Annotated in this window: 49 protein-coding genes (1 of these 49 only partly in view); 36 read left to right on the top strand and 13 right to left on the bottom strand. The window is 45.6% G+C overall.

Going from position 1 to position 57,671, the window contains the following annotated elements; all coding sequences use genetic code 11:
* The first annotated feature begins 49 nt into the window (after positions 1 to 49).
* Positions 50 to 730: a MaoC family dehydratase gene (locus tag V1U08_RS02785; RefSeq protein ID WP_014234500.1), complete on the top strand. Its 681-nt coding sequence runs from the start codon at positions 50 to 52 to the stop codon at positions 728 to 730.
* A 59-nt stretch (positions 731 to 789) separates the two neighbouring features.
* On the opposite strand, the gene V1U08_RS02780 is transcribed toward V1U08_RS02785, so the two are convergent.
* A complete protein-coding gene (locus tag V1U08_RS02780; protein WP_330469857.1) occupies positions 790 to 1,617 on the bottom strand; it encodes a phosphate ABC transporter substrate-binding protein in 828 nt (275 codons plus the stop codon).
* Between the two features lie 226 nt (positions 1,618 to 1,843).
* Between V1U08_RS02780 and V1U08_RS02775 the strand changes: the two genes are divergently transcribed.
* Positions 1,844 to 2,197 (top strand): DUF3024 domain-containing protein, encoded by a 354-nt coding sequence (locus V1U08_RS02775; RefSeq protein ID WP_330469856.1) that lies wholly within the window; start codon positions 1,844 to 1,846, stop codon positions 2,195 to 2,197.
* 76 nt (positions 2,198 to 2,273) lie between these two features.
* Here the strand turns inward: V1U08_RS02775 and rnb are convergent, their stop codons facing one another.
* Positions 2,274 to 4,274: an exoribonuclease II gene (rnb, locus tag V1U08_RS02770; RefSeq protein ID WP_330469855.1), complete on the bottom strand. Its 2,001-nt coding sequence runs from the start codon at positions 4,272 to 4,274 to the stop codon at positions 2,274 to 2,276.
* Positions 4,275 to 4,651: 377 nt separating this feature from the next.
* On the opposite strand from rnb, the gene V1U08_RS02765 reads away from it, so the two are divergent.
* The 13 genes from V1U08_RS02765 (at position 4,652) to V1U08_RS02700 (ending at position 20,755) form a co-directional block, all read left to right on the top strand.
* Entirely contained in the window at positions 4,652 to 5,587 is a 936-nt protein-coding gene (locus V1U08_RS02765) for a universal stress protein (RefSeq protein WP_065298404.1), read from the top strand.
* A gap of 560 nt (positions 5,588 to 6,147) precedes the next feature.
* The gene (gene mbhE, locus V1U08_RS02755) at positions 6,148 to 8,754 is read left to right on the top strand and encodes a hydrogen gas-evolving membrane-bound hydrogenase subunit E (RefSeq protein WP_330470228.1); all 2,607 of its coding nucleotides are present in this window, start codon (positions 6,148 to 6,150) and stop codon (positions 8,752 to 8,754) included.
* Positions 8,754 to 9,110: a Na+/H+ antiporter subunit C gene (locus V1U08_RS02750; protein WP_330469854.1), complete on the top strand. Its 357-nt coding sequence runs from the start codon at positions 8,754 to 8,756 to the stop codon at positions 9,108 to 9,110. Before mbhE ends, V1U08_RS02750 begins: the two co-directional genes overlap by 1 nt.
* Positions 9,107 to 10,603, top strand: a complete 1,497-nt coding sequence (locus V1U08_RS02745) for a proton-conducting transporter transmembrane domain-containing protein (RefSeq protein ID WP_330469853.1) — start codon at positions 9,107 to 9,109, stop codon at positions 10,601 to 10,603. Before V1U08_RS02750 ends, V1U08_RS02745 begins: the two co-directional genes overlap by 4 nt.
* Positions 10,600 to 11,076, top strand: coding sequence for a Na+/H+ antiporter subunit E (locus V1U08_RS02740; RefSeq protein ID WP_330469852.1), 477 nt, complete (start codon positions 10,600 to 10,602; stop codon positions 11,074 to 11,076). The genes V1U08_RS02745 and V1U08_RS02740 overlap by 4 nt, the downstream gene beginning before the upstream one ends.
* Positions 11,069 to 11,347, top strand: coding sequence for a cation:proton antiporter (locus V1U08_RS02735; RefSeq protein WP_014234491.1), 279 nt, complete (start codon positions 11,069 to 11,071; stop codon positions 11,345 to 11,347). Before V1U08_RS02740 ends, V1U08_RS02735 begins: the two co-directional genes overlap by 8 nt.
* The gene (mnhG, locus tag V1U08_RS02730; RefSeq protein WP_014234490.1) at positions 11,347 to 11,643 is read left to right on the top strand and encodes a monovalent cation/H(+) antiporter subunit G; all 297 of its coding nucleotides are present in this window, start codon (positions 11,347 to 11,349) and stop codon (positions 11,641 to 11,643) included. The genes V1U08_RS02735 and mnhG overlap by 1 nt, the downstream gene beginning before the upstream one ends.
* 420 nt (positions 11,644 to 12,063) lie before the next feature.
* A complete protein-coding gene (locus tag V1U08_RS02725; RefSeq protein WP_014234489.1) occupies positions 12,064 to 12,780 on the top strand; it encodes a DeoR/GlpR family DNA-binding transcription regulator in 717 nt (238 codons plus the stop codon).
* Between the two features lie 272 nt (positions 12,781 to 13,052).
* Complete coding sequence (fucI, locus tag V1U08_RS02720; protein ID WP_330469851.1) at positions 13,053 to 14,801, top strand: L-fucose isomerase; 1,749 nt, start codon at positions 13,053 to 13,055, stop codon at positions 14,799 to 14,801.
* Between the two features lie 42 nt (positions 14,802 to 14,843).
* The gene (gene fucK, locus V1U08_RS02715; RefSeq protein ID WP_330469850.1) at positions 14,844 to 16,298 is read left to right on the top strand and encodes an L-fuculokinase; all 1,455 of its coding nucleotides are present in this window, start codon (positions 14,844 to 14,846) and stop codon (positions 16,296 to 16,298) included.
* 86 nt (positions 16,299 to 16,384) lie between these two features.
* A complete protein-coding gene (fucA, locus tag V1U08_RS02710; RefSeq protein WP_330469849.1) occupies positions 16,385 to 17,032 on the top strand; it encodes an L-fuculose-phosphate aldolase in 648 nt (215 codons plus the stop codon).
* A gap of 15 nt (positions 17,033 to 17,047) precedes the next feature.
* Positions 17,048 to 18,196 (top strand): lactaldehyde reductase, encoded by a 1,149-nt coding sequence (fucO, locus tag V1U08_RS02705; protein WP_330469848.1) that lies wholly within the window; start codon positions 17,048 to 17,050, stop codon positions 18,194 to 18,196.
* 651 nt (positions 18,197 to 18,847) lie between these two features.
* Positions 18,848 to 20,755, top strand: a complete 1,908-nt coding sequence (locus V1U08_RS02700; RefSeq protein ID WP_330469847.1) for a DEAD/DEAH box helicase — start codon at positions 18,848 to 18,850, stop codon at positions 20,753 to 20,755.
* Positions 20,756 to 20,834: 79 nt separating this feature from the next.
* On the opposite strand, the gene V1U08_RS02695 is transcribed toward V1U08_RS02700, so the two are convergent.
* Positions 20,835 to 22,373 (bottom strand): putative bifunctional diguanylate cyclase/phosphodiesterase, encoded by a 1,539-nt coding sequence (locus V1U08_RS02695; protein WP_014234483.1) that lies wholly within the window; start codon positions 22,371 to 22,373, stop codon positions 20,835 to 20,837.
* Between the two features lie 361 nt (positions 22,374 to 22,734).
* Here V1U08_RS02695 and V1U08_RS02690 point away from each other — a divergent pair, with 361 nt between their 5' ends.
* From V1U08_RS02690 to V1U08_RS02675, 4 genes are all read left to right on the top strand, one after another.
* Complete coding sequence (locus tag V1U08_RS02690) at positions 22,735 to 23,928, top strand: acetate/propionate family kinase (RefSeq protein WP_020336024.1); 1,194 nt, start codon at positions 22,735 to 22,737, stop codon at positions 23,926 to 23,928.
* A 273-nt stretch (positions 23,929 to 24,201) separates the two neighbouring features.
* Complete coding sequence (locus V1U08_RS02685; protein WP_330469846.1) at positions 24,202 to 25,515, top strand: methyl-accepting chemotaxis protein; 1,314 nt, start codon at positions 24,202 to 24,204, stop codon at positions 25,513 to 25,515.
* A gap of 247 nt (positions 25,516 to 25,762) precedes the next feature.
* The gene (locus tag V1U08_RS02680) at positions 25,763 to 26,641 is read left to right on the top strand and encodes a DMT family transporter (RefSeq protein ID WP_065298482.1); all 879 of its coding nucleotides are present in this window, start codon (positions 25,763 to 25,765) and stop codon (positions 26,639 to 26,641) included.
* Positions 26,642 to 26,678: 37 nt separating this feature from the next.
* Positions 26,679 to 27,224, top strand: a complete 546-nt coding sequence (locus tag V1U08_RS02675; RefSeq protein WP_330469845.1) for a DUF2301 domain-containing membrane protein — start codon at positions 26,679 to 26,681, stop codon at positions 27,222 to 27,224.
* Between the two features lie 29 nt (positions 27,225 to 27,253).
* Here V1U08_RS02675 and V1U08_RS02670 read toward each other — a convergent pair whose 3' ends face one another.
* From V1U08_RS02670 to V1U08_RS02650, 5 genes are read right to left on the bottom strand one after another with little or no spacing between them, the layout of a single operon-like run.
* The gene (locus V1U08_RS02670) at positions 27,254 to 28,156 is read right to left on the bottom strand and encodes a hydroxymethylglutaryl-CoA lyase (protein ID WP_330469844.1); all 903 of its coding nucleotides are present in this window, start codon (positions 28,154 to 28,156) and stop codon (positions 27,254 to 27,256) included.
* Positions 28,153 to 28,998, bottom strand: coding sequence for an enoyl-CoA hydratase-related protein (locus V1U08_RS02665; RefSeq protein ID WP_330469843.1), 846 nt, complete (start codon positions 28,996 to 28,998; stop codon positions 28,153 to 28,155). Before V1U08_RS02665 ends, V1U08_RS02670 begins: the two co-directional genes overlap by 4 nt.
* Positions 28,999 to 29,055: 57 nt before the next feature.
* A complete protein-coding gene (locus V1U08_RS02660; RefSeq protein ID WP_065303707.1) occupies positions 29,056 to 30,660 on the bottom strand; it encodes a carboxyl transferase domain-containing protein in 1,605 nt (534 codons plus the stop codon).
* A 25-nt stretch (positions 30,661 to 30,685) separates the two neighbouring features.
* Positions 30,686 to 31,855: an isovaleryl-CoA dehydrogenase gene (locus V1U08_RS02655; protein ID WP_330469842.1), complete on the bottom strand. Its 1,170-nt coding sequence runs from the start codon at positions 31,853 to 31,855 to the stop codon at positions 30,686 to 30,688.
* Between the two features lie 27 nt (positions 31,856 to 31,882).
* Positions 31,883 to 32,272 (bottom strand): MerR family transcriptional regulator, encoded by a 390-nt coding sequence (locus tag V1U08_RS02650; protein WP_014234385.1) that lies wholly within the window; start codon positions 32,270 to 32,272, stop codon positions 31,883 to 31,885.
* Between the two features lie 270 nt (positions 32,273 to 32,542).
* Here V1U08_RS02650 and V1U08_RS02645 point away from each other — a divergent pair, with 270 nt between their 5' ends.
* From V1U08_RS02645 to cyoE, 12 genes are all read left to right on the top strand, one after another.
* Complete coding sequence (locus V1U08_RS02645; protein ID WP_330469841.1) at positions 32,543 to 33,754, top strand: thiolase family protein; 1,212 nt, start codon at positions 32,543 to 32,545, stop codon at positions 33,752 to 33,754.
* Positions 33,755 to 33,786: 32 nt separating this feature from the next.
* Positions 33,787 to 35,280, top strand: a complete 1,494-nt coding sequence (locus V1U08_RS02640; RefSeq protein ID WP_330470227.1) for a CoA-acylating methylmalonate-semialdehyde dehydrogenase — start codon at positions 33,787 to 33,789, stop codon at positions 35,278 to 35,280.
* Between the two features lie 20 nt (positions 35,281 to 35,300).
* Positions 35,301 to 36,455, top strand: a complete 1,155-nt coding sequence (locus tag V1U08_RS02635; protein WP_330469840.1) for an acyl-CoA dehydrogenase family protein — start codon at positions 35,301 to 35,303, stop codon at positions 36,453 to 36,455.
* A 40-nt stretch (positions 36,456 to 36,495) separates the two neighbouring features.
* Complete coding sequence (locus tag V1U08_RS02630; RefSeq protein WP_330469839.1) at positions 36,496 to 37,281, top strand: enoyl-CoA hydratase; 786 nt, start codon at positions 36,496 to 36,498, stop codon at positions 37,279 to 37,281.
* An 8-nt stretch (positions 37,282 to 37,289) separates the two neighbouring features.
* Complete coding sequence (locus V1U08_RS02625; protein ID WP_330469838.1) at positions 37,290 to 38,435, top strand: enoyl-CoA hydratase/isomerase family protein; 1,146 nt, start codon at positions 37,290 to 37,292, stop codon at positions 38,433 to 38,435.
* Positions 38,436 to 38,464: 29 nt separating this feature from the next.
* Entirely contained in the window at positions 38,465 to 39,367 is a 903-nt protein-coding gene (mmsB, locus tag V1U08_RS02620) for a 3-hydroxyisobutyrate dehydrogenase (protein WP_014234379.1), read from the top strand.
* A 201-nt stretch (positions 39,368 to 39,568) separates the two neighbouring features.
* The gene (locus V1U08_RS02615) at positions 39,569 to 40,327 is read left to right on the top strand and encodes an SDR family oxidoreductase (RefSeq protein ID WP_330469837.1); all 759 of its coding nucleotides are present in this window, start codon (positions 39,569 to 39,571) and stop codon (positions 40,325 to 40,327) included.
* Between the two features lie 584 nt (positions 40,328 to 40,911).
* Positions 40,912 to 41,793 (top strand): ubiquinol oxidase subunit II, encoded by an 882-nt coding sequence (gene cyoA, locus V1U08_RS02610; protein ID WP_330469836.1) that lies wholly within the window; start codon positions 40,912 to 40,914, stop codon positions 41,791 to 41,793.
* Between the two features lie 5 nt (positions 41,794 to 41,798).
* Positions 41,799 to 43,835, top strand: coding sequence for a cytochrome o ubiquinol oxidase subunit I (gene cyoB, locus V1U08_RS02605; protein ID WP_014234376.1), 2,037 nt, complete (start codon positions 41,799 to 41,801; stop codon positions 43,833 to 43,835).
* Positions 43,825 to 44,427: a cytochrome o ubiquinol oxidase subunit III gene (gene cyoC, locus V1U08_RS02600; protein WP_014234375.1), complete on the top strand. Its 603-nt coding sequence runs from the start codon at positions 43,825 to 43,827 to the stop codon at positions 44,425 to 44,427. The genes cyoB and cyoC overlap by 11 nt, the downstream gene beginning before the upstream one ends.
* Positions 44,427 to 44,738: a cytochrome o ubiquinol oxidase subunit IV gene (gene cyoD / locus V1U08_RS02595; RefSeq protein ID WP_014234374.1), complete on the top strand. Its 312-nt coding sequence runs from the start codon at positions 44,427 to 44,429 to the stop codon at positions 44,736 to 44,738. Before cyoC ends, cyoD begins: the two co-directional genes overlap by 1 nt.
* A complete protein-coding gene (gene cyoE / locus V1U08_RS02590; RefSeq protein WP_196769743.1) occupies positions 44,699 to 45,613 on the top strand; it encodes a heme o synthase in 915 nt (304 codons plus the stop codon). Before cyoD ends, cyoE begins: the two co-directional genes overlap by 40 nt.
* Positions 45,614 to 45,724: 111 nt before the next feature.
* Here the strand turns inward: cyoE and V1U08_RS02585 are convergent, their stop codons facing one another.
* Complete coding sequence (locus tag V1U08_RS02585) at positions 45,725 to 46,768, bottom strand: alkene reductase (protein WP_243978329.1); 1,044 nt, start codon at positions 46,766 to 46,768, stop codon at positions 45,725 to 45,727.
* A gap of 165 nt (positions 46,769 to 46,933) precedes the next feature.
* Between V1U08_RS02585 and V1U08_RS02580 the strand changes: the two genes are divergently transcribed.
* Positions 46,934 to 47,539: a TetR/AcrR family transcriptional regulator gene (locus tag V1U08_RS02580; protein WP_065298493.1), complete on the top strand. Its 606-nt coding sequence runs from the start codon at positions 46,934 to 46,936 to the stop codon at positions 47,537 to 47,539.
* A gap of 85 nt (positions 47,540 to 47,624) precedes the next feature.
* Here the strand turns inward: V1U08_RS02580 and V1U08_RS02575 are convergent, their stop codons facing one another.
* Complete coding sequence (locus V1U08_RS02575; RefSeq protein ID WP_330469835.1) at positions 47,625 to 48,956, bottom strand: basic amino acid/polyamine antiporter; 1,332 nt, start codon at positions 48,954 to 48,956, stop codon at positions 47,625 to 47,627.
* A gap of 7 nt (positions 48,957 to 48,963) precedes the next feature.
* Positions 48,964 to 49,872 carry a homocysteine S-methyltransferase family protein gene (locus tag V1U08_RS02570; protein ID WP_329353505.1) on the bottom strand — a complete coding sequence of 303 codons (909 nt, stop codon included), beginning with the start codon at positions 49,870 to 49,872 and terminating at the stop codon, positions 48,964 to 48,966.
* A 322-nt stretch (positions 49,873 to 50,194) separates the two neighbouring features.
* On the opposite strand from V1U08_RS02570, the gene V1U08_RS02565 reads away from it, so the two are divergent.
* The 4 genes from V1U08_RS02565 (at position 50,195) to V1U08_RS02550 (ending at position 53,968) form a co-directional block, all read left to right on the top strand.
* A complete protein-coding gene (locus V1U08_RS02565; protein ID WP_330469834.1) occupies positions 50,195 to 51,019 on the top strand; it encodes a hypothetical protein in 825 nt (274 codons plus the stop codon).
* The gene (locus V1U08_RS02560; RefSeq protein ID WP_330469833.1) at positions 51,019 to 52,140 is read left to right on the top strand and encodes a hypothetical protein; all 1,122 of its coding nucleotides are present in this window, start codon (positions 51,019 to 51,021) and stop codon (positions 52,138 to 52,140) included. The genes V1U08_RS02565 and V1U08_RS02560 overlap by 1 nt, the downstream gene beginning before the upstream one ends.
* Positions 52,141 to 52,304: 164 nt before the next feature.
* Positions 52,305 to 53,306, top strand: coding sequence for a 5'/3'-nucleotidase SurE (locus tag V1U08_RS02555; protein WP_330469832.1), 1,002 nt, complete (start codon positions 52,305 to 52,307; stop codon positions 53,304 to 53,306).
* 11 nt (positions 53,307 to 53,317) lie between these two features.
* Positions 53,318 to 53,968: a hypothetical protein gene (locus V1U08_RS02550; RefSeq protein ID WP_330469831.1), complete on the top strand. Its 651-nt coding sequence runs from the start codon at positions 53,318 to 53,320 to the stop codon at positions 53,966 to 53,968.
* 91 nt (positions 53,969 to 54,059) lie between these two features.
* On the opposite strand, the gene katG is transcribed toward V1U08_RS02550, so the two are convergent.
* Together katG and V1U08_RS02540 are read right to left on the bottom strand one after the other, a co-directional pair.
* A complete protein-coding gene (katG, locus tag V1U08_RS02545) occupies positions 54,060 to 56,234 on the bottom strand; it encodes a catalase/peroxidase HPI (RefSeq protein WP_239951842.1) in 2,175 nt (724 codons plus the stop codon).
* Positions 56,235 to 56,718: 484 nt separating this feature from the next.
* Positions 56,719 to 57,671: the 3' portion of a vanadium-dependent haloperoxidase gene (locus tag V1U08_RS02540; protein ID WP_330469830.1), read on the bottom strand. The gene runs 562 nt beyond the window's last position; only the last 953 of its 1,515 coding nucleotides appear in the window; its start codon lies beyond the right edge, outside the window; it ends in the stop codon at positions 56,719 to 56,721.

Here is a 57,671-nt window from a genome sequence, read left to right as displayed (position 1 = left end):
TCAAAATTAACTGGTATAGCCAGTTGAGCTTAAATTTCTAAGGGTGTTTATGAAGGTCACAAATCTATTTAAAGACAAAGTTGATGCGATTTCTGCACATCAATCCGAGTTTATGAATTGGATGTCTCCAACGCTACGCGATTATTGGAGTGACTTTTTGGATAGAGCCCAGCACAGTTTCTTATTCTCGAAAGTGCGCGATCACCAGCAGCCGGCGATTAACGAAGAAGTTGCGCCTCAACCTGAACCAATCGTCATGGCACCGGAAGCTCAAAAGTTATACCAAGAGCTCAGTGAGAAAGTCGGTGAAGTCATTCACGTTGGTGATTGGGTACATGTGTCTCAAGAGCGCATTAATCAGTTCGGTGCAGTCACTGAAGATATGCAGTGGATTCATACTGATCCTGAGCGTGCATCTGCAGAGTCACCGTTTAAGACGACTATTGCCCATGGGTTCCTGACTTTGGCGTTGCTACCAAAGCTGACAGACTCGGTTGATCCAGACAAGCCATTGTTCCCAACAGCGAAGTTAGTTGTCAATCTTGGTCTGAACCAGGTTCGTTTCCCTTATCCGGTAAAAGCGGGTAACAACGTTCGTGCTGTAAGTACACTGACCAAAGTAACGCCAATTAAGAAAGGCCTTGAGATTGAGCGTGAAATCAAAGTGGAAATTGAAGGTATCCGTCGTCCGGGAGCGGTTGTCGTTTCTGTTATTCAACTGCATTTCTAAACAACAGAAAGAACAAAAAAAGAGAGCATATTAATGCTCTCTTTTTATTTATTGATTATCTATTGATCAAACTTTTTCACAGGCGTGTAGCCGTATTCAGCCACGGCTTGTTGGCCTTCTTCTGATTTCAAAAATGCCACGAAATCTTTACCTGCTTGGTCCAGTGCGTCGACTTTGTATAGAACTAAGAAAGGTCGCGCCAACGTGTATTTGTGGTTCGCGATGTTTTCAGAGGTTGGCTCAATACCTTCAAACTGGATAGCTTTCACTGAGCGGTCGACTGAGCCTACCGAAATAAACCCAACTGCACGCGTGTTATGGTTTACGATCGTTTTCACCATGCTGTTGCTGTTTACTACCAGATTATTAGGGCTGATATCAGACACTAAACGGTCGTTTACGATTTTGGTAAGACCCATTAGGCTTTCGAAACTGTAACGTGAGCCTGAAGATGCTTCACGAGTCACAACTGCGATTGGTTGATCGTCACCACCGACTTCTTTCCAGTTTTTAATTTTGCCTTTGTAAATATCAAATACCTGCTGTTGAGACAGGTTTGCTATAGAGTTTGCACGGTTTACCACGATTGCCAAACCATCATAAGCGATTGGAATAACGTTTAAGTCTTCTCCTTTTTCGCTTTCTGTCAGGTATCGGGAGCTCATCCCAATTTTAACCACACCTTTGTTCACCATGGTGATGCCCGCACTCGAGCCAATGCCTTGGACAGCGATGTAGTCATCAGGGTGCGTTTTATTATATTTCTCGGCAAGAACATCCATAACGCGAGCAACAGAAGTCGAGCCAGAGATATTCACCTCTTTCGCCATAGCGGAAGGAAGAGCGATGGCCATGGCTAGCAGAGTCGCCACAGTAAAACGTAACATATTAAACTCCAAAAAATGGTATCAAGCAGCGCACATGATATTTCGTTGAGGTTACACTTTTGTGAATTTACCGGTCCAGAAGTAGGGAAATGCCTTCTTTTCAATGCGCTTTATTTTTGCGAACATCAGATGTTACTCACTCGCGCGTGAAGAAACAAAAGGGCTAGAGTGCCTCTTTTCGTTGGGGTAAGGTGTATACTAAGAACTACCTATCAGGAGATCTTTCATGTCAGTGTCTCAAATGGCAACCAGCCGTTTATACAAGTTAGTTCATTCACTCTGTTCTGCCCGTAATGCGAATTTACCCGTAGAGCAGGGCAAGTGTTTGTATGAGCCTGTAGAAAATGGTGTGGAGCTTTATCGCGCACATTTCCTGCTAGATTCACAGCACAGTGAATATACGTCTCCAGTAGCAAAGATTTTGTTTGATGTGCAAACGCAACTTTGGCGTTTTTATGTGCCGAGTTACCAAACCGGTGACTTGAAATGGGTACCTTATGAAACTCTGCCATACAGCCAGTCCCTTGAAGTGTTACTGGGTGAACTAGAAAGCGACCCTCAGGCGTGTTTCTGGGAGTAGTGTTTTAAATATTTTTTCCGCTGAACATTAAAAAAGGCGCTTTGATAGCGCCTTTTTCGTTTCGGTTTATTCAGTGTTATTCAACCGTTTGTTCCGTCTGTGCTTTTGGCGGCTCAGCGAACACTTGCGTCGGTTTAGCAACTAAACTGCGGTTTTCCTGGTTCACATCTGCCAAGACTACTTCTAACGTATCGCCCAGCTTGTACACCACTTCTTTATCGATGGAGATAGTACCGTTGTCACCGTTGCACTCAATGCGTTCTTTATTGTCAACAATGAGTGAGCCAGGAATAAACGCTGCGGCGCCGTTTTCAAGCAGGCGAACACGCGCACCAGCACGATTGATATCGAAAATTTCACCGATGTAGCGAGTTTGTTTGCTTGGCTCCTCAGCAAGAGTACGAGCGTAAAGCCAGTCAGACACATTACGCTCCGCAATTTTGTGATGCTTACGGTGTAATGCCAGTTCTTCTCCGACTTGATCATCAGGCTTTTGAACCGGTTCTTTGTCAAGAATCACCGCTTTTAGCATACGGTGGTTGATCATATCGCCGTATTTACGAATTGGAGATGTCCAAGTCGCGTAAATATCTAGGCCCATCGCGTAGTGAGGAAGTGGCTGATTGCCGACTTCACTGTACGCCTGGAACTTGCGGATGCGGTTATCCAAGTATGAAGTTTCCTGAGTAGACAACCAACGACGTAATGCTGCAAAGCCTTTCAGTGTCGCGATAGTGTCCGCGGTGAAGCCATGTGTACCTTCTGGGTCAACTAATTGCACAACTTCTTCAATCTTCTCTGCTTTGAGACCAGAGTGAGTGTTGAACACGCCAGTTTCAAACTTATCGCGAAGCGTGCGGCCAGCACAGATATTCGCTGTGATCATCGACTCTTCTACAAGACGGTTTGCACTGCGACGCATGTCTGCATGAATGGCGATAACGTCATTGTCTTCGCTCAGTTCGAAACGGTAGTCCGGACGGTCCGGGAATACAACCGCGTTCTTTTCACGCCAGTCGGCACGAGCAACGGAGAAGTCATACAGGTCGCGTACGATAGTTGCGATATCTTCCGATGGCTGCCATTTATCAGAGCTGCCATTTTCGATCCAGTCTGATACGTGGTCATAAGCAAGACGAGCGTGAGACTTAATGTTCGCAGCAAAGAAGTTGATGTTATCACCAATCACACCATCTTTACTTACGCTTACGGTACAGCAAAGGGCAGGGCGAGTTTCACCTTCAATAAGAGAACATAGGTCATCAGCAAGATCGCGAGGCAGCATTGGGATGTTGCGCCCTGGCAAGTAGATCGTGTAGCCACGCTCACGAGCGACTTTGTCCATTTCATCTTCTGGCGTTATGTATGCGGTAGGATCGGCAATCGCGATGGTCAGTTCAAAATCACCAGACTCTGTTTTCTTTGCATGCAGCGCATCGTCCATATCTTTGGTGGACTCGCCATCGATAGTTACGAATGGAACGTGAGTTAAATCAACGCGGTCTAATTCTGCGTCGTCTTTTAACTCCCAGTTCTCAATACCAGCAGGCTCAGAGTTTGGAAGATCGTTTTGTGCCAAGGTTACCCACCATGGTGCGATCTTATCGTCAGCATCGGTGATTTTTTCAGAGATTTCTACGAAGAAAGAGTTGTCACCTTTAAGAGGGTGGCGAATAAGATGGCCGACAACCCAATCACCTTCATTGAAGTTATCTGGCTTTTGGCCTTTCTTTAGTTTTGCTTTCAACGACAACTTTTTCAGTTGAGGGTGGTCAGGAACAACATTCAGCTTACCTTTGAACATTTTTACACGGCCAATAAAGCGAGTAAGTGACTGTTCTAGCAGCTCTTGTGGCTCTGCAACTTCACGTTCATTCTCTGTACGAATAATGGCGACTACTTTATCGCCATGAATGCACTTTTTCATGTACGCAGGTGGAATGAAGAAACTGGTTTTGCTGTCCACTTCAAGGAAACCAAAGCCTTTATCTGTTGCTTTGATTGACCCTTCTTTTTTAGGAAGGTTTTCTTGGATTTGCTGCTTAAGTTGGGCTAATAGCGGGTTATCTTGAAACATCTTGATTTTCTATCTGATTGTTTTTAATAAATTTATTTTATTTCCCCAAGCTTCTTTACCATTCTTTCCTAACAAGAGAGCGAATGTAAGAAGGCATTTGGCGGTCGCAATAAATTTACCGAAAGAGTTACTGCGACACATGTTACTTGGCATAGGAATGATTGTATAGTGATCATTGTGTTCATAAAGGTATTGAGCCGCGCTTTTGTGGTTAAGATATCCAAGTATGTTCTTTCTTCTAAAAAACGTAACACATGGAATACAAGCCTGTACTAGGCTCAACGGTGGAATGGATGTTTATATTTACTCGTCGTTACAATCGTTAACTAGAAAAAAAGCACCCATTGGTTAAGATTTAATCAACCAAGGAGGCGTATATGAAAAGGTTTGAGAACATTCTTTTTGCGACCCAAGGACTTCCTGGGCATAGTGACGCGCTAGGGCAAGCCATTAGAATCGCATCCAATGATCACGTTCAAGTGTCTGGTCTTATTGCTTGTCCTGACTTTCCGAGCCACTTGGTTCAATATCAGCAAAGGTATGAGCAGTCTCTGTATGATTCTTTACTGGCAAGGGTAGAAGCCTTACGCATCGAATATGGTGCCTCTAAAGAGCAAGTGCCGTTTCCTCTTTCTGTTAAAAGCAGCGTGCAACCCGCTGTTTGTATTATTCAAGAAGCCATTGCTCATGAGCATGATTTGATCATCAAAGAGGCTGAACCTATTGATGAAGGGTCAGAAGGTTTTAAAGCTCTTGATATGACGCTACTGCGAAAATGTCCGTGTGCGGTTTGGTTACATCGACCAATCAATAAGCCGAGAAACAAACGACGTATTGCGGTGGCGATTGATCCAATGAGGACCAGTGACGAGCAACACGCTATGTCAATACGATTATTAGCGCTGTCCCGTTCGATCGCTGACACGTGTGACAGTCGGCTCCATATTATTTCTTGCTGGGAATACTACTTGGAGAACTATTTAGACGATAATGCTTGGATTCAAGTCGATGAGACCGAACTGGAGAATGAAGTTTCCCACGCCAAAGTGAAGCATAAGCAAGCATTGCAAAGCCTTATTGAAGAGTCTGGTATTTCTGGTGAAATGGTGCTTCACCTTCTTCACGGAAAACCGGATGACCAGATTCCTGATTGTGTTGATGAGCTAGAAATTGATGTGCTTGTTATGGGCACGCTTGCTCGTACCGGCATATCTGGGTTCGTCATTGGTAATACCGCAGAAAATATCCTGCAATCCATCAGTTGCTCGTTAGTTGCGATGAAACCGGAAGGATTTGTTTCACCGATTAAGTAACTCAATATTCATTAAAACATCAAGGAGAATTGCTAACGTCTACGTTGTTACCACGAAGCTTTAAGTGCTTAAAGGAGGATGATATGAAAGCTTTTTGTCCCATCTGCCAAACCGAGATGGTTGAACGTGCACACATTTTTGTATGTCCGAGAAATGATATCGGAGATTGTTGTTATGATCCGCTCAACATACCGCAGGACGACTATACCGCAACGTTAAACCAAACAAATCCATTCAGCGATACGCGTAGTTACGTTGTTCCCGACACTAAGTAGTTCGAATTAATAGCAATCTAAGTCTATTTTTGAAGTAGACAATCGTAGCTTGATGTTCATGAGTTTTGTTCATCGCTTAGTTCCATCCAGTCCGTTCACCTGAATTGCTCGGACTGCATTCTATCCTCAACCGGTTTGAATTTTTAGAGGTCGATATAGCTTTGATGTCGTGAGTAGTCAAGCAACTTGATTGTGTCGAACACATTTAAAGTATGGATGGCGACATTGAATAACGTTAACGGTAGAAATCAGGTTCACCCATCAAAAAAGCATAACCCGCTTTTGATGCTATTTCCTTTGATGCCGATCTTCATCTTGCTCGTTGTTATGAGTTGGTATCGCCCCGAAGGCGTGAGTTGGCAGGGCAGCTGGGTACCGGGTCTTGATGTCAATTTAAGTTTTCGTCTTGATGGTTTGTCATTCCTATTTGTGTGTTTGATCTGTGGGATTGGTGCACTGATACAAGTCTATTCGCTTGCATACATGCGCAGCCATACAGCGCGTGTTTCTTTTCATGTCTATCTGACGTTGTTCATGCTTTCCATGTTAGGCATTGTCACGAGCGACAATGTTCTGTTGCTGTTTGTTTTTTGGGAATTGACGACCATCACCTCGTATTTACTGATCGGCTTTAATCATGAGAAAGAGGTGTCACGTGAAAAGGCGTTACAGTCTCTTTTGGTTACTGGGGCTGGAGGATTGGCTCTGTTGGCTGGGCTGATTTTATTAGGACAAATCGCCGGAAGTTATGAGATTAGTACTATTGTTCAACAATCGACACAAATTGCGTCTCACAAATGGTTTTTGCCTTCTCTTATATTGATTCTCCTTGGTGCCTTCACGAAGTCCGCACAGTTTCCATTTCACTTTTGGTTGCCAAATGCGATGGCAGCACCCACCCCAGTGAGCGCTTATCTGCACTCTGCCACTATGGTAAAAGCGGGCGTGTATCTACTGGCGCGGCTGTCTCCCGCATACTCACACAGTGATATTTGGTTTTACACGTTAAGTATTGCTGGTGGGTTTACGGCCATCTGGTGTGGATTATTGGCTTTAAAACAGACGGATTTGAAGTTAATGCTCGCGTACAGTACCAATGTGGCTTTGGGTAAGCTCGTTATGCTAATTGGCATGGGAACGGAGCTCGCACTGGCCGCCGCACTCTTGTTTATCCTGGCGCATTCTTTTTACAAAGCGGCCCTGTTCATGGTGGTCGGAAATATTGATAAAGCAACTGGCACAAGAGATGTAACCAAGCTGAATGGACTGAAAGCCGTGCTTTCTTTAAGTTTGGCGGCTGCGACGTTGGCGGCGCTGTCTAAAGCGGGAGTACCACCGCTCCTTGGGTTTTTGAGCAAAGAATACATGTACAAATCGGGCCTTGAGGTTAGCAGTGTGATTATCGGTTTATTAGTCGCTGTCAATGTAATCATGGTGGCGGTGACGATTGCATTAATCTACAAACCATTCTTTGCTCATTCTCAACGTGAGCCCACTCCTGCGAAAAAGATCGAGTCACTCAAAGGACTATGGATACCACCGATGCTGCTTTCCGTTGGCGGATTGATCACGCCAGTGTTGGGGCTAAGTTGGATAAATCATAATGTCATTATTCCCGGTGTTTTGACCAGCCTTCCTGCCTCAGAACCAGTGGCCACTATGTTATGGCACGGAGTCAACTTCCCGTTGTTATTAAGCCTTATTACATTGGGGTTGGGGTGGGTGGTTTACGCGCTTTACTCGCAGAGGGTTGCCAAGTGGTATAAAAGCGCGTTTATCGTTCCTACTGCGGAGACGGTGTTTAATAAAATTGTCAGCGGTGTCATACGGTTTGCTAAGTGGCAGACACAATGGATTCAGCAAAAGAGGCTGAGCAATTATGTACTTATGTTTAGCCTCGTTCTAGCCATCGTGTTGCTCAGTCGGCCATTAGATATTTCAACCGCGCGTTTTACCGAGCTGTTTGCTATCAACTTCTACGAAATAGTGATTGCTCTGTTACTTGTGGCAGCGGTGTCCGTATGTACGTTCTCTAAGTCTCGTTTGTTATCGGTGTCAGCCCTTAGCGTGGTGGGCTTTATGACAACACTCGTGTTTATGTTGTACAGCGCGCCCGATGTTGCACAGACTTTGTTGTTAGTAGAAACACTGATGGTGGTATTTTTAGTTTTGTTAATGCGCCACATGCCTAAATTGACCACTGTGCGTAATCACTCTAAACGGCGTCGTCTGTTACACGCGATTATTGCTGTAATAGTCGGGTTTTCTGTTAGCGTTGCTCTCATCAATATCACTTCTCAACCGTTAGATCCCCAGTTAGCTGAATTCTTTCTCCAGAAAAGTCTACCTGAAGGGTACGGGCGCAATGTTGTCAATGTCATCCTGGTCGATTTTCGTGCCATCGATACGTTAGGTGAGGTGATTGTGGTCGTGATGGCGGGCATTGCGGCGACCAGTCTACTTACCACCACAAATAACAAGCATCCTCCTGTCCATTCAATGATCTTTTCCACCACGGCTCACATTGTCTTTACATTGATGTTGCTGTTTTCTCTGTATTTACTGCTGCGCGGGCACAACGAACCGGGAGGTGGGTTTATTGGTGCACTCATTGCGGTGATAGGGTTTGCGCTAATGATGTATGCAGAGTCGCCCAAGTACGTAAGGGACCGTTTGTACTATTCACCATTAAGTATTGCGATGTTCGGTATTTCGCTCAGCTTTATGGCAGGGCTATTAGGAGTGGTACTGGAGTTACCTTTCCTGACCGGGTTATGGTGGAAGGATATTCTCCCGCTAGGGACTCCGCTGCTTTTCGATGTGGGCATTTATTTCGCCATTATTGGCGGCGTGATGGGCTTGCTGTTACATGTGAATGAGGTGCTCGACTGATGGAAGTACTATGGAGTCTGATGGTCGGTGTATTTGTTGCAGCGGGTATTTATCTGTTACTCGAACGGCATATATTGAGAATACTGTTTGGTCTGATTTTACTAAGCAGTGCTGTGAATCTGGCCATATTGACGGCTGGCCGCTTAACCATTGGCGTCCCCGCTCTTATCGAGTCAGGCGCACAACTGCCACCAGATGGTGCTGCTAATCCGTTGCCTCAGGCGTTAATACTGACTGCAATTGTGATTGGTTTTGGATTGCTCGTTTTTGCACTTTTGTTGTTCTATCGCGCTTATTCAGAAACAGGGTCGGCAGATGTGGATGATATGCGACGGTCAGAAGAGGAGGACGAATGACGACGATTTGGCTAACGTTACCTATCGTGATTTCACTCCTGACGGGTGTCGCGGTGTTTATCACTAAACGTAACATCTGTCTTGCTGAACGCATCAGTGGCGCGAGTACGCTTTTAACGGTGTGTGTCGCTGCTTTTCTTACCAGTGATGTGATACAGCATGGGCCTGTCGCGGTAGCATTTGGCCAATGGTTCGCTCCTTTCGGCGTTGTGTTTGTAGCAGATCTGTTCACTGTGGCCATGGTTATGGTTACGGCGGTGATTGGTCTCATCTGTGTGCTTTATGCGGTTGGAGATATTCGCAACAAACCATCATACGGGATGTATCATGCGTTGATGCATGTTTTGCTTGCGGGCGTTTACGGAGCATTTCTGACTGGCGACATCTTCAATCTTTATGTTTGGTTTGAAGTGATGCTGATAGCCTCCTTCGGTCTGATGGTCCTGGATGCCAACAAGAATCAGATTGATGGTGCTGTGAAATACGTGATTTTGAACCTGATCTCGACGCTGTTTTTTCTGCTCGCAATAGGTTTGTTATATGGCGTTACCGGAACGCTAAATCTCGCGGATCTTCACGCTAAAGCGGCTTTGATACCATCCGACACGAAAACCTTGCTCGCAGGTTTTTTCTTATTTGCTTTTTCTATCAAAGCGGCGTTGTTTCCCTTGTTTGCCTGGCTTCCTGCGTCTTACCACACGCTACCGAGCGGCGTGGTTGCACTGTTTGCTGCTTTACTGACTAAAGTCGGTGTTTACTCATTATTACGTGTATTTACACTGGTATTTCCATTGGCAGAAAGTGGCTGGCAATCGACCTTGATGTGGATGGCTTGTTTGACAATGTTGACGGGGGTATTAGGGGCAGCAAGTCATTACGATATAAAGAAAATCCTTTCATTTCATATTATCAGCCAGATTGGTTACATGATCATGGGGCTCGCCGTCTATACGCCGTTGGCAGTCGCTGGGGCTATTTTCTATATCGTTCATCATATTTTAGTGAAGGCGAACCTGTTCTTAATTGGAGGCTTCGTCGAACGGAAATACGGAACCAGTCAACTGAAGCAATTAGGTGGTGTGTATAAAGCGATGCCTTGGTTGGCCTTGTTGTTTTTCATTACTGCATTTTCTTTGGCTGGCTTTCCACCACTTTCCGGTTTTTGGGGCAAGTTCTTAGTGATTAAAGCGAGTTTGCAAATAGAGGGCTATTGGCTTGCAGCAACCGCCTTGCTGGTGGGATTGTTGACGGTTTTTTCCATGAGCAAAATTTGGAATGCGGTGTTCTGGAAAAAGCAGCCAAGTGATGCTGACGCACAAATAATGACTAAGTCGACTACGTACTTGTACTGTATTCCTATTGTTACCTTAACGGCGATGAGTTTGATCATCGGTCTGGTTGCCGAGCCATTTTATCAATTTGCCATGCAGGCTGCGCTGCAACTGCTGGAGCCGAAAGAATATCTTCAGGCAGTATTGGGAAGTGGACAATGATTTACTTTTTTCTCAACCTCTTTCTCGCACTGGCTTGGATGCTTCTAAACGGCACCTATACCAGCCTCAACTTTATATTTGGCTTTATCGCTGGGTTTCTCGTTTTGAGGCTCAGTCAGCCGTTCAGAACGAAAAGTCGTTACTTTCAGGTTTTCATTTCACTTTTGCGGCTAGTGAGCTATTTCTGTTTCGAGTTACTCATGTCTGCCGCTCGGGTGATGTGGGATGTGCTAACGCCAACACATCTAAGCCAACCCGACATCATTTATGTCCCACTTGATGCGAAATCAGATATAGAAATCACGCTGCTTGCGAATATGGTTTCGTTAACGCCAGGTACGTTAAGTTTGGATGTAACACCTGACAAAAAACATCTGATCGTGCATGCCATGTTTGCTCCAGAACATGACAAAGTGATTCAAAGCATCAAAGGTGGCTTAGAGAGACGAATATTGGAGGTGACGCGTGGATAGTTGGCTGCAGTTCAGTATTTTCTTTGCTTACGGTGGGTTGTTGCTAAGCGTAGTTATGGCGTTGGTACGTTTGGTTCTGGGACCTACGTTGGCAGACAGAGTCGTCTCATTGGATCTTATCTCGTTTGTCACGATTGGATTCATTGCCGTTTATACCCTGGATAGTGGTCAAGAGACGTTGTTAGATATCGCTATCACACTTGGTTTAGTGGCGTTTCTCGGCACCATCGCATTTGCTCGAATGATAGCAAAGCGAAAAGGGGGAGAGTAATGGAAGTGATCATTGGTCTTTTGCTGTGCATTGGTACCTTATTCTTTCTGATCGCCAGCTTGGGAGTGGTCCGAATGCCGGATCTATACACTCGTATGCACGCCGCAACAAAAGCGGGTACGGTTGGTGTGGCATCATTGCTTTTGGCGGTAGCCATCGCTATTCCTGATGCCACGGTGATCTCCCGCGCTGTGGGTACCATGTTGTTTATTTTCCTTACCGCACCTGTTGCTGCACATTTATTAGGCAAAGCCATGAGGAAAAGTGGTTATCGAATGTGGCGAAACCCAAAATAATCACGGTAAACCATGTCATTACTACTGCTCTGATTATCAGAGGCTATTTGTTTTTCTTTTTTGATTAGAATTAGTTTTAAACAAGTGGCTAGATACATATCGAATAAGTTTTAAATATAAATCCAATAAAAAATAAGCCATTTACGAGTCATATCACATATATCTATCATTTAATCTATTCTAAATCGTTATTGCCTGCCAGTGCCCGTTTTTGACTGATATATACCAATTGTGATTATTACTTTAAATTATTGTTTCTTATGCCCGTTTATCTGGGGAATTGCCCGTTTTTTTGTGGTGTCGTTCTATATTTCGGTCAACTTATTTAAAATTTCCAAAAATCACATGAGCATTGCCTAACATTTGAATGAGCTAAAAGTTATTATCTGCGGCATGTAAAGGAAATGCAGAAGATAACCAATGAAGTCGATATCTAGAACCAATTACATTTTGAATGTTGTTAACAAGTCCGGAAAGGCATTTGTGACGGATTTGGCTAATGACCTTGATGTTTCGGTTGAGACGATACGCAGAGACCTTAAAGTTCTGGATGAGAAAGGGGAGCTGATACGAGTTCATGGTGGAGCAATAGGCAAAAACTATAAAGATGAAGGAACGTCTTTCAACAACAGAGCGAATCGCAATGTTAACGACAAAATGGATTTAGTCGATCAAGTCATTTCCAATATTTACGAAGGTTCAGTTATTGGTTTAGACGCAAGCTCTTCTAGCTGGCTTGTCGCTCAGGCACTACCTAATATGAGATGTACAGTCGTCACCAACTCCATTAACAATATAAATGTGTTAAGTGGTAAAAATAATATCTCAATAATTAGTTTAGGTGGTTCTTTCTCTGAAAAGTACAAAGCGTTTTATGGGCTTATTGCGAGAAAAACCTTAGCTGAAATGTCACTTGATGTCAGTGTTATATCATGTGTTGGTTTCGATGAGTTATCCGGTGTGTGGGACTCTAATGAATACAACTATGAAATAAAGAAAATGTTCATCAACGTTTCAGAAAAAGTAATCCTCTTAGCGGATAAGAGCAAGTATAAGAAAAAAAGTCTATTAAAGGTCTGCAACTTCGATGAAATAGATATTGTAATATCGAATGCTGATGTTAATACACAGTTCTAATTAATTTTACATAATGTAAAAGCTGTTCCTGTTTCTCGGGAGGGATAGTGACACTTGAAGAAAGTTAAAATGACGGACGTTTTATCATCCACCAATCCAATAAAGTCTAAAAAATATACAAACCAAGTAATAACTAAATCTATATAAATCGAAGGATATTAAGACTGCGTTCATTATCCCGTTAATTGGCTTTGTCTACTTAGTCTTATTTGGCCTTAAAGGCTACCAAATTCAAAAATAATCTCTCGTTAGTGTGAAATAGAGAATCGAAAATGAAAAACTTAGTAAAAATCGGTATTCGTCCAACAATCGATGGTCGTCGTCTTGGGGTTCGTGAGTCTCTTGAAGATCAAACAATGAACATGGCTAACAACTTAGCCAAGTTTATTACTGAAAATGTACGTCACGTTAGCGGTGAAGCGGTTGAATGTGTTATTGCCGATACGACCATTGGCGGTGTAGCCGAAGCATCAGCTTGTGCAGAAAAATTCAAGCGTGAGAACGTTGGCGTATCTATTACCGTTACCCCTTGCTGGTGTTACGGCACTCAAACGCTGGATATGGATCCACATCTGCCAAAAGCGATTTGGGGCTTCAACGGTACCGAACGTCCTGGGGCTGTATATCTAGCCGCAGCAATGGCAGGTCACTCTCAACTTGGTTTACCCGCGTTTTCTATTTATGGCGAAGAAGTTCAGGATAAAGATGACACGTCTATTCCTAGCGATGTTCAGGAAAAGATCCTTCGTTTCTGCCGCGCAGGTTTAACGGTCGCTGCTATTCGCGGTAAATCCTACCTATCTATGGGCTCGGTCTCAATGGGGATTGCGGGTTCTATCGTAGACCAACCGTTCTTCCAACATTACTTAGGCATGCGCAACGAGTATGTTGATATGACTGAAATTAAACGTCGTCTCGACCGCGAAATCTTCGATAAAGAAGAGTTTGAACTGGCGTTGTCGTGGACAAAAGAGCACTGCAAAGAAGGTAAAGATTACAACCGAGTTCCAATGACCGAAGAGCGTAAAACCGAAGATTGGGAAACCGTGGTTAAGATGACGATGATCATGCGCGATCTGATGATTGGTAACCCGAAACTCGCAGAAATGGGTTATGCGGAAGAGGCGATGGGACACAACGCTGTTGCAGGCGGCTTCCAGGGTCAACGTCATTGGACAGATCACTTACCAAATGGTGACTTTAGTGAAGCGGTCCTCAACTCGTCATTTGACTGGAACGGCATCCGTGAACCGTTTGCTATTGCGACAGAAAACGACTGCTTGAACGGCGTAAATATGCTGTTCGGAAAAATGCTGACAGGCCAAGCGCAAGTATTTTGTGACGTGCGCACTTACTGGTCACAGGATTCAGTAGAGCGCGTTAGTGGTTACCGCCCTGAGTCTGGATTGATTCACCTTATTAACTCAGGTTCAGCGGCTCTGGATGGCTGCGGGGAAGCTCGTGATGAGCAAGGTCAACCTGTATTTAAATCGCATTGGAATATGAATGCACAAGATGCAGAAGCGTGTCTGGCTGCGACCCAGTGGCCACCTGCCGATGTTGAATATTTCCGTGGCGGTGGTTTCTCATCGAACTTCCTGACTCATGGTGGTATGCCATTTACAATGCATCGTATCAACATCATTAAGGGCATTGGCCCAGTACTGCAAATCGCAGAAGGTCATTCGGTGACGTTACCTGCCGAGGTGCATGAAACGCTTAATGAGCGCACAAACCCAACATGGCCAACCACTTGGTTTGCTCCACGCCTGACCGGTGAAGGCGCGTTTAAAGATGTGTATTCAGTCATGGCGAACTGGGGTGCGAACCACTGTGTTATCTCTTACGGTCACGTTGGGGCTGACTTGATCACGCTTGCTTCTATGTTGCGTATTCCAGTGTCAATGCACAACGTTGACGAGCAAGACATTTTCCGCCCTCACACATGGACGGCATTTGGTCAGGACAAAGAAGGTCAAGACTACCGTGCTTGCGCAAACTTTGGTCCTTTATACAAGTAATCTTCTCGGGCGGGGTGATTCCCGCCCCCTTCAGGAGCCCCCATGTCTGTAGTGATTGTTTTAGATTGCGGTGCGACCAACTTGCGTGCCATTGCAATTGACCAAAAAGGCGTCATCGTCGCGTCTCATTTCATAAAAAACTCGACCAAATGTGATGCGCTAAACCCAAGTTATCACCTGTGGGATTTCGAAGACATCTGGCAAAAGCTCCTTGAGTGTGGTCGGCATGTCGTGGCTCAAGTCGGAGCGAAAAATGTTCTGGCTGTGACCGTAACAACATTTGGTGTTGATGGTGCTCCGTTTGATAGTGATGGAAATCAGATTTACCCAATTATCTCTTGGAAGTGCCCGAGAACCATACCCGTAATGAAAGCGGTAGAAGATGAGGTTGATCGTCTGGAACTCTACCGAAGCAACGGCATTGGAGACTACAGTTTTAATACGCTTTACAAATTGCGTTGGCTTAAAGAAAACGAGCCTGAAGTGTACGCAAAGATGGATAAATTTGTCTTCATTTCATCGATGATCACTCACAGGTTAACTGGCGAAATGACCACCGATTACACAATGGCTGGCACATCCATGCTGACCAGTGTGGAAACCTGTAGCTGGAATGCTAAAGCGCTAAATTACCTAGGATTGACATCGGATCATTTCCCAAGGCTTGTGATGGCCGGTGAAAAGGTGGGATATGTTTCAGAAAACATCGCCAAACAATTGGGGCTTGTTAGTGGGACACCCGTGATTTCCGCAGGTCACGACACTCAGTTTGCTTTAGTGGGCTCGGGAGCGAAAGAAAACCAAGCGTTTTTGAGCTCAGGCACCTGGGAAATCTTAATGGCGCGCAGCCTGCGTCCCGCACTCAATCAACAAGCGTTGGATAATGGAGTGACCGTAGAGCTCGATGCATTAAAAGGCTTATATAACCCAGCGATACAGTGGCTCTCTAGTGCGGTCGTTGAATGGGTTGTGACGCAATTTTACAGTGCAGAAAAACATTCAAACGATTTGTACACCACCATGGTTAATGAAGCTGAAGCCGCCGGGCCAGGTGCTGGTGGTGTGGTGTTTAAACCAACTTTATCGGTTGATGAAAGTGGTATTGGTCAAGGATCAATAGAAGGCCTTTCTATTCATACTTCGCGTGGCCAAATTGCCCGAGCGGTATTTGAAGGATTAAGCCAACAGCTGAAACAACGTTTTCTTTACCTGAATCAATTATGCCAATTGAGCGACGAGCCAATCGTTGTCGTGGGTGGTGGCACCAAAAATCCGCTTTGGAATCAGCTTCGTGCAAATGCGTTACAGCGACCACTTCATATCGTAGAGCAGGCCGAAGCGACGGTAATTGGAGCAGCGATGTTCGCATTTTATGGCGTGGGCTTTTACCGCTCTGTCGATGAATCTCAACACAACATGCGTCCTAAATTGCGTGTGATCTATCCAGAAGCAACGGCAGTCTTAAATCAAATAAAACGGGAGCACAGCCATGCTTAGAGGTAGTCATCCTGCACTTTCGCCAACGCAACCGGCGACACTCTCATAAAAGGCTTATCCAGCATTTAAATTTAAGGATTAACAAAATGAACAGAATAGAGCTTTCCCAACACATTATCGATACTTGTATCGAAATGACCCGTTTAGGTCTAAACCAAGGTACCGCAGGTAACGTCAGTGTCCGCTTTGATAACGGCATGTTAATCACCCCAACGGGCATTCCTTACGAACAACTGACGCCTGAGCAAATTGTCTATGTTGGGGAAGATGGCACCTTTGAAGAGGGTAAACTTCCTTCTTCTGAATGGTTGTTCCACCTAACTTGCTATCAACATCGCCCAGATATAAATGCCGTGGTCCATAACCACGCGATCAATTCTGCAACGGTCTCTATCTTGAATAAACCAATCCCTGCTATTCACTATATGATTGCAGCATCGGGAACGACTGAAATTCCTTGTGTACCTTACGCGACATTTGGCAGTCCTCAGTTAGCGAAGTACGTGCAAGAAGGCATCTCAAAAAGCAAAGCAATCTTGCTTCAACACCATGGCTTGATCGCAGGGGAAGTGAACTTAGACAAAGCGCTTTGGTTAGCGCATGAAGTCGAAGTATTGGCAGAGCTTTACCTTAAAGCTCTCGCGGTTAACCCAGAAGTACCAACGTTGGATGATGAGTCTATGCAGGTGGTGCTGGAAAAATTCAAGTCATATGGCTTACGAGTTGAGAAGTAATAAGGAGTAAATAAAATGGCCTTTGCATTAAACCTACCAAAACTGAGTTACTCGGGGGTTGGCGCTGTTGATGACGCGATTTCTACACTGAGCCAGCAGCCAATTCAGCGAGCATTGATCGTGACCGATGCAAATCTTGTGGAACTGGGAATCTTAGATCATCTGATTGCTCTGTTAGATAAAGCTGCAATCGACTATGTGTTGTTTGACCGCGTGACACCCAACCCGACGGCATCACTTGTGCGCGAAGGTTTGGAAATGTATGTCGATACTGAGTGTGATTGCTTTATCGCGGTTGGTGGTGGCAGCCCGGTAGACTGTGCGAAAGCCATTCGCATTGTGGCATCTAACGTTGGCGATATCGTCGATTTTGACGGCATCGGCAAAGTACGGAATGAAGGTGATTTCTTTATTGCCATCAATACCACGGCGGGCACTGCTGCGGAAATGACATCAAACTCAGTCATTACCGATGAAGAAAGACAAGTGAAGATGGTCATTATCGACTCTAAGCAAATTCCCGATATCGCGGTGAATGACCCTACTTTGATGATTAATTTACCTAGTCATGTCACGGCAGCTACCGGTATGGACGCACTAACTCATGCGGTAGAAGCGTACGTGACACCAGGTGCTCACACCCTGACTAAACCAACGGCGTTAGAGGCGATTCGCCTCATTACCCAGTGGCTACCCGTAGCGGTTGAAGATGGTCAAAACATCAAAGCGCGTGAAGAATTGGCTAACGCACAGTTTTTAGCGGGAATGGCGTTCAATAGTGCCGGTTTAGGCTTAGTACATGCAATGGCTCATCAGCCGGGTGCGACACATAACCTACCTCACGGTGTGTGCAACGCGATTTTGCTACCAGAAGTATGTGGGTTTAACGCAGAAGAGCATCCTGAGAGATTCCGTGATATTGCACAGGTAATGGGTGGGAAGACAGAAGGTTTAAACGATAAAGAAGCAGCAGAATTAGCCGTTGATTTAATTCGCCAATTATCTAAGCGCGTTGGCATCCCAGAAGGATTTAAAACCTTAGGTATTAGCCATGATGATTGCAAAAACTGGATAGACAAAGTATTGGCTGATCCATGCTTAGGCGGTAACCCTCGTCAACCAACGCCAAAAGAAATTGAGGCGTTATATATCGCATGTATCTAATCGCTCTTTGAGTTGAACCGACTTATTAGTAAGCTTTATGTATGGCAGGCAATGTTGAAGCCTTCTTCAAACACTGTCTGTCTTTTGCTTCACTTATATGATTTGGTTAGTTCCTCTTCGGTCCATTTTTTTATGCGGCCTTGTATACGCTCGCTCAACCCTACTAACGACGCTAACGCTCATATCAGTAATGTTTGTGTCTGCTTTTTGAGCAAGACGTTAAGCAGTTGGCCTTCACGCTTCGATTTAACTTAACGCTAGAGCTAGTGCGCTCTAATAAATGCGGGCTATTATTATCGTTAGAGCGCATTTCGCTGGTGTAAAATATGGGCTGATAAACAGCGATAGAGTGATTTGGGATTGGTGAAGAACTCATCAATTTTCATGGCGCGCTTTTGCGGGAAATGGTGGGCTGGTGGTATTTTATGCGGAAAATGCCATTATTGAGAATAAATTGTGATGTAATTCAATTTTTTCTGGCTTTTTTTATGCATTTAAGGAATAATCCGCCTCCCTTAGTCGTCCCTAATGGCTTATCGCGGTTGTGTACTGTGCTAATTCCTATCTGAATGGATTTAGTATCTGGATAATTCAGTATCGAATTGGAAGAGCATATGGGACTGTTTTTTTGTTTAATTAAGTAGGATCCCAATGCAAGATTCTGTTATTCAATTCAGTGATTTATCTCTGAATGATTCTATCCTTTCTGCTCTAGACGGAATGGGTTTCGTGTCACCAACCCCAATTCAGGCTGCGGCAATCCCACACCTGTTGGAAGGTGTTGACGCGCTGGGCAAGGCACAAACGGGTACAGGTAAAACGGCAGCATTCTCTCTGCCTCTTCTCAACAAACTAGATCTAAACCAACGTAAACCACAAGCAATCGTACTTGCTCCGACTCGTGAGCTAGCGATTCAGGTTGCAGCGGAAATGAAAAACCTTGGTAAAAACATCAAGGGCTTGAAAGTTCTAGAAATCTACGGTGGTGCTTCTATCGTTGATCAAATGCGTGCACTTAAGAATGGTGCGCACGTTGTTGTTGGTACTCCTGGCCGTGTTCAAGACCTTATCAACCGTGAACGTCTACATCTAGACGAAGTTAATACTTTCGTACTTGATGAAGCGGACGAAATGCTAAACATGGGTTTCGTAGACGACGTAACTGCAATCATGGAGCACGCTCCTGAATCAGCACAACGCGTTCTGTTCTCTGCGACTATGCCTCCAATGCTGAAAAAGATTGTTGAGCGCTTCCTTCGTGACCCTGTAACGGTAGACGTTGCTGGTAAGAACCACACTGTAGACAAAGTTCAACAGCAGTTCTGGGTAGTGAAGGGTGTAGAGAAAGATGAAGCGATGTCTCGTCTTCTTGAAACTGAAGAAACGGATGCGTCAATCGTATTCGTACGTACTCGTCAAGATACTGAGCGTCTAGCTGACTGGCTTTCAGCTCGTGGCTTTAAAGCTGCAGCACTACACGGTGATATCCCTCAGTCTCTACGTGAGCGTACTGTTGATCACATCAAACAGGGTGTTATCGATATCCTTGTAGCGACTGACGTTGTTGCACGTGGTCTTGACGTTCCACGTATTACTCACGTATTTAACTACGACATCCCATTCGATGTAGAGTCATACATTCACCGTATCGGTCGTACAGGCCGTGCTGGACGTAAAGGTAAAGCGATCCTTCTTGTTCGCACTAACCAAATCCGCATGCTTCGTACTATCGAGCGTGTAACTAAGTCATCAATGGAAGAAATTCAACTTCCTCTACGTGACCAAGTTGCTGAAGCTCGTCTAGCTCAGCTAGGTGCAGAACTAGAAGCTGAGAAAGAGCACAAATCACTAGATAAGTTTGCTGAGTTGGTTGAGAAACTACAAACTTCTCTAGAAATCGACCCAGCAATGCTTGCTGCGATGCTTCTTAAGCGTCAACAAGGCAAACGCCCACTGTTCTACATCGGTGAAGACCCAATGGTAGAAGCAATTGAGCGTGATAAGCAGCGTCGTAAAGAGCGCCGTGAAGGTGGTCGTGAAGGTGGCCGCAGCTTCAACAACCAAGATTGGGATACTTACCAGCTACAAGTTGGCCGTGAGCAAGGTGTTCAAGTTAAAGACATCGTTGGTGCTCTGGCAAATGAACTTGGTCTAGGTAAAGGTTCTATCGGTGCTATCAAGCTAGCGCAAGGTCATACTTTCGTTCAGCTACCAAAAGCAATGACTTCTGAAGCCGCGAACAAGTTGAGCAAACTACGTATCCGTCAACAAGATGTTGGTGCGGTAGTATGTGACTTCGATGATTTCCGCGAGTCTCGTGGTGGTCGTCGTGACGGCGGACGTCGTGATGGTGGTGGTTACCGTGGTAACCGTGATGGTGGTGCTCGTCGCGAAGGTGGCCGTCGTGAAGGTGGTTTCCGTGGCAACCGCGAAGGTAGCCGTGATGGTAACCGCGAAGGTGCTGAGCGTCGTTTCGACCGTAACCGTGGTGGTGATCACCGTGGTAACTACCGTGGTGAACGTGGTCACGGCCGTGGCCGTCGCACTCCGGAAGCATAATCGAGCCAGGTTAATTAAATAACCTGAGTTAGAAAAAGCTGATTTCAAAAACCGAGCATGGTTAACATGCTCGGTTTTTTTATGCTGGTAGGAAACTGTCGCGTTTCTCGTCGTGCTCCGCTACCCAATTGATCACTTCGTCTAATGGGAGAGCAGGGCAGAATAAGTAACCTTGGATGATGTCACAGCCACGATGTCGTAAAAAATGCAGGGTATCCATATCTTGTACGCCTTCGGCAACTACCGAGTAACCAAGCCCGTGGGCAAGTGCGATTGTATTTTCAACAATGGAGCGCGTGCTTTCCGTTCGGTTCGCTGTAGATAAGAATGAGCGGTCGATCTTAATCTGATCCACCGGAAGATCTCTTAACAGTGAGAGTGAAGAATAACCCGTACCAAAATCATCGAGACTGATCTTGATGCCAAGTCCTTTTATTTCGTGTATCAGTGGGTTAAGTTCCTTCACTTTGTCAATCGCCATCGTCTCTGTTATCTCTAAACTTAGAAGGTGGGCAAATTCAGGAGAGTGTTCTATTAATTTTTTTAGGCGGGTAAGTAATACGTTTGAAGATAGGTCTTTGGCGGATAAGTTGACATGAATTGGAAGCTTGATGCCTCTTCGGATAAACGTTTTGAGATCTTTTTCAACTTGCCCCAGCACCCACATGGTTATGTTGTTGACCTGATTACTTCGCTCGGCAATTGGTATGAAATCGTTTGGCGAAATGTTATTACCTTGTCCATCTCGCCAACGAATAACTGCTTCAAAACCCACCACGACGCTAGTACGAGCATCAATCAATGGCTGGTAATACAAGCGAAACTCATCCTGATCTAACGCAAATTGAATACGTGATGAAATTTCCAGCTGATATTTAGCCCCAATATTCATATTGTCGTTATAAAATGCGAAAAGATTTCCGTTACTTTTCGCGTGATACATTGCAACGTCGGCATGTTTTATCAGCAATTCATTGGACTCTGCGTCCTGAGGGTAAGTGCTTATGCCAAACACGACAGCGGCAGATACTTGGAATTCGTCGAGGTGAAAGCGAGTGGAAAGTGCTTTATTGAGCCTCACGATAAGTTTCTTGCCATCCTCCTCGGTGGCAGATGCCGTGATTATCACAAACTCATCACCGCCGACGCGAAATATTTTGTCATTATCTTCAAGCGCATCTTGCAACCTTTGACCAATTTGAATCAGTAATTGGTCACCACAGAAGTGCCCCATCGCATCGTTGACTTGTTTGAAATTGACAACATCAAAGAGAATGACTGAAAAAGGCAGGCCGGATTGAATACGATCGTCAATTACCTCAAAACAGTATTTTCTATTTGGGAGACCAGTTAGCGCATCATGAAAGGCATTTTGTTTTTCGCGCTTTGCAAGGCTATGTAATTCGACGATGGAGTCATTACTGAATTTGATGACGAAGACGACAAAAACGCTTCCAGCAAATAGGAGTATAGATATACCAGTTTCGATGAGTGAGCCTGAGGGGTTTTGCGCAATGGTGTATAAGTACGTTGCATACGCAATGATAAAATAGCTGATCAGTACTAAAAGCCAGGTCCACCCAGAAACATCCGTTTTCGAGCGAATATTTTTTGTCATTTGCCATCCGAAGCAGAGCAACATTAAGCCTAAACTGACAAGTAAAAGCGTTATTTTCGGCACGATATTCCCCGATGTATTGTTATGTTTATTGTTTTTATTCGTCTAATAAATAAGTTAGCTCATAATTTAGTCAATAAACAAGACGGATGAATCACAATTCTCTTTTATGAGAAGATATTTTTTTTGCATCGAATAAAATCAGAAAGTGTCCTAGATCAATAAAAAATGTGCAATCAGACCATTAATTTTAAAAGATAGTTGAAAGATTAAAAAATTATTGAATAATAGAAAGCATATAAGTCGTAAGCTGCGTGAAAGCGCAATGACAACCTCTGCTCCACAACAGGATAACTATTTCATGTCTAATTCGTTTGTACTAGTGATCAACTCAGGAAGCTCATCACTAAAGTTCGCGGTCATCGATTCAAATTCAGGTGACGCGGTACTGAGTGGTTTGGGCGAATGCTTTGGTCTTCCAGAATCTCGTATGAGCTGGAAATTCAACGGTGAAAAAAAGGAAGTTTCTATCGAAGGTGACGATAGCCATCATAAAATCGCTATCGGAAAACTAGTAGGGTTAACCGACGAATTAGGTTTAGCTAAAGACATCGTGGCTGTAGGACATCGTATCGTTCATGGCGGTGAAAAGTTCACTACAACGGTTCGCATTACCGATGAAGTGACACAAGAAATCGAACAGCTTGCCGATCTCGCTCCACTACATAACCCAGCAGGTGCTATCGGCATTCGTGCTGCGATTGAAGCGTTTCCGACTCTTCCTCAATTTGCGGTATTCGACACGGCCTTCCACCAAACGATGCCTCAAAAAGCGTTTACTGGCGCTATTTCCCACGAGCTGTACGAGCAGTACGGTATCCGTCGTTACGGCTTCCACGGTACAAGCCATTACTTTGTAAGTCGTGAAGCTGCAAAAATGCTAAACAAGCCAGTGGAGCAATCTAGCTTCATCACGGTACACCTTGGTAACGGCGCGTCAGTATGTGCGATCAAAGATGGTCAATCAGTTGATACTTCGATGGGCTTTACTCCACTAGCTGGTTTGATGATGGGTACACGTTCTGGCGACCTAGACCCAGGCATCATTGAGTTCCTATTAAAGAAAGGTTGGACTCAGGAACAGGTATTCGAAACACTAAACAAGAAATCAGGTTTCTTGGGAGTGTCTGGCGTTACTTCCGATGCACGAGGTATTCTGCAAGCGATGGAAGAAGGTCACGAAGGTGCGAAATTAGCGTTTGAAGTGTTTACCTACCGTGTTGCGAAATACATCGGTTCTTACCTGATCCCTCTTGATCGTCTAGATGCGGTTATCTTTACGGGTGGTATTGGCGAAAACTCTCTGGATATTCGTCGTGAAGTTCTGAAAAACCTTAGCTTGCTTGGTTTCGTGGAAGACGAGAAAGGCAACGAAGATGCCCGATTCGGTAATTCAGGTGAAATTGGTAAATCTGAACTGCTGGATGCGAAAGTATTGGTTATTCCAACCAACGAAGAGTGGGTTATCGCTCAACAGTCGGTTGAGCTATTGTAAAATAGCGCCATTTTAAATTTGCGTTTTCCCTTAAAGCCCTTTCCTATTTGGAAAGGGCTTTTTCATTTCTGCGGCCAACAAATAAGTGAATAGCACCCGATGGCACCTTTAAGGTATTTAACTCACATATTTATTGTGTGATTGCATTGTTTTGTGATGTATATGTGATGAATGTATAATTTCGTGGTTTGTTTGTAATCAACCTCAAACACTACTTAACGTCATTAAATTACTGAGCTTTTGACAATCAAAATCGGTCTTATAAGGGAAGTCATGTTTTTTAGTAAGTCGCTTCAAAAAGAAAATCAGCAATTAAAGCAAGAGCTCTACAGCCTTACCCAAGTGCAGCAAAGCCTTGATCAGGACATGTTACTGCTCTCCCTTAATACTGAAGGTAACGTTACGTCTGTTAACCAGAACTTTTTGCAACAGATGAATCTAACTGAGCAAGAGGTATTGGCAAAGCACATCACTGAACTCGTTCCAGTTAAAGCGAGAAATACAGAGCACTTTCAACGGATGAAGCAGTGCGTATTAACCCAAACCCTTTGGAATGGCGCTATGCAGGTTTCTAAAGGGGATAGTGAAGAAGCATGGTTGCGCTCAATGGTCCAACCTATTTTTGATTTCACGGGAAAAGTTACCCGCTTTGCTGTGTGCGCGTCAGAGTTGACTCGAACGATCAAAGCCTCTCGAGAGCAAGAAGATATGCTCAACGCATTGAATCGCTCTATGGCGGTCATTGAGTTTAGTTTGGATGGTGTCGTTCTCAAAGCGAATGATAATTTCCTCAAAACAATGGGTTATACGTCGGAACAAGTCACGGGTAAGCATCACCGAATGTTCTGTGATCAAGAAGAAGCGAACTCCCAGGCCTATCAGGAGTTTTGGCATAAACTGGCGAGTGGTCAGTTTGTCTCTGAGCGTTTTAAAAGGCTAAATCGCTATGGTGAATTCGTATGGTTGGAAGCGTCTTATAATCCAATCCATAACGATAGGGGAGAACTGTATAAGGTAGTGAAGTTTGCTACTGATATTACCGAACAAGTTCTTCAAGAGCAGTCGATGGCGCAAGCTGCTCATTTAGCGAGTGAAGTCTCCAAAGAGACCGGAACGCAGACAATTCAGGGCCAGCAAGTGATCGGTGCAACTGTTGAGAATATGCAGATGCTCTCAAAACAAATGGAACAAGCCAATGCCGCGATTGAGGAACTCAAAGGTCACTCAGCGAAAATTAGCGAGTTGGTAAGGAATATCAGCGGTATTGCCGATCAAACCAATCTGCTTGCGTTGAACGCTGCGATCGAGGCGGCTCGAGCAGGAGAGCATGGACGAGGTTTTGCGGTTGTTGCGGATGAAGTAAGGCAACTTTCACTTCGTACCAATACGACGACCGATGATATTGTCACGATGGTGAAAGAAAATCTTGAGCGCACCAATAACGCTGTCGAGTTGATTTCTCAATGCCAAAAAGATGCCCTGAATACCCTTGAATTGTCTGAGAAAGCAGGCAACGTCATGAATGATATTCAAGAGGGCGCAAGCCGTGTTGTTGAGGCGGTTGCTCAGTTCAATCGAACGCTCTAGTAACGCCTTACTATTCAAATATGAGTGATGTTTCCTCGCCAGACACGCAATGTGATCTGGCGCGGATTAACGCTTTTGAAATTGTTAGTTTCATGTATAGTAATTGTGTCTCGCAAACGTCAGCATGTTCCATTCTTTATTCATTCCTTGCCTGTATTTGTGACGCTTAAACAATAACTTTCATCGATTTTCTCGACGTCAAAAGCTCGTCTGTCGAACTCGTTACCGAGTATTTTTGTGGGTAATTATGCTTAACTCAGAACATAAAGCGACCATCATTCTTATTGCAACTACCATGATTGCGGCACTTGGCTGGATTTTCTCTAAAGAGACCATACAAGGCTTACCTCCTTTTGGCTTTATTGGTTCACGATTTACTATCGCAGCGCTTTGTTTACTGCCTCTGTGTTACCGACCTCTTTTATCCGCGAAGATGAGTGATGTGTTGTCAGCAAGTGGCGTCGGCTTACTGTTGGGTAGTGCGGTCATGACGTGGATCTACGCGATTTCAATCAGTGATACGTTAGGCGAGGGCGCATTCATCATGAGCCTGTCTATGTTGTTTGTTCCTATTGTCGCTTGGATTATGTTCCGTCAACGACCACAACGGATATTTTGGATTTCACTGCCAATTGCAGTAATAGGTTTGGCGTGTCTGTCTCTGGCCGACGGATGGAAGCAGTCTGCCAGTCAGCTTTGGTTTCTTGGCGCGGCGCTTTTGTTGGCATTACACTTTAATGTAAACAGTAAGTTCTCGCAGAAGTTACCTGTATTATTGCTGACTTGTTTGCAGTTATTCTCTGCGGGCTGTCTTGGCTTAGTGGTCTCCTATTTTATGGAGACACTTCCTGGCGAAGTTGATGCATCAATTTGGTGGTGGTTTGCACTCAGTACCTTGCTTGCGACCAGTTTACGCTACGTGATGCAAACAATGGGACAGAAGTTTGTGCAAGCGGGCAATGCTGCATTGATTATGATTTTGGAGCCGGTATGGACAGTAGTATTGAGTATTCTTTGGTATGGCGAAGTACTGACGACCAACAAACTCATTGGCTGTATGCTCATTCTGTTTTCTTTGGTTATCTATCGAACCGGCGGCAGGTTTCGCTTCCCAAAACGTCTTTAACTTTGGCTTAGCTCATTCGCGGCGAGGGTAATGGCTCATGGCTGATATCGACCATCAAGAAACGTTAGACTTTTTAGATAAGGCGAGGGTTTGTCTGTATCGAACGGGTATCAGCCTATTCGCTGTTTCACTTGTCGGCTTTTCTTTACTTGTTTGGTTCAGCGACCTAGCTAGCCACTACCACAATGTCTTGGTCTTTATTGGAATCGCAGCCGCGTTTTCAGCCGCTAATATTCATGTTTACAGTAAGAGGGTTCGGTTAGCCATCAGCTGGTCTAGCTGGATTGGTTTAGTACTCATGTTCAGTGATTATGACCTGAGCCGAGTATGGCTGTCGCTAGGGTTTGTTTTTGTTACGTTCTCAGGCATTGCGCTCAAAGAGTCGTTTTGCTTCAAAGTGCCCGGATTAAAACTCGTCCCTATACTCCTTTTCGTGGCTACCTTCTCACTCTGCTTTAACAATTTGGTTATTGCCTCTGGCGGAATATTTTTAGCGGGTATCATCATGGGCTACTTATCGATTGCTAAATGGCGAATGCCACTGCATTTTGATATCGGTAATAAAGCCAAATATGAAGTGTAGCGAGAAGAGCAACCAGCGATGACGAGTCATTATTGATAGCGATGACGCAACGCGAGTGACACTTTAGATGTCGGCTGACGATGTAACTCTTCACTAATCATCCAGCCTGCCTTTGCTAACAGCTCTAAATCTACACCTGTTTCAATTCCCAGCCCTCGGCAAAGGTATAGAACATCTTCGGTGGCCACATTCCCTGACGCACCGTGCGCGTAAGGACAGCCACCCAGACCCGCAACACTGCTATCAACGGTTTCAATGCCCATCATGAATGCCTGATAAATATTGGCAAGTGCTTGGCCCCAGGTATCGTGAAAGTGAACGGCTAATTTCTGGCTCGGTATATTCTTTAAAACAGATTGCAGCATTGCTTCCACACGATTTGGTGTGCCAGTGCCTATTGTGTCTCCGAGCGATACTTCATAGCAGCCCATATCAATCAGATTGGTAGCAACATTCCTCACTTGCTTGGCGGCTGTCGCTCCGTCATAAGGGCAGTCGATGACGCATGACAAATAACCACGCACCGGAATGTTATGTTTAGCAGCTTGTTCCATCACCGATTCGAATCGAGACAGACTTTCTGCGATAGAGCAGTTAATGTTGTGCTCGCAGAATCCTTCCGAGCACGAGGTGAAAATGGCAATTTGATTTGCTCCAGCTTCTAGCGCTTGCTCAAAACCTCTCACGTTAGGCACAAGTGCAGAGTAAGTAATGTCGCTGCGTCGAGAGATAGCCTGCATCACCGCTTTAGAGTCGGCCATCTGTGGCACCCATTTGGGTGAAACGAAAGAACCAGCTTCGATATGAGTTAAGCCTGTGTCCGACAACAAGTTGATCAGTCTGACTTTGGTGCTTGTCGAGACAGGTGACTCGTTTTGCAGCCCATCTCGTGCGCCCACTTCGACTATCTTTACCTTTGAAGGGAGTGTCATGTTTCCTCCGAATCCGCTTTATTTATCCAGCGCGGAAGACGTTTTTCGAGAAACGCTTGTAAGCCATCTTGCCCCTGCGGCGACACGCGGATATCGGCAATTAATCTGCTCGTGTACTGGATTAGATGAGAGTCAATCGGGTTTTGATGACATTGGTGGCACAGGGTTTTTGCCTGACGCATCGCATCAGGGCTATTTACCAGCAGCGTCTCAATCAATTCATTCAGAGTGTTGTCAATGTCGCTCTCTTCCCTGACTTCATGAACTATCCCAAATTGTTCTGCGTCATCTGAAGATATCACTTCACCACTTAATATGAAGCGGCGAGCCTGTCGATTTCCCATTGCCCGCATGACATAGGGAGCGATCGTCGCTGGAACGAGTCCCAGCTTTACTTCACTTAAACAAAAATTGGCGCTTTTGCTCGCGATAGCTATGTCGCTACAACAAATTAAACCCAAAGCGCCGCCAAATGCAGACCCTTGGACAACGGCGATGGTTGGTTGTGGGAATGTGTCCAGAGTTTCCATTAAACGGGCGAGGTTTTGCGCATCAATGATGTTCTCCTTACGTGTACTGTTGGCCATGGATTTCATCCAATTTAAATCAGCACCAGAAGAAAAATGCTCCCCGTTACTCCGTAGAACCAGACACCGAACGTCGTTTCTCAACGCCAGATAATCGAGCCTGTGTATTAGCAAATCGATCATACAGGCGTCGAACGCGTTGTGTTTCTTTGTCCTGTTAAGCGTGATGGTTGCGACGCCATATCGGTCAACTTGCCAAAGCACATCATCTTGCCTTTTCGCGTTTGGAATAATGCTCGGTTGAAGTTCGTGCATATATGTGTCCTTTCGATCTTTTCCAAATTTACGTTCTGTTTTTCTCATTCTGCTTTTTTACATACGAAAAACACCAAACTCACTGTCTTGAATCGGCGCGTTGAGTGCGGCATTGAGCGCTTGTGCCAAGACTTGGCGCGTGTTTTTTGGGTCAATAATCCCGTCATCCCACAACCTTGCGCTGGCGTAATACGGATGTCCCTGTGTCTCATATAAGTCTATGATCGATTCTCGAAATGTGTGCTCTTCTTGTTCTGACCAGTTTTCACCCCGGCGTTCTTTTATGTCTTTACGAACCTGAGTTAGCACGCCAGCGGCTTGTTCACCGCCCATTACAGAAATACGTGCATTTGGCCACATCCACATCATCGTCGGATCATAAGCTCTGCCGCACATGCCGTAATTCCCTGCGCCGTAAGAGCCCCCAATGATGATGGTAAACTTGGGCACTTCGGCACAAGCCACCGCCATCACCAGCTTAGCTCCGTGTTTGGCGATGCCTTCTTCCTCTACCTTTTTGCCGACCATAAAACCGGTGATGTTTTGTAAAAAGAGTAGGGGCGTTTTGCGTTTGGCGCACAGCTCAATAAAGTGCGCGCCTTTTTGTGAAGAGTCAGAAAATAGAATGCCGTTGTTGGCGACAATACCGATCAAATGCCCCTCTATTCGTGCAAATCCACAAACCAGAGTTTTGCCATACAGCGCCTTAAACTCGTCAAAGTCAGAATCATCGACAATGCGGGCAATGACTTCTCTTACGTCAAAGGACAAACGAAGGTTAGCATTGACGATGCCGTACAATTCTTCTGCGTTGTAACGGGGCGGTAAGATAGAGTGCTCGGTTTTTCGTACTTTGGGTTGATTGGCGTTGGCAATCGCCTCGCGTGCGAGCATCAACGCATGTTCATCGTTCTCTGCGTAGTAATCCGCCACTCCTGATTTTCGGCAGTGGACATCAGCGCCACCGAGCTCTTCCCCTGTGACGACTTCCCCAGTTGCGGCTTTTACCAACGGTGGTCCGGCGAGAAATATCGTGCCTTGCTCTTTAACCATGATGGATACGTCTGCCATGGCGGGTACGTATGCGCCACCTGCGGTACACAGTCCCATCACCACGGCGATTTGAGGTATGCCTTTGGCTGACATTTTTGCTTGGTTAAAGAAAATCCGTCCGAAGTGGTCTCTATCAGGAAAGACTTCAGCCTGATGAGGGAGGTTGGCACCGCCAGAATCGACTAAGTACACGCAGGGAAGCCGGCAGCGTTGAGCGATTTCTTGTGCTCGCAGATGCTTTTTTACCGTCAGAGGGTAGTAGGTGCCACCTTTTACCGAAGGATCGTTAGCGACCACCATGCATTGGACGCCATTGATCGTTCCAATACCAGCGACGACACCCGCGCAGGGAATGGGCTCGTCGTACACTTCCCAAGCGGCAAACTGGCCGATTTCAAGAAAATCACTCTCATCGTCGAGTAGTCTGGTTATACGCGATCGTACGGGGAGCTTTCCTTTGTTTTGTTGATGCAATATCGCTTTTTTACCACCACCTTGCTTGATGATTTCGGTATCCGCGTGCAGCTTGTCCACCAACTTTTCCATTGCGGCTTTGTTTGAAAGAAACAGCTCTTCAGTTGGCTTGGTTCTACTTTTTATGATGGCCATAGAGACTTCCTTTTCAACGCTTGGATTAACGTGATTCCTCGAACAGCTCTCGTCCTATTAACATTCGCCGAATTTCCGAGGTACCCGCTCCGATCTCATACAGTTTGGCATCGCGTAGCAGCCGTCCGGTTGCGTATTCATTAACGTAGCCATTACCGCCAAGCAGCTGGATGGCATCAAGTGAAATTTGCGTCGCGAGCTCAGCGCTGTATAAGATGACGCCTGCTGCGTCTTTACGGGTACATTCACCGCGGTCACAGGCCGACGCGACGGTGTAAACATAGGCTTTAGCAGCACACATGCGCGAGTACATGTCGGCAAGCTTGCCCTGAACCAACTGGAACTCACCGATGGATTTGCCGAACTGTTTACGCTCGTGCACGTAGGGCACCACGATATCCATACAAGCTTGCATGATCCCTAACGGCCCGCCAGCAAGGACCACACGCTCGTAATCAAGGCCACTCATCAGGACTTCGACACCTCGGTTTATTTCGCCGAGAACGTTTTTCTTAGGTACCACACAATCGGTAAAAACAAGTTCGCAAGTGTTGGAGCCGCGCATTCCCAACTTATCAAGCTTCTGTGCGTCGCCGAATCCTTCAAACGTTCGCTCGATAATAAATGCGGTGATTCCTCTCGAACCTGCACCAGGGTCGGTTTTCGCGTAGACCACCAAGACGTCGGCATCTGGTCCATTCGTCACCCACATTTTATTGCCGTTAAGCAAAAAATGGTCACCTTTGTCTTCTGCTTTGAGCTGCATACTGACCACATCCGAACCGGAGTTTGGTTCACTCATTGCGAGTGCACCGATATGCGAACCATCAATTAGATTAGGTAGATATTTTTTGTGTTGATCTGCGGTGCCATTGCGGAAAATTTGATTAACGCAAAGGTTGGAATGTGCGCCATAACTCAGTCCCACGGAGGCCGATGCGCGACTGACTTCTTCCATGGCGATCACATGGGCAAGATAGCCCATTTCTGCTCCACCATATTGTTCGTCTACCGTTACGCCGAGTAATCCCATCTCGCCAAACAGCGGCCATAAATAGTCGGGGAATTGGTTATTATGATCGATATGGGCAGCGATCGGAGCGATGTGTTCGCTAGCAAAGGCATTCACATGATCCCGGAGCATATCAATGGTTTCACCGAGACCAAAATTGAGTGGGGTGTAAGCGGATTTCATAACATTTCCCCTGTAGCAGGATTAAAGTCAGGGATGCGTGGATATTTTATTGTGTTTCTGTAACGTCTGTAAGCAGCGTTCTTTCGCGGCGTTTAACTCGCCCATCACAACTCCGATGTCATTCATCTGTTGTTGGAGTAACGCTTGTTTTTCTTCAATAATATTGAGCATTTTCAGGAGTTGCTCATCGGTTTGTTGAAGATCATAGAGTTCAAAAAGTTCACGAATTTCGGCGAGTGAAAAGCCTAGCCGCTTACCTCTTAATATCAACTTGAGACGGATTTTGTCTCTGCGCTGGTAAACACGCATATTGCCTTTACGCTCTGGCTCTATCAGGCCGACATCTTCATAAAACCGGATGCTTCGAGTCGTAATATCGAACTCTTTTGCTAGCTCACTAATTTTATATTTTTCCATCACACACTTACCTCAAATTACTTACCTCGAATAAAAACTAGCTTCTCGAAGTCGGACCCTGTGGTGAAAGGTCGGAGGAAATTTATTCTTTTATCAACTTGTTTCTTTACCTCACTGTAAAGGCTAGTGCTATGCTTACGTAAACGTCAAGAAATCACAGTGCGAAAGATTCATCGTTTGATTTGAAACTTAAGCGGGTATGAAAGTTTTTGATAGCGAGTGTGATGGGTAAGTTCGTATGCTGTGATACATCGTAAAGGGTGTGGAATCATGGGAAATGACATCTGGATTGTCAGTGCGAAAAGAACACCAATCGGGCGCTTTCAGGGGCAACTGCAAACATTTTCTGCTCCATCATTAGGGGCAATCGCAATAAAAAGTGCGCTCCAGCAAGCGGAACTCACAGCCGTCGATGAAGTGTTTATGGGCTGCGTGTTACCAGCAGGTTGCGGTCAGGCACCTGCCCGGCAAGCGGCTCTCGAAGCCGAATTACCAATTTCTACTGGCTGCACCACCATCAACAAGGTGTGCGGTTCCGGCATGAAGAGCGTGATGTTCGCGCACGACCTGATTAAAGCAGGCACCATCCGTACGGCGGTCGCTGGTGGCATGGAAAGTATGACTAATGCGCCTTACCTGATGAAAGAGGCGAGAAGTGGCATGAGAATGGGGCATCAGTCCGTTTATGATCATATGTTTCTCGACGGATTAGAGGACGCCTACGAAGGGCTTTTGATGGGCGTGTACGCTCAGCAAATCGCCGACAGACTCCACTTCAGCCGTGAAAAAATGGACGAGTGGGCAGCCATGTCAGCCACGCGGGCTTTAGATGCGCAAGAACAAGGCTTGTTTGAAGAGGAAATCTCCCCGATAGACATTCGAACTAAATCGACTTCTGCTCTTCTGGATTACGACGAACATCCGCGTTCGATTAACTTCGAAAAAATTGCCCAGCTGAAACCAGCCTTTGATATCCATGGTTCTGTGACAGCTGCTAATTCGAGTGCAATTTCAGATGGTGCCGCAGCACTCGTCTTGATGGATGAAGAAACCGCGCAGCACCATCATCTCTCACCACTGGCCATTATAAGAGGCCACACCACACACGCCAGAGAACCTGCAGAATTTACGCTCGCCCCAGTTTATGCGATCGAGCAATTGTTATCAGAGCTCGATTGGACGATAGATGAAATTGATCTTTGGGAGATCAATGAAGCGTTTGCGGTTGTCACGCAAATCGCGATCGCTGAACTGGGGCTCGACCCTGACAAAGTCAACATTAAAGGCGGGGCGTGTGCACTTGGCCATCCTATTGGTGCCAGCGGTGCACGAATACTAGTGACGTTGACCCACAGTTTGCGTCAGCTACAGGCGTTAGGTTTGGATGGCGATCCAAGCAATAAGAAAGTTATGCGAGGGATTGCGGCGATTTGTATCGGTGGTGGAGAAGCAACCGCGATTGGTATCGAGGTACCACTTTAATTCCAGCAATATCAGTAAAGGAGTAGTCAATGATGACTCGTTTGGTCCCCTCATTTATTGGTGGTGAGTTTCGTGAATCTCAAACAGCAGATTGGATAGAAGTCACCAACCCTGCCACAAACGATGTGATTGCGTACGTTCCGTGCTCAACGAATGACGAGTTGCATGCTGCGATCGATAGTGCCAAGGCGACATTCCAAACCTGGAAAGAGGTGGCAGTCTCCGAGCGCGCGCGACTCATGCTTCGTTATCAACATTTGTTAAAAGAGCATCACGAAGAAATCGCGGTATTGCTTTCTCATGAAACGGGCAAGATTTTAGCCGATGCCAAAGGAGACGTTTGGCGCGGAATTGAAGTGGTTGAACAAGCAGCGAATATTGCCAGTAATTTGATGGGTGAAACGGTAGAAAACGTCGCGACTGATATCGACAGTTACTCGCTGATTCAACCTTTGGGCGTGTGTTGCGGGATCACCCCGTTTAACTTTCCTGCCATGATCCCGTTATGGATGTTTCCAGTTGCGATTGCCAGCGGTAACACATTCGTTCTCAAGCCTTCAGAGCAGGTGCCTTTAACGTCAATTCGTCTTGCTGAACTGTTTGAAGAAGCGGGCGCTCCAAAGGGGGTATTGCAGATCGTTCACGGACGTAAAGAGCAAGTGGATTTTCTACTCACGCATAACGATATTCGCGCGATCTCTTTTGTCGGTTCCGTTCCGGTGGCGCAAGATATTTATACGACAGGGACAAAACACTTTAAGCGAGTGCAGGCGTTTGCAGGTGCTAAAAACCACATGGTGATCATGCCAGATGCGAACAAAGATCAAGTGGTGAGTAATTTAGTCGGCTCTTCAGTGGGGGCAGCGGGTCAGCGTTGTATGGCAATCTCAGTGGCGGTGTTTGTTGGTGACTCAAAAGAGTGGATAGACGACATTAAACGGGAGATGGAAAACGTACACCCGGGGGCGTGGGATGATGAAGATGCCGCATATGGTCCGCTCATTAGCGAGCAGGCTAAACAGCGTGTATTAGGTTTGATTGAGTTGGGCAAACAACAAGGCGCAGAGTGTGTGCTTGATGGCAGCCAATGCGAAGTAGAAGGGTTTCCTGACGGCAACTGGGTCGGGCCGACATTGTTCCGGGGAGTGACGACAGACATGTCGGTGTACACGCAGGAGATCTTTGGCCCTGTTTTAGTTTGCATGGAAGTGGATACGCTGCAAGAAGCCATTGAGTTGGTTAATCGAAACCCGTATGGCAACGGTACTTCAATTTTCACAGCGAATGGCGCGGCGGCACGAAAGTATCAGCACGAAATTATGGTGGGACAAGTTGGCATTAATGTACCGATTCCTGTGCCTTTGCCATTTTTCTCCTTCACGGGTTGGCGTGGCAGTTTTTATGGCGACCTTCATGCTTATGGTAAGCAGGCTGTCCGATTCTACACCGAAACCAAAACCGTCACGTCGCGTTGGTTTGATGATGATATTCCGAGCGGGCCAAACCTCACGATCCACCTGCGCTAAACCGATAGCAAGGAGCTTTTATGGACTTTGAACTCAACGAAGATCAACGTGCATTTTCCGATATAGCGCAGCAGTTTGCCGCTGAGCGTTTGGCTCCCATGGCTGCGGAATGGGATGAAAAACAGATCTTCCCGAAAGAGGTGTTGAGAGAAGCGGGCGAGTTAGGCTTTTTGAGCCTTTACACACCGGAAGAGCAAGGCGGATTGGGCCTGAGCCGTTTAGACTCGTCGATCATTTTTGAACAATTATCCATGGGCTGTACTTCGACAACGGCGTTTATGACTATCCACAATATGGTGAGTTGGATGATAGCTAGTTTTGCCAGTGACGTGGTTAAAGCGCAGTTTTGTCCCAAATTAGTAACGGGGGACTGGCTAGGATCTTATTGTTTAACAGAGCCAAATGCGGGGTCTGATGCGGCTTCACTGACCACTTCCGCCACGAAAAAAGGCGATCAATACATTCTTAATGGCAGCAAAACATTTATTTCAGGAGCCGGCGATACTGATGTGTTGATCGTTATGGCCCGAACCGGAGAGCAAGGAGCGAAAGGTGTTTCCGCTTTTGTGGTTGAGGCAAATGCGAAAGGCATCAGCTATGGGCGTAAAGAGCCGAAAATGGGGTGGAACAGTCAACCGACTCGTGCCGTCACATTCGAAAATGTCACCGTTCCAGCCACTCATTTATTGGGTGAAGAAGGACAAGGCTTCGTCTTTGCGATGAAAGGGTTAGACGGCGGGCGAATTAATATCGCAACCTGCTCTGTCGGGACGGCGCAACAGGCTCTTAACCACGCAACTCAATATATGCAGGAACGTAAGCAGTTCGGCAAAACGTTAGCGCAATTTCAGGCGTTGCAGTTTAAATTAGCGGACATGGCAACAGAGCTGGTTGCAGCAAGACAACTGGTTCGTTACGCCGCAAGTAAACTCGATAACGGTGACCCAAACGCAACCACCTATTGTGCCATGGCAAAACGTTTTGCAACGGATGTCGGGTTTCAAGTCTGTGACCAAGCCTTACAGCTTTACGGTGGTTATGGCTACATCAAAGAATACCCGATGGAACGTTATTTCCGCGACGTTCGTGTGCATCAGATCCTTGAAGGCACCAACGAGATCATGCGTTTGATCATCGCACGCCGTTTGTTGTCGGCAGAATCATCATTACTGTAAATCTGCATTCGAACAATTTCATCAGGAAAGGATTCGAACTATGTCATCACCTCAAGGCGCTATTCAACACACTATTAATGATCATATCGCTGTGATTACGATGAACAACCCGCCTGCAAATACCTGGACGGCGGACAGTCTCAACGCGTTAAAAACCCTCGTCCTTGAGCTGAACCAAAATAAAGACGTGTATGCGCTCGTCATAACAGGGTATGGAGAGAAGTTCTTTTCAGCAGGCGCAGACCTCAAACTTTTTGCTGACGGAGACAAAGCGGTGGCACTCGGTATGGCTCGAGCGTTTGGGGAAGCGTTTGAAACTCTCGCCGATTTTCGTGGGGTTTCCATTGCCGCAATAAACGGCTATGCCATGGGCGGAGGGTTAGAAGTCGCGTTGGCGTGTGATCTCCGAGTAGTGGAAGAACAAGCGGTGCTGGCATTACCAGAAGCAAAAGTGGGTCTGCTGCCATGTGCAGGTGGAACGCAGAACCTAACGGCTTTAGTTGGTGAAGGCTGGGCTAAGCGTATGATTCTTTGTGGTGAACAACTCAGCGCAACTCAAGCAAACGAACTAGGCTTAGCAGAGGAGCTTGTGCCAAAAGGCGAAGCACTAACCAAAGCGATGGCGTTGGCATTGTCGGTGGCAAATCAGTCGCCATCCTCTGTGGCGGCATGCAAATTACTGATTCAAAACATGCGCTCAGCACCATTAAAGCATGGACTTATCAAAGAGCGAGAGCTGTTTCTTAACCTCTTTGATACCGAGGATCAAACGGAAGGTGTACGAGCCTTTCTTGAGAAACGCGAGCCTAAATGGAAAAACCAATAGGAGGCCAAATGGCAGGAAAGGTAACGATCACTGAATTGGAGTGTGCAGACGCTATTCATCGAATTGGCGTTGCGACTTTAGACAATGTCTCATCATTAAATGCGCTTACTTACGACATGTTAGTTCAACTCCATGATCAGTTGCTGAAATGGAAAGATGACCCCCATTTGGTGTGTGTGGTTCTTAGCGGTGCCGGAGAAAAAGCATTTTGTGCGGGTGGTGATGTCAGGGCTATTTATCATGTCATGCATGACGAAGGGAAAGACTCCACTGCCGAGTTTTGTACCCGCTACTTTACGTTGGAGTATGAGTGCGACTACCTCATCCATACCTATAACAAACCCGTTATTGCTTGGGGCGAAGGCATTGTGATGGGCGGAGGCATGGGGCTTTTTATGGGAGCAAGCCACAGAGTGGTCACACCTACATCGCGTCTTTCCATGCCGGAAATTAGTATCGGGCTTTACCCCGATGTGGGAGGGACTTGGTTCTTAAGTCAAATTGACCCTGAGGTTGGCTTATTTCTTGGATTGACCGGCGCGTTAGTAAACTCGAGTGACGCTGTCACAATTGGCTTTGCGGATTGGCTGTTATTAGAAGAGCATTATCCAACTTTATTGCAAGAGCTTCAGAGCTTACCGTGGTGGAGCAATAACGCGAAAGAATTGGTGAATGCGCTGTTAGCTCTGATGGAAGAAAGTGTCATCGACAGCAAACCAACCACACAAATTTGTCCATGTCTGGAGCAAATCAAGCAAGCATGCAAAGGTTTTGATCTCAACCTTATTGCCCAGCGAGTGATGGCCATGGATAACATTAATCCGTGGCTAGAAAATGCAAAACAAACATTCGCCGCTGGCAGTCCTATCACAGCGCATATTTGCTTCAGGCAAGTGAAAGAGTTTCATAGTTTACCACTGGCAGACTGCTTCCGATTGGAACTCACACTCTCTGTCCGTTGTGCTTTATTAGGTGAGTTTAAAGAAGGTGTGCGCGCCAGGCTGATTGATCGCGATGGCGAACCAAATTGGATGTTTAACAGTGTTACTGAAGTTGATGAGGATCTCGTTGATACGCTCTTTACCTCGTTGTGGGCAAAAGATGAACATCCTCTGGCAGAGTTAGGGTCTGTTGAGCGACTAAACGAAAGCTAAACAGACCGTACAAACGAAGGAGATTTATCATGAGTACCATTGCATTCATAGGTTTAGGCAATATGGGCAGCCCAATGGCGCAGAACCTGTTAGCGTCGGGGTTCAATGTACAAGTGTTTGATTTGGACACCGAAGCCGCCAGAAAGTTAGAACCATTTGGCGCTATCGTGGCGAGTTCTTTGCCGGAAGTGGTGGATGGCGCAGGTACGGTGATTACGATGTTACCTGCTGCATCACACGTGAGAAGTGTTTACCTTGGCGACTTACACGGTGGGGTCGGGGTACTGAACCTCGTGGCACCAAATACCTTGCTCATCGATTGTTCTACCATTGATCCAGATTCGTCACGATTGGTTGCGAATGAAGCGGGAAATAAGCAGCTATTGTTCGTGGATTCACCAGTATCAGGAGGGGTAACTGGAGCAAAAGCGGCGACTTTGACGTTTATCGTTGGGGGCTCAGATCAAGCTTTCTCAAAAGCCAACGCTATTTTGCAATACATGGGCAGAAATGTGTTCCATGCAGGTAAAGCCGGCGATGGTCAGATGGCTAAGATCTGCAATAACTTGATGCTCGGTATTTTAATGTCCGGAACGTGTGAAGCGCTCAATCTTGGCATAGATCATGGTCTCGATCCTAAGGTTCTCTCGAATATCATGCTGCAAAGCTCAGGACGCAACTGGGCATTAGAGCTCTACAACCCTTGTCCTGGTGTGATGGAAAGTGCGCCGGCAAGTCATCAATATCAACCGGGCTTTATGAGCAAATTAATGCTGAAAGATTTGGGCTTAGGGTTGGATGCCGCTCTACAAACGCATTCTTCTGTTCCTATGGGGTCGCTTGCTCGTAATTTGTATGCGTTCCATAACTCAAGCGGATATGGGGAGCTCGATTTCTCAAGTTTGTTTGAGTTCTATAAAAATCAAAAATAAGTGTAATTAATGAATGTGAGAGATTCATTTTCTCGCTCGTTCTTCGCGGTAGGGAATGACGATGTTCGATAACCGATTACTATTCATGTTACTCGTCATTCCGGCAAAGCCCTAACGGACATATTACCGATAAAGGCTTTTTGTGTTTGTGACATTGTCACGACGCTTCTCGGAAAAGTTACAAAACGTTGGAGTATCGTAATGGATTTAAGAAACAGTGTTATCGCTATTACTGGCGCGGGGCAGGGGCTCGGGCAGATGACGGCGATTGTTCTTGCTCGTGCGGGCGCTGACTTGGCTCTGCTTGATATCAATGAAGCTGGATTGCGAGACACTCAACAGCAATGCCAGATGTTGAGTGCTAAGGCGCTCACTTACCAATTAGATGTCACCAATGAACAGGACGTTGAACAGACGTTCAGTGACATTATTCAAGATTTTGGTCGGCTTAACGGGCTCGTTAACAATGCAGGCGTATTAAAAGATGGCTTGTTGGTTAAAATGAAAGAGGGTGCTATCTCCAAGATGCCATTAGAACAGTTCAATCTGGTCATGAATGTAAACGTAACTGGTACTTTCCTTTGTGGTCGAGAGGCTGCAGTGAAAATGATAGAAACTGAATCTAGTGGTGTGATCATCAACATTTCAAGTGTTGCGCGTGCAGGAAACATCGGCCAAACCAATTATTCTGCTTCCAAAGCGGCGGTCGCAACCATGGCCACCACCTGGTCACGCGAGTTAGCCAAATATTGTATCCGTGCGGCGGCAATTGCGCCGGGTGTCGTACACACCCCTATGGCTGGGAATATGAAACCGGAAGTAATAGAACGTCTGGAAAAAATGATTCCAGTCGGAAGAATGGCAAAGGCGGAAGAAATCGCACAGTCAGTGAAGTATATCTTTGAAAATGAGTACTTTACAGGGAGAGTGCTAGAAATTGATGGTGGTCTGAGGATGTAACCGAACGAATAAATTTTAGGGGTTTAACTAACTAATTTTAAAGATATTTTCTTTCCATTTTGAGTGTGACTGGGTATGTAACCAACGATTCATAAACCAACTGAATACTATGTGTATTAGATAGTTTTTAAGCAAATACCATGTAAAAAATGTGTGAAACCAGTAAATTGATCTATGTCACATTTTGTGTCCTAGGTTTTTAGTGATTATGATGTCAGTTTTGAGTGATTAACTCGTCAATAGCCAACGTTTATTATTTCCATTTAAGCTACAGCCCTTCAGGCATAAAGGCTTCTAATTCTTATTTAAGCTGCTTCGCTGAGAATTCCCTTTCTTTACTTTCTGTTGATAAATGAAATGTTAGTTTCCAGATATGGCTCGTGAGCTTTAACTGCGAAGTCCTCATAATGCGGCCGAATGTAACATTGTATTTCAAAGTGTAACAATAAACTCACACTGGTTGTGGGGTTTTAATTGCGTTTTGACGTCCAATGTCGCATACGCTCAACACATAAACATTCTAATGACTATAACAACTGGTTCTGGGCATTTGCTTAGAAACCAGACAACCATCGAGAAAGTTAATGGAAGCCTCAAGATACACACGCATCTTATCGAGAGGGAGTCTGGCGTCCGTCATACTTTTGCTCTCAGGATGTAATTCTGCTTTGCTTGACCCCAAAGGTGCTATTGGTGTCCAGGAAAAAGAGCTGATCATCACTGCTCTTTTGCTGATGTTGATCGTCGTGATCCCCGTGATTCTTATGACGATTTACTTCGCCTATCGATACCGCGCAAGTAACACTCATGAAGAGTACGCCCCTGAGTGGTCGCACTCGACCAAAATCGAAGTGGTGGTATGGACTATTCCAATCATCATTATTGCGATTCTAGCCGCTATCACATGGCGTTCTACTCACGAACTGGAGCCATCTAAGCCTCTGGAAAGTGACGTAAAACCGATAACGATAGAGGTCGTTGCGCTAGATTGGAAATGGCTGTTCATCTACCCGGAAGAAAATATCGCGACGGTTAACTACGTAGCGTTTCCAAAAGATGTGCCAGTTCAGTTCAAATTGACGTCCGACAACATCATGAACGCGTTCTTCATTCCTCGTTTAGGTAGTCAGATTTACGCCATGCCAGGCATGGTAACCAAGCTAAACCTGATTGCTAACCACGAAGGTGACTTCAAGGGCTTTGCGTCGAACTTCAGTGGGGAAGGCTTCTCACAAATGAAGTTCACTGCGTCAGCTATGCCTGATCGCGCTGCATTCCTGAATTGGGTGCAGAAAGTTAAAGCGAGTCCAGACCGCATTGAAGACTGGGTACAGTACAGGACGCTAGCTGAACCTAGTATCGCTGAGCCGGTGACCTTGTTCTCAAGTGTACCTCCGTTTCTGTTCAGCAACGTCGTGACTCAGCATCCTGGTTCTATGAACTGTTTGCCTGAAAACCAAGGATAATCGCAATGTTTGGAAGATTAACTCTGGATTCAATTCCATTCCATGAACCTATTATCGTCATCACCCTAGCGGTAGTGGCTTTAGTCGGTTTAGCCGTGGTTTACGCGGTGACTAAAGCTGGAAAGTGGCAGTATTTGTGGAATGAATGGTTTACTTCGGTAGACCACAAAAAACTAGGCTTTATGTACATCGCGGTTGCGATGGTAATGCTTATTCGTGGTTTCGCTGACGCGGTAATGATGCGTAGTCAGCAGCTACTTTCGTCTGCGGGTGAGGCGGGTTACCTGCCACCAGAACACTATGACCAAATTTTTACGGCCCACGGCGTGATCATGATTTTCTTCGTCGCAATGCCATTGGTTATTGGTCTGATGAACATCATCGTTCCGCTGCAAATTGGCGCACGTGACGTGGCTTTCCCGTACCTAAATAACCTAAGCTTCTGGCTGTTTATCGTTGGTGTTATCCTGACGAACATGTCGCTAGGTCTTGGTGAGTTTGGCCGTACTGGTTGGTTGGCTTATCCGCCATTATCAGGTATCGAAGCAAGTCCTGGAGTCGGCGTTGATTACTGGATTTGGGCGCTGCAAATTTCAGGTGTTGGTACAACGCTAACAGGTGTGAACTTCTTCGCGACGATCCTGCGCATGCGTACGCCTTCAATGCCAATGATGAAAATGCCTGTTTTCACTTGGGCATCTCTGTGTGCAAACATCCTAATCATCATTTCATTCCCAATCCTGACGGTAACTATCGCGCTACTAACGCTGGATAGATATCTGGGCATGCACTTCTTTACCAATGATCTTGGCGGCAACGTAATGATGTACGTCAACCTGATTTGGGCATGGGGTCACCCAGAAGTGTACATTCTGATCCTGCCGATCTTCGGTGTGTTCTCAGAAGTGACGGCGACATTCTCTCGCAAGAAGCTATTTGGTTACACCTCGCTGGTATGGGCAACGATTGTAATTACAATTCTCGCGTTCGTTGTTTGGCTACACCACTTCTTCACAATGGGTTCTGGTGCGAACGTCAATGCCTTCTTTGGTATCGCCACGATGATCATTTCTATCCCGACCGGGGTTAAGATTTTCAACTGGCTATTCACCATGTACAAAGGGCGTATTCGCTTTACAACGCCAATGTTGTGGACGGTTGGCTTCCTGATCACCTTTACCGTTGGTGGTATGACGGGTGTATTGATGGCGGTACCGGGTGCGGACTTCGTTCTGCATAACTCAGTATTCCTGATTGCACACTTCCACAACGTAATTATCGGTGGTGTGGTATTTGGTTGTTTCGCTGCGATCACTTACTGGTTCCCGAAAGCGACAGGTTTCACCATGAATGAAGCTTGGGGCAAACGTGCGTTCTATCTTTGGATCATTGGTTTCTTGATGGCGTTCCTACCGCTATACGCGTTGGGCTTTATGGGTATGACTCGTCGTATCAGCCAAGAAATCAACCCAGAATTCTTCCCACTATTGGCGGTTGCTGCCGCGGGTACAGTCGTCATTGCTCTGGGTGTATTGTCTCAATTCATCCAAATTTACGTCAGTATTCGTGACCGCGAGCAAAACCGTGATCTTACTGGTGACCCGTGGGATGGCCGTACTCTTGAGTGGGCAACGTCTTCACCACCACCGTTCTACAACTTTGCACACCTTCCAAAAGGTGATGTGCTGGATTCATTCTGGTACGAGAAACAAAGTGGTGAGTTTGATCCAACTAAGGAAGTGGAATACGAGCGTATTCACATGCCTAAGAACACGCCAACAGGCATTTATGTGTCAGCTTGGTCACTGCTATTCGGCTTTGGCATGATTTGGTACATCTGGTGGTTAGCTGGCTTGAGTCTGGTAGCTATCGTCGTAACTTGTATCAAACACAGTTACAACGAAGATGTGGACTACTACGTTGAAGTTGAAGAAATCAAAGCGATTGAAGCAGCACGACGTGCACAGCTTGAAGAAGCGAAGAAAGGTTCTGTGAAAGATAACGAAAGCAAAGATGATCTGGAGGTGACGTATGCAAACTAATGTCGCTGCTCATCATGACCATGATCACCACCATGACACGAATGGCAATAAGCTGTTTGGTTTCTGGGTTTACCTGATGAGCGACTGTGTATTGTTCGCAACTTTGTTTGCAACGTACGCAGTACTTTCCAGCAACTCGATTGCAGGTCCAACAGGTAAAGACATTTTCGAATTGCCTTTCGTGTTCGTTGAAACCATGTTGCTGCTATTCAGTAGTATCACGTTTGGTTTTGGCATGATTGCGATGAAACGTAATGATGTTGCTGGCCTTAAGCGCTGGCTGCAAATTACTTTTGCGCTGGGTCTTGGCTTCATCTGCATGGAAGTATACGAGTTCCATCACTTGATTGCTGAAGGTTACGGCCCTCAGGAAAGTGCGTTTCTCTCTGCGTTCTTTACATTGGTAGGTACGCACGGCTTGCACGTGTCATTTGGTCTGATTTGGTTGGCAGTGGCTTATCACCAACTGTCTACCAAAGGCCTGAACGATAACATGGCGATGCGTTTTAACTGCTTGAGCCTGTTCTGGCACTTCCTGGATATTGTTTGGATCTGTGTCTTTACCATCGTTTACTTACTGGGGGTAATGTAATGGGACAACATATTGAAACAAGTGCATCTGATTACGTTAAAGGCTTCGTTGCGTCGCTTATTCTAACGGTGATTCCATTCTACTTTGTTTGGGCGCAATCTCTGCCACAGGCAACGACATACGCGGTTCTGTTTGGCTGTGCATTGGTTCAGATCTTTGTGCACTTCAAATACTTCCTGCATATGGAAGCGAAGACAGATGATGGTCGCTGGAATCTGGTTTCACTGATGTTTACTGCCATTGTTGTGCTTATTCTGATCGCAGGTTCGATCTGGATTATTTACAACATGAACGTCAACATGAAGTTGTAGGCCAAGGTATGCTGAAAAGTTATTTGTCTATCACCAAACCGGGCATTATTTTCGGCAACCTGATTTCTGTTGCGGCGGGGTTTTTCCTCGCCGCAAAAACAGAACCTGCTAGCCTGACGTTGTTTCTGACAACGTTGGCTGGTGTGGGGCTTGTCATTGCTTCAGGTTGCGTGGTGAACAATATTTTTGATCGCGATATCGATCAAAAGATGGCGCGTACTCAGAACCGTGAGCTAGCGAAAGGAAACATCAATATAGATGTCGCGTTTGTCTATGCTTTGGTTTTGCTTTTGGTTGGAACGGGCTTACTGTTTCAACTCGCCAATCCACTTTCTGCCGTTGTTGTCCTGCTCGGTTATGTGTATTACGTGTTCTTTTACACCATGTGGTACAAGCGTAACTCGGTTTACGGCACTTTAGTCGGCAGTATTTCCGGTGCTGTTCCGCCATTAGTTGGCTATCTGGCAGTGACAAACTTCATTAGCTTAGAAGCCATTTTGCTGTTCACTATGTTCTGCCTGTGGCAAATGCCGCACTCGTACGCGATTGCCATGTTCCGCATGCAAGACTACCGAGAAGCGGGCATTCCTGTACTGCCTGTTAAAGAAGGCATCCATAAAGCCCATCGTCATATGAAAGCGTACGTGGTGGCCTTTGGTGCTGTTTCATTGGGACTCTTTTTGCTCGGTGAAGCAGGGTATGAATACCTGGCTGTCGCAGCCGTTGTTTGCTTTATGTGGACAAAAGTGACTTTCCGCAGCATTGACGATGAAAACTACGTTGCGTGGTCGAAGTCGGTGTTTAAAGTCTCTTTGCTGGTGGTAATGGGAATCAGTGGAGTGCTAGGGGTAGAGTTACTTCCGTTGGCGATTTAGACGTCAGACGCCAATTCACATAGGAAGAAATCCGTACTTCGGCTATCTTTTTACTCCATCAAAAAACGGCTCACAAGGAGCCGTTTTTAATATCTAGCTTAATTTAAAGCACTAAACCAGCGTTTCCAGCATCGCTGCATCGTATTCGACAAGTTCTTTGTTTTCCTGAACTCGGTTTACGTAGTCTGGGTTGGCGATGAATTGACGACCAATGGCAACCAAATCAAATTTATTCGCTTGGATTGCTTCTGCGCCAGTTTCTGCGGTATAGCCACCCACACCCATCAACGTCTTTGAGTAAGTCTCACGCAGGTATTGCGATACGCGGCCACCAAGGAAGTCAAATTCTACGCTGTCATCAAACATACCTTCGTGCAAGTAAGCCAAGTTACGCTTTTCTACTTCTGGCAGGAAGTAATCAAACACCTGACGGTCGCGAGGGTCAGCTTCTATATGCATGTAACCAGCAGGGGACACGCGCAAGCCAACAAGTTCTGAACCGATACGGGCAACAACGGCATCTATCACTTCAAGTGGGAAACGGGACATGTTTTCTGGTGTTTCACCGTATTCATCTGTTCGATGGTTTGTATCGAAGTGTAGGAACTGATCCAGTAGGTAACCATTGGCAGCGTGGATCTCTACTCCATCAAATCCTGCATCAATCGCGTTTTGTGCCGCCTGTGCGTAGTCTTCTACTAACTGAGCAATCTCTTCGTGAGTGGCTGGTTTTGGCACGGTGTAAACGAGTTCGCGCATACGAGGAACGGTGCCATCAAATGCGACCGCAGAAGGCGCTAATACGTACTCTCCACCAAAGAAGTGCGGGTGAGCGACACGACCAGTATGCCAAAGCTGGGCAAAGATCTTACCGCCGTTCGCGTGCACTGCGTCGGTGACTTTTTTCCAACCTTCAATTTGTGCTTGGGTAAAAAGCCCCGGCGTATTCGGGTAACCCTGACCGTCTGCACGAATAATGGTTGCTTCGGAAATGATCAAACCTGCATCTGCACGTTTCGCGTAGTAATCCACCATTGCATCATTAGGCACCAGATCATCGTCTGCCATACAGCGCGTGAGTGGCGCCATTGCAATTTTGTTTTTCAGTGTAATTTTGTCGTTGAGTTTATACGCTTCGAATAATGTTGTTGTCATGAGCATGCTCCTAATGAACGCTAGGGTAATATGCTAACCCTTTTTTGAATGATCATTCAAGATGTTTTTTGAACGCTCATTCAAATAGCTTGTTAAACCTTGTTAACCCCAGTAAACTTAGGGTGTTTGTAAGGTTATAGAGCCCAGCTAGTTGAGAAATGTCAGATGAGAAATGCCGAATTCGACCGAGAATATGTTTTAAGCTCAGCGATGAATGAGTTCATTGCTAAGGGCTACAATAAAACCAGCATGCAAGATTTGAAGCGTGCGACTGGGCTGCATCCGGGCTCTATTTATTGCGCATTTGAGAACAAAAGAGGCCTATTGCTCGCTTCTCTTGACCATTACACGACGACGAAATCTCAGGCTTTTGAGCAGTTCTTCAACGACCCTAAACAGATTCTGTCAGGCTTTGAACGTTATCTTCATGACATTATCGAGTTCAGCGAATGTGAAAGCGGTAAAGGCTGTTTATTGCAAAAGGCGTTGAGTGAGCTTGATCAGCAAGATGAAGAGATCGAAGCCATCATTTGTAACATGCTTGAGCAATGGAAACTCAGTATTCAATCCAAGCTAGAGTTAGCAAAAGAGAATGAAGAAATTGCACCAGGGACCGATTGCGAGTTGTTAAGTGATTTTCTGGTGATGAATATTTACGGGTTGCGGGCGTTTGCCAGTACGAGACCGACTGAAGCACGTCTGGGCCAACTCGTCGACAAAATCATGCAGAGTCTGAAGAGCAGCTGTGTGGATGGAAAAGCAGTGGCCTAAGTATTGCGGTTCGAGATTCGAGAAAGGATGGCTGTGATGCCATCCTTTTTTATAGCGAGCGACGTTTTTATCGTTAATATCGTTTTTATGCCGAGGTCGGGTTCAATCGATGTTGACGTCGGCTGTACACGTATAACGCAATTCCTGGAATATAAAGAATCGCTGAAAGTAATAGTGTATCGACACCAGCCGCATAAACCAGCCAAATGCCATAAATACTGGCTCCAAAGCCAATCAATTTTAACTGCAAGCGAGCGTTAGTCTGGATGGATAACTTAAGCAGATACGCGCCAACCAAGAAATAGGGTATCAAAATCATTGACGTCGAAATCAAAACGAGTGTGTTATAACCTTCTCCCGTAAGCATCACGAGTATTAAACACAGTTGCACCGTTAAACTGGTTAGTAACAGCGAGTTTTTCGGGGTGTCGTTATCGTTAGATTTCGCAAAGAACTTAGGAAACGCACCGTATTTAGCCGCGGTGTAAGGGACTTCGGCAGAATACAAAATCCAGCTTAAGTACGACGCCAGCACCGATACAATTAAACCAATACTGATCACCGCTTTACCCCACGAACCAGTCATCGTAGCCATCAGCCCAGCCATCGAAGGATTCGATATCGTGGCGATCTCTGCACGAGAAGCAATTCCGAGTGACATAAGAGAAATCAAAACGTACAAGATTAAGGCGGCGATAACACCAAGGTAAGTTGCGCGGCCTATGTCTTTTCGGTTTTTTGCTCGTCCCGACAAAATTACAGCACCTTCAATACCAGTAAACACCCACAGTGTAATTAGCATCGTACCTTTCACTTGCTCTATAAAAGGTTGTTGTAATGTTTCTCCTTGTGGATCGATATGAAAAGTATCGGTATCAAAGAAGTAGTACGCTGCGCAGACAAAGAGGATTAGCGGCACACTCTTAGCCAACGTCGCCAGCAGATTAATGAAGGCGGCTTGCGTGACTCCTCTTAGGATCAAACTGTGAACTGACCACAGCACGAGGGACTCGCAGATGAAGGCATAGATGGTTGTACCATCACCAAATAACGTGAAGTTTGGGGTATCTACAAAAGCGCCGAGCGCAGCAAAGGCAACGACAAGGTAGCCAACAACACCGATAGTTGCACACAACCAATAGCCCCATGCAGAAAGGAAACCTGCGAGATCACCAAACCCTTCTCTGGCATAGGCATAGATGCCGCCGTCCAAATCTGGCTTAAGGCGAGATAGGTGAAGAAAGCAACCTGCCAGAAGCAGAATGCCGACACCAGTAATCGTCCAGCCGACGATCATCGCATTGAGTCCGGCTACCTCTGCCATGTTTTGCGGTAGGCTGAATATTCCTGCACCAACCATTGAACTAAAGACTAACGCTGTCAATGCGGTTAAGCCAATTCGATTTCCTTGCGACATATTTAACCTAACCTTTGAAATGCTGACTTAGCTTAGCAATGTGTTCGGGCCCGATACCACAGCAACCACCGATGATAGACGCGCCAGATTGACGCCATTTTTCTGCCCAAATCAGGTAAGCATCAGGGCTTAAGTCGTCACGAATTTCATCGAGACCATCATTAGCCGTTGCATCTTTTGGTTGCGGAGGAAACGCATTCGCGTAAACACCAAGGCGGATGTGAGATAAACCGATTTCCTCTAGTGTACGCACTGAAACTTGTAATGCTTCCTCTACGATTTCTGGTTGGCAACAGTTAAACAAAATGGCGCTTACCCCAGCTTGTGCCATGGTTGTGACCGCCTGTTGTACCGTCTCACCGGAGCGCAGACATGGCTCGTCTGTAGGCTCAGAATCCTCCAGTGTAAACGAGACCCAAAATGGTTTCGCTTCTGAAGTTAACTCGTCTACCAGTGCCTTCACTGCCACAGATTCGGCAATTAAGCTTTGCGTTTCCGCGAGCCAGAAATCGACCGAATCTGACAAGCCGAGAATTAATGGAGTCGCTAAGTCACGTACGTGTTCCCGATCGTACAGGTCTGGTCGGTATGAGCCGAATAGAGGAGGAAGTGAACCCGCGACTTTAGCCCCAGTACCTTGCGCCGCTTCCTTTGCTACTTGGCCAGAAAGCGCAGCGAGTGATTGTCCTGCTTCTTTGAAGCGCGCTTCTCCAATATGAAATGGCACCAATGCGTAACTGTTAGTTGTAATGACCTGAGCACCGCTTTGAATGTAGTCAGTGTGTACATCTTTAACGATTTCAGGCGCTTCGATCATAGCAAGCGCAGACCACTCCGGCTGACGAAAAGGCGCACCACGACGATTTAATTCTCGTCCCATACCACCATCAAGAATCAACATCGTATTTGTTTTCATTTTTCTTACACCTTTAAATAGAAATCTAGCCGTTTGGATGGCTAAAATTAAATGAGAACGTTACCAATTTCAACCGTTAATTGTTAGTTTGTTCATATTCGCTATTAAGTGATTAGGTTTTGAACAGCTCAACTTGTCCATGAGCTATAGAGGCGATGCTTGTGAGCGAGTAGCTGAGTTGAGTTACTTCTTGTATGTTCGTATACATCAGATGAATCAAATATTGCGTGAATAGCTATTCAATTGAATCGTGCGCATTGTCATATCGGCGTAATAACAATTAAGTAAATTCTTCACAAAAATGAAGGAACGAATCATCGTTATGAACGACGTGCTAACGCGGCTATGGAACCACAATCACGCACCATGGATCTTTAAGATAGGTTGTCTTTTATTGATAACCTCACTTCTCTTGGTTGTTCAATCGCTCCGTGCTGAATTACCGCCAGTTACATCATTTAACCAGTTATCCTGTTCGGAACTCGATCAGAACTATCAACCTGTTTCTGATCGTTACCAATTGGATATACTCATTCCTGCTCACGCTATGGCATTACCGTTGCTATCAAAATTATGTGAAGACCCGGAATTTAATGGTCAGTATTCGGATATCGTGGTGCATTGGCTTCCTCGCAGACAGGTGACGCCGCAAACCATTTATAGTCAAAAATTTGATGTGATGTGGGCGAGGGAATACCAACTTTCCGGCTTGAGCCCCGATTACGCCAATTATTACGACAAACTGCTCAGCCTGTCTGGTTATGATGTGTTGTGGTTTGCTAATCAACCGATTGATGATCAGTTTCTAAAGACCCATCGAATAGGTTTACTGAACGATACCTTTAGCCGTTCGGGCTACCAGCTTCCGGTAAAACAGTTAACGTCGCTCTCTATTGATGTGCGCTCTTCTCTGGTGACTTTATATCCAACGCGTAAAGCAATGATTGACGCCTTCAAGAAAGGAGAGGTTGACGTGATTTCGGGGACCAATCATAGCTCGATAAACCAATCAGAACTGGAGGTACATACATCGGTGATTGCCAATGGTGTTTCTGCAGGTGGATGGTTTGTTTCTCATTCGTGGGTGCGCTTGTCAGATGAGATGCTCCGTCAACGGTTAGCTCAAGCGTTAGGAGAGATAGGATAATGACTTTGAAAGTGATAGCGCAGGACAACTGGAAATTGTTGGCCGGGCTGACGTTATTTTATTTGATGGTGTCCTTAGTCAGTGGTGCGTTTTTTACCCAATACCGTTATTCGAAATTTGTGAATCAAGACTTAATGTCTGCGCGCAGTCATATTTGGCTTGATGGTGCGGAAATGGGTGAGCGTCCAGAAACACAACGTATTTTCAAATTGAAAAGCCAGCTGTTGTTGGATCAGGTTAGTTGGTACAACCCAATACAAATTTTTAGCGAGTGTCATACTGCCGCGCCGTCTTTGTCTCCTGAAGACAACTACTCTCTGAGACTACCATTAACATTTTCTCTCGATTTATCCGCAGACCAAACTGGCGACTTAATCGATATAAACTGTCAATTGCAAGGCGAGAACTGGCTTTTTACCTCTATTTTGTGCGCCGCTTTGTCGATCCTATTTATCTCTTTTCAGCCTCGTCCACTTAATACAGATGACCTGAAACTGCTTAAGCGATTACTGCAAATTGGCGGAACCAGTGTTGATCAAAAGCGTTGGAAGCAAGCTATTGAGAAATTTCGTGAAACAAATCCAGACAAGGGCATTAATGAAGATTACCTCAGACGAGTTCTCGAAACCAAAGCGGAAAAGTTTCAATCTGTAGAAGAGAGATTCAGGTTGCTTGAACAGGCATCTAAGCCACTCACGTTGTCGTTTTTAGTCAATAGTGGGAATGTCGAAGTGCGTGTCAATGATGTCATGATCCCAATGTCTACTACACCGGCAATTTACTGGCTATGGTACGCGAAAAAGCGCATGACGCATTCTAATGACGGTTGGGTATTGAATCCGCCAAGTAACCGACCTTCTCAGTCACTGGCTGCGGAGCTGATTACATTGATGGAAAATTATGGTGGTCACGGAAGAGCAATCAGTGAACTCAAGCAGAACGGATTAAAGGCAAAAACGCTCGACCAAAATCGCAATAAAATTAAAGATGCATTGGTTAATAGTTTAGGAGAAAGCTTTATTGAACAATTTGGCTTTGAAAGTGATAAACAAGAAGACAATACGCAATCAATTTATCGTTTGAAGATATCTCCAAATGATATTTCAATAAATGAAATTTGATTTATCTTATTGAAACTAATGGATAATATTTTATAGATATCTCTAAACTGTAATCAGATATATTTGTAACAGAAGCTTCATCATTTTTCGTCAAAGTAGCTGCCACTGAGTTCGGACAAGGTGTCTGAATGGAAACTGAAAGCAGTGAAATAAACGGAAATATTATGAACAAATTATCAAAACTTTGCCTTGCGATGGCGGTGGGCTCTTCATGTGTAATTTCAGCAAATGCACTTGCGTTGAATATCGTTTTAACCAACGACGATAGCTGGGAAACAACCAACATCCAACTGTTGAAATCAGCATTAGAGGAAGCAGGCCACGATGTGATCATGTCTGCACCTTGTACGGGGCAAAGTGGTAAAGGTGGCGCAATGAGTCACTACCGCCCAGTGTCGATTGATGAATCCCAGGCTGGAGAGCAGGAATTTTGTGTCGGTGATACAGATACGAGTGTTGCATTTAAAGATTATGTCGAAGGGACACCAGTCATGGCGGCGATTTACGGTATCGATATCGCGGCGAAGAATGTCTGGGGACAAGATCCAGATCTCGTCATCTCAGGTCCTAATGAAGGTAACAACTTGGGCTTTATGAACAACAACTCTGGAACGCTAGGTGCAACAATGGCAGCCTTGAGCCGAGGTATTCCTGCGATTGCAATTAGTGCTCATCATAATACTTCAAGTGACGCCGAACAGTCTCAGCTTGTAGCTAATGTTGTCGTTGATATTGTGGCTCAGCTCGTTGCTAGCCAGTCATCGGGAGCACCACTTTTACCTGCCTATACGGGATTAAACTTGAACACGCCAGAAGACATGAACAACCACCTGGGATACAAGTTTACCGACGTAGGTTGGAACGCGGGGGCAGAGTTTGCATTTAGTGAAGATCTTTCGCAGCAAAGCACCGCAGTCTACTACATGATGAAACGCCTAATGGAAGAGGGAATGGACTCTAGCGAAGCGCAAGTTGAAGCGGTGGCTTTACTAAAAGACAAAAAAGGACTCGCATTTAACATGGGTGATGCCGGCGATACTAATCAGAACTCTGAGGGTGTTGCTGTAAAACAAGGGTACATTACTATCAGTACCATTGACGGTAACGTTCAAGCGGCGCGCGGTAAAGTGGCATTGGTAGAACAACGTCTTGTTGGCTTGGAATAGGAGCGACAAGAATGAATCGACACAATACTTTGTTTGTTACTTTATTATCGGTTTTCGCTCTGTGGGGATGTAATAGCGACAGTGATGACAACAGGCAAGCGCATGTGGAAAGTGGTGTTTACTCAGGCGTTATTTGGGCGGATGACGCCTCTCCAGATGGTGCGCAGGTCGTTATACAAGAGGGAGTGGAGCCACAACTTACGCTTTGGGATGCGAGAGAACATCAAACTTCGTACCTAGGGGCTCTAAGCAATGATCAAATTACGTTTTTAACCGCTTCCGTTAACTGTGAAATGAGCGGTACTAACTTAACTTGTAATAATGCTAATGGTTCTTCCGTTTTATTACCCATCACCAAAGAGAGCGCTGACCTGAGCAATTATGCTGGCACTTATCAGGCAAGATACTCTGACGGACTGTATCAAATGTCGATTGATGAATCGGGGGCAATCGCGTTAACTGGATCTGCGTGTAGCAGTGAAGGTTCGCTTTTTACTTCGGCAGGATTAGAAAGCGTAATCATGATGGAACTGCTTGATGCGCAATGCATTCAGATTGGAAATGTAAATATTGCGACGCTTGAAGTGGATAATGATTCTTTGGTTAGTATCAACGTTCAAACAGATAGTGATGAGTTCCCACAAGTCTGGGTTAAACTGTAATAGATTTACAGTGTAAACAAAAAGCCGCTAAAAATAGCGGCTTTTGATTTAATACGCACCAAAGTGCATTTCCAGTGTATGTGGCTCGTTATTAAACCAAATCGAATCGGTCTGCGTTCATGACTTTCGTCCAAGCCGAGATAAAGTCTTTTACGAACTTCTCTTGATTGTCATCTTGAGCGTACACTTCAGCATAAGAACGCAAGATGGAGTTTGACCCAAAGACTAAGTCTACGCGCGTTGCTGTCCATTTCGCTTCACCTGTTTTACGGTCACAAATATCGTAAGAGTTGCGGCCAGTTGGTTTCCATGTGTACGACATGTCCGTTAGGTTTACGAAGAAGTCATTGGTCAGCGCACCTACACGGTCAGTAAACACACCATGTTGAGTACCGCCGTGGTTAGTACCAAGTACACGCATACCACCTAGTAGTACCGTCATTTCTGGACCGGTCAGACCAAGCAGCTGTGCACGGTCTAGCAGCATTTCCTCTGGTTTAACGGCATAATGCTGTTTCTGCCAGTTTCGGAATCCGTCAGCCACTGGTTCAAGGACATCGAATGACTCAACATCGGTTTGCTCAGCCGTAGCATCGCCGCGACCAGGTGTAAATGGCACTGTAACGTCAAAACCTGCCGCTTTAATTGCTTGTTCAAGCCCGACATTACCAGCAAGCACGATAGTATCCGCCACGCTGACACCAGATTCATCTGCAATCTTAGTTAGTACATCAAGTACGCGAGCCAGACGTTGTGGTTCGTTGCCTTCCCATGCGTTTTGTGGAGCTAAGCGTATGCGTGCGCCGTTAGCACCACCTCGAAGATCCGAGTGTCGGAATGTACGTGCACTGTCCCAAGCGGTTGAAACCAAATCAGAAACGCTTAAGTCCGTTGCTGCTATTTTTGCCTTTACTGCGTTTGCGTCGTAGTTGGTCGTGCCAGCAGGGATTGGATCTTGCCAGATAAGATCTTCGGCTGGTACATCTGGGCCAATATAACGCGCTTTAGGGCCTAAATCGCGGTGCGTCAGCTTAAACCAGGCTCTCGCGAATACTTCGTTAAAGTACTCTTGGTCTTGGTAGAAGCGCTCAGAAATCTTGCGATACTCAGGGTCAACCTTCAAAGCCATATCGGCATCTGTCATCATTGGGTTGTAACGAATTGACGGATCTTCAACATCGACTGGCTTATCTTCTTCTGCGATATCTACAGGCTCGTATTGCCAAGCGCCGGCAGGGCTTTTGGTTAGTTGCCACTCATGTTCTAGTAGCATTTTGAAATAGCCGTTGTCCCATTGAGTCGGATGGCTTGTCCAAGCGCCTTCAACGCCACTGGTTACGGTGTCACGGCCAATGCCGCGAGATTTGTGGTTATTCCAACCAAGACCTTGCTCTTCAATGTCGGCACCTTCAGGGTCTGGACCTAAGTTTGCCGCGTCGCCATTACCGTGAGCTTTACCAACCGTGTGACCACCTGCCGTTAAAGCGACGGTCTCTTCATCATTCATCGCCATACGTGCAAAGGTGACACGCATGTCGGCTGCGGTTTTAAGAGGGTCTGGATTACCGTCTACACCTTCCGGGTTCACATAGATCAAACCCATCATCACTGCTGCCAGAGGGTTTTCAAGGTCACGTTCGCCAGAGTAACGGGTACCTTCGCCACCACTTGGCGCTAACCATTCTTTTTCGGAACCCCAGTATATGTCTTTTTCCGGATGCCAGATATCTTCTCGGCCAAAGGCAAATCCAAAGGTTTTAAGACCCATAGATTCATATGCCATGTTACCCGCAAGAAGCATTAAATCTGCCCAGCTTATTTTGTTGCCGTATTTTTTCTTAATTGGCCACAACAAGCGACGAGCCTTATCTAAGTTACCGTTGTCTGGCCAAGAGTTAAGTGGCGCAAAGCGTTGGTTACCGGTTGAACCACCCCCGCGACCATCAGTGGTGCGGTAGCTACCAGCAGAGTGCCACGCCATACGAATCATTAAGCCGCCGTAGTGTCCCCAGTCCGCTGGCCACCACTCTTGGCTGTCCGTCATTAGCGCTTTCACATCATTTTTTAAGGCTTCAACGTCAAGTGATTTAAGTGCTTCACGGTAGTCGAAGTCTTCACCAAGTGGGTTTGTTTTTTTATCGTGCTGATGGAGAATGTCTAAGTTAAGCGCGTTCGGCCACCATTCCATCACGGTCGAACCGGTGGAAGTCATGCCACCATGCATTACCGGGCACTTTCCTGCTGAGTTATTATCGCTGTTGTTCATAGGGTGTCCTTTTAGCAGTGAAATATTATTTTTTCTTAAACAGAAAATGTAAGTGTTTTATCACTGTTTGATTATCTGTTTAGAAGTTAATGTTTATACATCTCAGTAACTTGTAATTGATAATAGTAAGGAACCTGAGATTTATCATATCACTTAGACCGATTAATTTAATAAGCTAAGCCTATCAATCTCTCGCAGGAGTTTTTGGCTCCGCTGGACGTTATGAACCTTTATTTTTAGATAAAACCTTATTTAGATTAGATGCTTAAAAGGGAGTGTAGGTCATGCTCTACAGCAGGATATTAGTCTTGAAAGAAGAGGTGTTTAATCGGAAATAGAAAAGTAATAGTGGGTATTTGAAATGTTAGTAATAGTACTCGTGAAGCAATAAACTCGCCTTTTAAAAATGATCTTAAGTCATATATAAAAGGCGAGTGTAAACGTTTTTTATGATTAATAGCTATTATCAGTGTCTAAACTTATATTATTGTGCCGTCCCATTTATGTAAGTTTTTAACCAATCGTAGGCTGCTGAACCAATAGGATCTCCGATCGATTGACCAGCCGGAATGGAGTCATAAAAGTGGACCCCAGCCCATAAACGACTTAACCCACACTTATCAGAGAATTCGTCCCAAGTACTCCAACCCAAAACGGTGTGCGATTGCGGAGTTACCCCTGGTTCAATTAGAGATGTTCCCGATTGCTTATCTAGGACTTCAAACTGTTCAGGCAAGAATCCAGGTTGCCAGAAACTTAGATCGTTAGCAGCTTCGTAAGGAAGGCCTAACTCTTCTTGTAAGTAGCGCTTGGTCGAAGTGGCATGAGCGCGGCAAAAACTGGCACTGGCTGAAGGGTATTCTGGGTGATTTGCGGATTGTAAATATGGTCGCCATTCACTGCCTTTAAGATCGCTTACTGTACCCATTCCAGGGCCACCCCAAGCGGTAATGTTGTCGTTCTTATACAGATAGCCAATCGCTGAAAATGGCCTGACGGCGTCGTATTTTCGCTTATTGTCCCAAACTGTTATCCCTGCATCGAAGGCTGCGACGTTCACCAGGTAATCAAGCTGAACAAATTGTTCTAGTGATAGGTGGTGATAGAAAGTCGAGGCTAGGGTTGAATAACCCAAGCTAATGATTTTATTGTCATAAAACTCCGAAAATAACTTTTGTTCATCAGTTAAGTCTGCTTGTGCTTCTAATACTTCATTGGCTTGCTCGATATAGTCCGGAAATGCTTTGCCACTTGGATTTATGGCATAAGATCTTGTTGGTTTAGGCACAGTTATGGTTGGTTTGTCGTAACTAAAAGGTTGGGTGCTGCCTAATTGAGGGGTGACAAATTGTTGGGAGAAAAAGATGCCGCTACCAGATGTGAGTGTATCTGGCTGCCATCGTCTAGGGTCGGTTAATTTTTCTGCGGTGTTAACTG

This window comes from Vibrio sp. YYF0003, from assembly GCF_036350715.1.
GTDB classification, from domain to species: Bacteria; Pseudomonadota; Gammaproteobacteria; order Enterobacterales; family Vibrionaceae; genus Vibrio; species Vibrio natriegens.
The sequence above is the reverse complement of the archived record's forward strand: the minus strand, read 5'-3'. Positions and strand labels throughout refer to the sequence as shown.

Coding starts and splice junctions, on each gene's coding strand:
- V1U08_RS02560 (WP_330469833.1), top strand. CDS start 51,019: ATGACTTTGAAAGTGATAGCGCAGGACAACTGGAAATTGTTGGCCGGG.
- V1U08_RS02645 (WP_330469841.1), top strand. CDS start 32,543: ATGGGAAATGACATCTGGATTGTCAGTGCGAAAAGAACACCAATCGGG.
- fucO (WP_330469848.1), top strand. CDS start 17,048: ATGGCCTTTGCATTAAACCTACCAAAACTGAGTTACTCGGGGGTTGGC.
- V1U08_RS02780 (WP_330469857.1), bottom strand. CDS start 1,617: ATGTTACGTTTTACTGTGGCGACTCTGCTAGCCATGGCCATCGCTCTT.
- V1U08_RS02700 (WP_330469847.1), top strand. CDS start 18,848: ATGCAAGATTCTGTTATTCAATTCAGTGATTTATCTCTGAATGATTCT.
- V1U08_RS02680 (WP_065298482.1), top strand. CDS start 25,763: ATGCTTAACTCAGAACATAAAGCGACCATCATTCTTATTGCAACTACC.
- V1U08_RS02635 (WP_330469840.1), top strand. CDS start 35,301: ATGGACTTTGAACTCAACGAAGATCAACGTGCATTTTCCGATATAGCG.
- rnb (WP_330469855.1), bottom strand. CDS start 4,274: ATGTTTCAAGATAACCCGCTATTAGCCCAACTTAAGCAGCAAATCCAA.
- V1U08_RS02725 (WP_014234489.1), top strand. CDS start 12,064: ATGAAGTCGATATCTAGAACCAATTACATTTTGAATGTTGTTAACAAG.
- cyoB (WP_014234376.1), top strand. CDS start 41,799: ATGTTTGGAAGATTAACTCTGGATTCAATTCCATTCCATGAACCTATT.
- cyoC (WP_014234375.1), top strand. CDS start 43,825: ATGCAAACTAATGTCGCTGCTCATCATGACCATGATCACCACCATGAC.
- fucA (WP_330469849.1), top strand. CDS start 16,385: ATGAACAGAATAGAGCTTTCCCAACACATTATCGATACTTGTATCGAA.
- V1U08_RS02555 (WP_330469832.1), top strand. CDS start 52,305: ATGAACAAATTATCAAAACTTTGCCTTGCGATGGCGGTGGGCTCTTCA.
- V1U08_RS02650 (WP_014234385.1), bottom strand. CDS start 32,272: ATGGAAAAATATAAAATTAGTGAGCTAGCAAAAGAGTTCGATATTACG.
- V1U08_RS02580 (WP_065298493.1), top strand. CDS start 46,934: ATGAGAAATGCCGAATTCGACCGAGAATATGTTTTAAGCTCAGCGATG.
- V1U08_RS02630 (WP_330469839.1), top strand. CDS start 36,496: ATGTCATCACCTCAAGGCGCTATTCAACACACTATTAATGATCATATC.
- V1U08_RS02570 (WP_329353505.1), bottom strand. CDS start 49,872: ATGAAAACAAATACGATGTTGATTCTTGATGGTGGTATGGGACGAGAA.
- V1U08_RS02585 (WP_243978329.1), bottom strand. CDS start 46,768: ATGACAACAACATTATTCGAAGCGTATAAACTCAACGACAAAATTACA.
- V1U08_RS02750 (WP_330469854.1), top strand. CDS start 8,754: ATGGAAGTACTATGGAGTCTGATGGTCGGTGTATTTGTTGCAGCGGGT.
- V1U08_RS02615 (WP_330469837.1), top strand. CDS start 39,569: ATGGATTTAAGAAACAGTGTTATCGCTATTACTGGCGCGGGGCAGGGG.
- V1U08_RS02670 (WP_330469844.1), bottom strand. CDS start 28,156: ATGACACTCCCTTCAAAGGTAAAGATAGTCGAAGTGGGCGCACGAGAT.
- mbhE (WP_330470228.1), top strand. CDS start 6,148: ATGCTATTTCCTTTGATGCCGATCTTCATCTTGCTCGTTGTTATGAGT.
- cyoD (WP_014234374.1), top strand. CDS start 44,427: ATGGGACAACATATTGAAACAAGTGCATCTGATTACGTTAAAGGCTTC.
- V1U08_RS02690 (WP_020336024.1), top strand. CDS start 22,735: ATGTCTAATTCGTTTGTACTAGTGATCAACTCAGGAAGCTCATCACTA.
- fucI (WP_330469851.1), top strand. CDS start 13,053: ATGAAAAACTTAGTAAAAATCGGTATTCGTCCAACAATCGATGGTCGT.
- V1U08_RS02665 (WP_330469843.1), bottom strand. CDS start 28,998: ATGCACGAACTTCAACCGAGCATTATTCCAAACGCGAAAAGGCAAGAT.
- V1U08_RS02765 (WP_065298404.1), top strand. CDS start 4,652: ATGAAAAGGTTTGAGAACATTCTTTTTGCGACCCAAGGACTTCCTGGG.
- mnhG (WP_014234490.1), top strand. CDS start 11,347: ATGGAAGTGATCATTGGTCTTTTGCTGTGCATTGGTACCTTATTCTTT.
- cyoA (WP_330469836.1), top strand. CDS start 40,912: ATGGAAGCCTCAAGATACACACGCATCTTATCGAGAGGGAGTCTGGCG.
- mmsB (WP_014234379.1), top strand. CDS start 38,465: ATGAGTACCATTGCATTCATAGGTTTAGGCAATATGGGCAGCCCAATG.
- V1U08_RS02775 (WP_330469856.1), top strand. CDS start 1,844: ATGTCAGTGTCTCAAATGGCAACCAGCCGTTTATACAAGTTAGTTCAT.
- V1U08_RS02660 (WP_065303707.1), bottom strand. CDS start 30,660: ATGGCCATCATAAAAAGTAGAACCAAGCCAACTGAAGAGCTGTTTCTT.
- V1U08_RS02785 (WP_014234500.1), top strand. CDS start 50: ATGAAGGTCACAAATCTATTTAAAGACAAAGTTGATGCGATTTCTGCA.
- V1U08_RS02655 (WP_330469842.1), bottom strand. CDS start 31,855: ATGAAATCCGCTTACACCCCACTCAATTTTGGTCTCGGTGAAACCATT.
- fucK (WP_330469850.1), top strand. CDS start 14,844: ATGTCTGTAGTGATTGTTTTAGATTGCGGTGCGACCAACTTGCGTGCC.
- katG (WP_239951842.1), bottom strand. CDS start 56,234: ATGAACAACAGCGATAATAACTCAGCAGGAAAGTGCCCGGTAATGCAT.
- V1U08_RS02675 (WP_330469845.1), top strand. CDS start 26,679: ATGGCTGATATCGACCATCAAGAAACGTTAGACTTTTTAGATAAGGCG.
- V1U08_RS02625 (WP_330469838.1), top strand. CDS start 37,290: ATGGCAGGAAAGGTAACGATCACTGAATTGGAGTGTGCAGACGCTATT.
- V1U08_RS02575 (WP_330469835.1), bottom strand. CDS start 48,956: ATGTCGCAAGGAAATCGAATTGGCTTAACCGCATTGACAGCGTTAGTC.
- V1U08_RS02550 (WP_330469831.1), top strand. CDS start 53,318: ATGAATCGACACAATACTTTGTTTGTTACTTTATTATCGGTTTTCGCT.
- V1U08_RS02685 (WP_330469846.1), top strand. CDS start 24,202: ATGTTTTTTAGTAAGTCGCTTCAAAAAGAAAATCAGCAATTAAAGCAA.
- V1U08_RS02745 (WP_330469853.1), top strand. CDS start 9,107: ATGACGACGATTTGGCTAACGTTACCTATCGTGATTTCACTCCTGACG.
- V1U08_RS02740 (WP_330469852.1), top strand. CDS start 10,600: ATGATTTACTTTTTTCTCAACCTCTTTCTCGCACTGGCTTGGATGCTT.
- V1U08_RS02565 (WP_330469834.1), top strand. CDS start 50,195: ATGAACGACGTGCTAACGCGGCTATGGAACCACAATCACGCACCATGG.
- V1U08_RS02695 (WP_014234483.1), bottom strand. CDS start 22,373: ATGACAAAAAATATTCGCTCGAAAACGGATGTTTCTGGGTGGACCTGG.
- V1U08_RS02640 (WP_330470227.1), top strand. CDS start 33,787: ATGACTCGTTTGGTCCCCTCATTTATTGGTGGTGAGTTTCGTGAATCT.